The 54733-nt window shown below is 57.5% G+C and carries 60 protein-coding genes, 2 tRNA genes and 1 pseudogene (1 of these 63 cut by a window edge); 18 read left to right on the top strand and 45 right to left on the bottom strand.

The window, feature by feature from the left end:
• The 3 genes from AC1RO5_RS17455 to AC1RO5_RS17445 all read right to left on the bottom strand — a co-directional run.
• Positions 1–348, bottom strand: partial view of a hypothetical protein gene (locus tag AC1RO5_RS17455; RefSeq protein ID WP_493176529.1) — the start only. 366 nt of this gene lie to the left of the window's left edge; 348 of the gene's 714 nt are visible here — the first part of the coding sequence; it begins with the start codon at positions 346–348; its stop codon lies off the left edge, out of view.
• On the bottom strand, positions 345–1664 hold the full coding sequence (locus AC1RO5_RS17450) for a tyrosine-type recombinase/integrase (RefSeq protein ID WP_493176527.1): 1320 nt from the start codon (positions 1662–1664) through the stop codon (positions 345–347). Before AC1RO5_RS17450 ends, AC1RO5_RS17455 begins: the two co-directional genes overlap by 4 nt.
• Before the next feature lie 160 nt (positions 1665–1824).
• A tRNA-Leu gene (locus tag AC1RO5_RS17445) sits at positions 1825–1911 on the bottom strand.
• 454 nt (positions 1912–2365) lie between these two features.
• Between AC1RO5_RS17445 and AC1RO5_RS17440 the strand changes: the two genes are divergently transcribed.
• Both AC1RO5_RS17440 and AC1RO5_RS17435 read left to right on the top strand, forming a co-directional pair.
• The gene (locus AC1RO5_RS17440) at positions 2366–2710 is read left to right on the top strand and encodes a hypothetical protein (RefSeq protein ID WP_493176525.1); all 345 of its coding nucleotides are present in this window, start codon (positions 2366–2368) and stop codon (positions 2708–2710) included.
• 353 nt (positions 2711–3063) lie between these two features.
• Positions 3064–3984 (top strand): DUF4062 domain-containing protein, encoded by a 921-nt coding sequence (locus tag AC1RO5_RS17435; protein ID WP_493176523.1) that lies wholly within the window; start codon positions 3064–3066, stop codon positions 3982–3984.
• 250 nt (positions 3985–4234) lie between these two features.
• Here AC1RO5_RS17435 and AC1RO5_RS17430 read toward each other — a convergent pair whose 3' ends face one another.
• The 33 genes from AC1RO5_RS17430 to AC1RO5_RS17270 form a co-directional block, all read right to left on the bottom strand.
• On the bottom strand, positions 4235–4966 hold the full coding sequence (locus AC1RO5_RS17430; RefSeq protein ID WP_493176522.1) for a hypothetical protein: 732 nt from the start codon (positions 4964–4966) through the stop codon (positions 4235–4237).
• Positions 4967–5275: 309 nt separating this feature from the next.
• Positions 5276–6070, bottom strand: a complete 795-nt coding sequence (locus AC1RO5_RS17425) for a DNA adenine methylase (protein ID WP_493176520.1) — start codon at positions 6068–6070, stop codon at positions 5276–5278.
• Between the two features lie 150 nt (positions 6071–6220).
• Entirely contained in the window at positions 6221–6742 is a 522-nt protein-coding gene (locus tag AC1RO5_RS17420; protein WP_493176518.1) for a lysis system spanin subunit, read from the bottom strand.
• The gene (locus AC1RO5_RS17415) at positions 6739–7164 is read right to left on the bottom strand and encodes a cell wall hydrolase (protein ID WP_493176516.1); all 426 of its coding nucleotides are present in this window, start codon (positions 7162–7164) and stop codon (positions 6739–6741) included. The genes AC1RO5_RS17420 and AC1RO5_RS17415 overlap by 4 nt, the downstream gene beginning before the upstream one ends.
• Positions 7165–7637: 473 nt before the next feature.
• Positions 7638–8063, bottom strand: a complete 426-nt coding sequence (locus AC1RO5_RS17410) for a hypothetical protein (RefSeq protein WP_493176515.1) — start codon at positions 8061–8063, stop codon at positions 7638–7640.
• A gap of 26 nt (positions 8064–8089) precedes the next feature.
• Complete coding sequence (locus tag AC1RO5_RS17405) at positions 8090–8680, bottom strand: phage tail assembly chaperone (RefSeq protein WP_493176513.1); 591 nt, start codon at positions 8678–8680, stop codon at positions 8090–8092.
• 10 nt (positions 8681–8690) lie between these two features.
• Positions 8691–10895 carry a hypothetical protein gene (locus AC1RO5_RS17400; protein ID WP_493176511.1) on the bottom strand — a complete coding sequence of 735 codons (2205 nt, stop codon included), beginning with the start codon at positions 10893–10895 and terminating at the stop codon, positions 8691–8693.
• Positions 10896–10907: 12 nt separating this feature from the next.
• Positions 10908–13445 (bottom strand): phage tail protein, encoded by a 2538-nt coding sequence (locus tag AC1RO5_RS17395; protein WP_493176509.1) that lies wholly within the window; start codon positions 13443–13445, stop codon positions 10908–10910.
• Positions 13414–13887, bottom strand: coding sequence for an NlpC/P60 family protein (locus AC1RO5_RS17390; RefSeq protein WP_493176507.1), 474 nt, complete (start codon positions 13885–13887; stop codon positions 13414–13416). The genes AC1RO5_RS17395 and AC1RO5_RS17390 overlap by 32 nt, the downstream gene beginning before the upstream one ends.
• Positions 13884–14747 (bottom strand): phage/gene transfer agent baseplate hub protein, encoded by an 864-nt coding sequence (locus AC1RO5_RS17385; RefSeq protein WP_493176505.1) that lies wholly within the window; start codon positions 14745–14747, stop codon positions 13884–13886. Before AC1RO5_RS17385 ends, AC1RO5_RS17390 begins: the two co-directional genes overlap by 4 nt.
• Positions 14744–15400 carry a DUF2460 domain-containing protein gene (locus tag AC1RO5_RS17380; protein ID WP_493176503.1) on the bottom strand — a complete coding sequence of 219 codons (657 nt, stop codon included), beginning with the start codon at positions 15398–15400 and terminating at the stop codon, positions 14744–14746. The genes AC1RO5_RS17385 and AC1RO5_RS17380 overlap by 4 nt, the downstream gene beginning before the upstream one ends.
• 8 nt (positions 15401–15408) lie before the next feature.
• A complete protein-coding gene (locus tag AC1RO5_RS17375) occupies positions 15409–18192 on the bottom strand; it encodes a hypothetical protein (protein ID WP_493176502.1) in 2784 nt (927 codons plus the stop codon).
• A 58-nt stretch (positions 18193–18250) separates the two neighbouring features.
• Entirely contained in the window at positions 18251–18454 is a 204-nt protein-coding gene (locus tag AC1RO5_RS17370; RefSeq protein WP_493176500.1) for a hypothetical protein, read from the bottom strand.
• Between the two features lie 65 nt (positions 18455–18519).
• Entirely contained in the window at positions 18520–18867 is a 348-nt protein-coding gene (locus AC1RO5_RS17365; protein WP_493176498.1) for a hypothetical protein, read from the bottom strand.
• Entirely contained in the window at positions 18864–19619 is a 756-nt protein-coding gene (locus tag AC1RO5_RS17360) for a major tail protein (protein ID WP_493176497.1), read from the bottom strand. The genes AC1RO5_RS17365 and AC1RO5_RS17360 overlap by 4 nt, the downstream gene beginning before the upstream one ends.
• A 10-nt stretch (positions 19620–19629) precedes the next feature.
• Positions 19630–20082 carry a hypothetical protein gene (locus AC1RO5_RS17355; RefSeq protein ID WP_493176495.1) on the bottom strand — a complete coding sequence of 151 codons (453 nt, stop codon included), beginning with the start codon at positions 20080–20082 and terminating at the stop codon, positions 19630–19632.
• 5 nt (positions 20083–20087) lie between these two features.
• Positions 20088–20375, bottom strand: a complete 288-nt coding sequence (locus AC1RO5_RS17350) for a hypothetical protein (protein WP_493176493.1) — start codon at positions 20373–20375, stop codon at positions 20088–20090.
• Positions 20368–20580: a hypothetical protein gene (locus AC1RO5_RS17345; protein WP_493176491.1), complete on the bottom strand. Its 213-nt coding sequence runs from the start codon at positions 20578–20580 to the stop codon at positions 20368–20370. Before AC1RO5_RS17345 ends, AC1RO5_RS17350 begins: the two co-directional genes overlap by 8 nt.
• Complete coding sequence (locus AC1RO5_RS17340) at positions 20570–20818, bottom strand: hypothetical protein (RefSeq protein ID WP_493176489.1); 249 nt, start codon at positions 20816–20818, stop codon at positions 20570–20572. Before AC1RO5_RS17340 ends, AC1RO5_RS17345 begins: the two co-directional genes overlap by 11 nt.
• Positions 20819–20852: 34 nt before the next feature.
• Entirely contained in the window at positions 20853–21797 is a 945-nt protein-coding gene (locus AC1RO5_RS17335) for a Mu-like prophage major head subunit gpT family protein (protein WP_493176488.1), read from the bottom strand.
• Positions 21798–21849: 52 nt separating this feature from the next.
• Positions 21850–22266 (bottom strand): hypothetical protein, encoded by a 417-nt coding sequence (locus tag AC1RO5_RS17330; RefSeq protein WP_493176486.1) that lies wholly within the window; start codon positions 22264–22266, stop codon positions 21850–21852.
• Between the two features lie 40 nt (positions 22267–22306).
• Positions 22307–23659: a S49 family peptidase gene (locus tag AC1RO5_RS17325; RefSeq protein WP_493176484.1), complete on the bottom strand. Its 1353-nt coding sequence runs from the start codon at positions 23657–23659 to the stop codon at positions 22307–22309.
• Positions 23660–23661: 2 nt separating this feature from the next.
• Positions 23662–25272, bottom strand: coding sequence for a phage portal protein (locus AC1RO5_RS17320; protein WP_493176482.1), 1611 nt, complete (start codon positions 25270–25272; stop codon positions 23662–23664).
• Positions 25269–25490, bottom strand: a complete 222-nt coding sequence (locus AC1RO5_RS17315) for a DUF6148 family protein (RefSeq protein WP_493176480.1) — start codon at positions 25488–25490, stop codon at positions 25269–25271. Before AC1RO5_RS17315 ends, AC1RO5_RS17320 begins: the two co-directional genes overlap by 4 nt.
• Before the next feature lie 3 nt (positions 25491–25493).
• Positions 25494–27575 carry a phage terminase large subunit family protein gene (locus tag AC1RO5_RS17310; protein ID WP_493176478.1) on the bottom strand — a complete coding sequence of 694 codons (2082 nt, stop codon included), beginning with the start codon at positions 27573–27575 and terminating at the stop codon, positions 25494–25496.
• The gene (locus tag AC1RO5_RS17305; RefSeq protein ID WP_493176476.1) at positions 27538–28032 is read right to left on the bottom strand and encodes a hypothetical protein; all 495 of its coding nucleotides are present in this window, start codon (positions 28030–28032) and stop codon (positions 27538–27540) included. The genes AC1RO5_RS17310 and AC1RO5_RS17305 overlap by 38 nt, the downstream gene beginning before the upstream one ends.
• 189 nt (positions 28033–28221) lie before the next feature.
• Positions 28222–28953 carry a hypothetical protein gene (locus AC1RO5_RS17300; protein WP_493176475.1) on the bottom strand — a complete coding sequence of 244 codons (732 nt, stop codon included), beginning with the start codon at positions 28951–28953 and terminating at the stop codon, positions 28222–28224.
• On the bottom strand, positions 28950–29297 hold the full coding sequence (locus AC1RO5_RS17295; RefSeq protein ID WP_493176473.1) for a phage holin family protein: 348 nt from the start codon (positions 29295–29297) through the stop codon (positions 28950–28952). The genes AC1RO5_RS17300 and AC1RO5_RS17295 overlap by 4 nt, the downstream gene beginning before the upstream one ends.
• 187 nt (positions 29298–29484) lie before the next feature.
• The gene (locus tag AC1RO5_RS17290) at positions 29485–29955 is read right to left on the bottom strand and encodes a hypothetical protein (RefSeq protein WP_493176471.1); all 471 of its coding nucleotides are present in this window, start codon (positions 29953–29955) and stop codon (positions 29485–29487) included.
• Positions 29956–30295: 340 nt separating this feature from the next.
• Positions 30296–32992: a bifunctional DNA primase/polymerase gene (locus AC1RO5_RS17285; protein WP_493176469.1), complete on the bottom strand. Its 2697-nt coding sequence runs from the start codon at positions 32990–32992 to the stop codon at positions 30296–30298.
• Positions 32989–33192 carry a TraR/DksA C4-type zinc finger protein gene (locus AC1RO5_RS17280; protein ID WP_493176467.1) on the bottom strand — a complete coding sequence of 68 codons (204 nt, stop codon included), beginning with the start codon at positions 33190–33192 and terminating at the stop codon, positions 32989–32991. Before AC1RO5_RS17280 ends, AC1RO5_RS17285 begins: the two co-directional genes overlap by 4 nt.
• Positions 33185–33673, bottom strand: a complete 489-nt coding sequence (locus AC1RO5_RS17275) for a phage regulatory CII family protein (RefSeq protein WP_493176465.1) — start codon at positions 33671–33673, stop codon at positions 33185–33187. Before AC1RO5_RS17275 ends, AC1RO5_RS17280 begins: the two co-directional genes overlap by 8 nt.
• Positions 33674–33812: 139 nt before the next feature.
• Complete coding sequence (locus AC1RO5_RS17270; protein WP_493176464.1) at positions 33813–34040, bottom strand: transcriptional regulator; 228 nt, start codon at positions 34038–34040, stop codon at positions 33813–33815.
• A gap of 96 nt (positions 34041–34136) precedes the next feature.
• Here AC1RO5_RS17270 and AC1RO5_RS17265 point away from each other — a divergent pair, with 96 nt between their 5' ends.
• From AC1RO5_RS17265 to AC1RO5_RS17220, 10 genes are all read left to right on the top strand, one after another.
• Positions 34137–34787, top strand: coding sequence for a LexA family transcriptional regulator (locus AC1RO5_RS17265; RefSeq protein WP_493176462.1), 651 nt, complete (start codon positions 34137–34139; stop codon positions 34785–34787).
• Positions 34788–34994: 207 nt separating this feature from the next.
• On the top strand, positions 34995–35534 hold the full coding sequence (locus tag AC1RO5_RS17260) for a hypothetical protein (protein ID WP_493176460.1): 540 nt from the start codon (positions 34995–34997) through the stop codon (positions 35532–35534).
• 331 nt (positions 35535–35865) lie between these two features.
• A complete protein-coding gene (locus tag AC1RO5_RS17255; protein WP_493176458.1) occupies positions 35866–36132 on the top strand; it encodes a hypothetical protein in 267 nt (88 codons plus the stop codon).
• Positions 36133–36142: 10 nt separating this feature from the next.
• A complete protein-coding gene (locus AC1RO5_RS17250) occupies positions 36143–36418 on the top strand; it encodes a hypothetical protein (protein WP_493176457.1) in 276 nt (91 codons plus the stop codon).
• A complete protein-coding gene (locus tag AC1RO5_RS17245) occupies positions 36415–36798 on the top strand; it encodes a hypothetical protein (protein ID WP_493176455.1) in 384 nt (127 codons plus the stop codon). The genes AC1RO5_RS17250 and AC1RO5_RS17245 overlap by 4 nt, the downstream gene beginning before the upstream one ends.
• A complete protein-coding gene (locus AC1RO5_RS17240; RefSeq protein ID WP_493176453.1) occupies positions 36795–37037 on the top strand; it encodes a pyocin activator PrtN family protein in 243 nt (80 codons plus the stop codon). Before AC1RO5_RS17245 ends, AC1RO5_RS17240 begins: the two co-directional genes overlap by 4 nt.
• Before the next feature lie 59 nt (positions 37038–37096).
• Positions 37097–37441, top strand: coding sequence for a YfdP family phage-associated protein (locus tag AC1RO5_RS17235; protein ID WP_493176452.1), 345 nt, complete (start codon positions 37097–37099; stop codon positions 37439–37441).
• Between the two features lie 51 nt (positions 37442–37492).
• A complete protein-coding gene (locus AC1RO5_RS17230; RefSeq protein WP_493176450.1) occupies positions 37493–38314 on the top strand; it encodes a YfdQ family protein in 822 nt (273 codons plus the stop codon).
• A gap of 141 nt (positions 38315–38455) precedes the next feature.
• Positions 38456–38692, top strand: a complete 237-nt coding sequence (locus AC1RO5_RS17225; protein WP_493176664.1) for a DUF4224 domain-containing protein — start codon at positions 38456–38458, stop codon at positions 38690–38692.
• A 2-nt stretch (positions 38693–38694) separates the two neighbouring features.
• The gene (locus tag AC1RO5_RS17220) at positions 38695–39762 is read left to right on the top strand and encodes a tyrosine-type recombinase/integrase (protein WP_493176449.1); all 1068 of its coding nucleotides are present in this window, start codon (positions 38695–38697) and stop codon (positions 39760–39762) included.
• Positions 39763–39853: 91 nt separating this feature from the next.
• Here AC1RO5_RS17220 and AC1RO5_RS17215 read toward each other — a convergent pair whose 3' ends face one another.
• From AC1RO5_RS17215 to AC1RO5_RS17200, 4 genes are all read right to left on the bottom strand, one after another.
• Positions 39854–40423, bottom strand: coding sequence for a hypothetical protein (locus tag AC1RO5_RS17215; protein ID WP_493176448.1), 570 nt, complete (start codon positions 40421–40423; stop codon positions 39854–39856).
• Positions 40424–40429: 6 nt separating this feature from the next.
• Entirely contained in the window at positions 40430–41422 is a 993-nt protein-coding gene (locus tag AC1RO5_RS17210; RefSeq protein WP_493176446.1) for a hypothetical protein, read from the bottom strand.
• A gap of 472 nt (positions 41423–41894) precedes the next feature.
• Positions 41895–41968, bottom strand: a tRNA-Cys gene (locus AC1RO5_RS17205).
• A gap of 241 nt (positions 41969–42209) precedes the next feature.
• Positions 42210–43112, bottom strand: coding sequence for a helix-turn-helix domain-containing protein (locus AC1RO5_RS17200; protein WP_493176445.1), 903 nt, complete (start codon positions 43110–43112; stop codon positions 42210–42212).
• A 303-nt stretch (positions 43113–43415) separates the two neighbouring features.
• Between AC1RO5_RS17200 and AC1RO5_RS17195 the strand changes: the two genes are divergently transcribed.
• Together AC1RO5_RS17195 and AC1RO5_RS17190 are read left to right on the top strand one after the other, a co-directional pair.
• Complete coding sequence (locus AC1RO5_RS17195) at positions 43416–44726, top strand: ABC transporter substrate-binding protein (protein ID WP_493176443.1); 1311 nt, start codon at positions 43416–43418, stop codon at positions 44724–44726.
• A gap of 176 nt (positions 44727–44902) precedes the next feature.
• The gene (locus AC1RO5_RS17190) at positions 44903–45676 is read left to right on the top strand and encodes an L-iditol 2-dehydrogenase (RefSeq protein WP_493176663.1); all 774 of its coding nucleotides are present in this window, start codon (positions 44903–44905) and stop codon (positions 45674–45676) included.
• Between the two features lie 30 nt (positions 45677–45706).
• On the opposite strand, the gene AC1RO5_RS17185 is transcribed toward AC1RO5_RS17190, so the two are convergent.
• The 5 genes and pseudogenes from AC1RO5_RS17185 to nirB all read right to left on the bottom strand — a co-directional run bounded on the left by AC1RO5_RS17185 (position 45707) and on the right by nirB (position 50870).
• Entirely contained in the window at positions 45707–46432 is a 726-nt protein-coding gene (locus AC1RO5_RS17185) for a methyl-accepting chemotaxis protein (RefSeq protein ID WP_371924247.1), read from the bottom strand.
• A 132-nt stretch (positions 46433–46564) separates the two neighbouring features.
• A pseudogene (locus AC1RO5_RS17180) lies at positions 46565–47320 on the bottom strand (MCP four helix bundle domain-containing protein); the annotation flags it as partial.
• A 130-nt stretch (positions 47321–47450) separates the two neighbouring features.
• Positions 47451–47891, bottom strand: coding sequence for a CBS domain-containing protein (locus tag AC1RO5_RS17175; protein WP_007935595.1), 441 nt, complete (start codon positions 47889–47891; stop codon positions 47451–47453).
• Between the two features lie 31 nt (positions 47892–47922).
• Entirely contained in the window at positions 47923–48309 is a 387-nt protein-coding gene (gene nirD / locus AC1RO5_RS17170) for a nitrite reductase small subunit NirD (protein ID WP_493176441.1), read from the bottom strand.
• Entirely contained in the window at positions 48309–50870 is a 2562-nt protein-coding gene (gene nirB / locus AC1RO5_RS17165; RefSeq protein ID WP_493176439.1) for a nitrite reductase large subunit NirB, read from the bottom strand. The genes nirD and nirB overlap by 1 nt, the downstream gene beginning before the upstream one ends.
• Before the next feature lie 881 nt (positions 50871–51751).
• On the opposite strand from nirB, the gene AC1RO5_RS17160 reads away from it, so the two are divergent.
• The 4 genes from AC1RO5_RS17160 (at position 51752) to AC1RO5_RS17145 (ending at position 54595) form a co-directional block, all read left to right on the top strand.
• Entirely contained in the window at positions 51752–52111 is a 360-nt protein-coding gene (locus tag AC1RO5_RS17160; RefSeq protein ID WP_493176437.1) for a DUF6124 family protein, read from the top strand.
• A gap of 312 nt (positions 52112–52423) precedes the next feature.
• Entirely contained in the window at positions 52424–53029 is a 606-nt protein-coding gene (locus AC1RO5_RS17155; protein WP_019651622.1) for an SCO family protein, read from the top strand.
• Positions 53029–53502 (top strand): copper chaperone PCu(A)C, encoded by a 474-nt coding sequence (locus tag AC1RO5_RS17150; RefSeq protein WP_493176436.1) that lies wholly within the window; start codon positions 53029–53031, stop codon positions 53500–53502. Before AC1RO5_RS17155 ends, AC1RO5_RS17150 begins: the two co-directional genes overlap by 1 nt.
• Positions 53503–53668: 166 nt before the next feature.
• On the top strand, positions 53669–54595 hold the full coding sequence (locus AC1RO5_RS17145; RefSeq protein WP_493176434.1) for a bifunctional 5,10-methylenetetrahydrofolate dehydrogenase/5,10-methenyltetrahydrofolate cyclohydrolase: 927 nt from the start codon (positions 53669–53671) through the stop codon (positions 54593–54595).
• Positions 54596–54733: the final 138 nt, after the last annotated feature.

Genomic DNA, 54733 nt, shown 5'->3' with positions numbered 1-54733 from the left:
TTCTTCGATATGGCCTAGCACCAATAGACAAGATGATCGGACATCCAACAGCGAGCAGACATATTTGGGCAAATGAAAGCCGAAGCTGGAAAACTTCATGTGTTGGCAATCGCTCAATGATTCGAACCAGTCAGGACTGTAGCCGGTGGTCTTTACCAAGCAGTCAAGGGCTCGCCCGGCCAGCTCCTGACAAGGCATCTCAAATGCGAGGTCAATATCAATTGGCGCTCGTTCAATCTCAGCACGAAGGATGACCCCGGCCAGAAAGTCCCGCATGTACTCACTTTCCCCGCAATCCCATTGCGTAAGGTGCGCTTCAATGATCGGCAGCATGTCAGGTTTTATCATGCTCCCACCGCCCCTAGAGCTCTGGGCTCACCAACACTGACCTTATGCTGCGCAAACTCGTAGGGCGTAATGTGCTTTTCCCGGTTGGCGTCCAGGTAGTCAGCCCACCACGTCATCATCCGTCGGCGCTCTTCCAAGTGCTCAGCCTTGTGGATGTAGGCCGCGCGCACGCCGTTGCGCTCTTGGTGGCTCATTTGCCGTTCAACCGCGTCACGCGACCACAGGCCGGACTCGACCAACGCGGAACAGGCCATAGTGCGGAAACCGTGCCCGCAAATTTCTATCTTGGTGTCGTACCCCATGCGGCGCAGTGACTTGTTTACGGTGTTCTCTGACATTGGCCGCCAGTGGTGGTGATCTCCTGGCAGCACCAGCTCAAAACGACCGCTCAGCTGGCGTATCTGTTCCAGCACCTCAAGCGTCTGGCGTGACAACGGGACAAGGTGCGGAGTCCCCATCTTGGCTCCTCGGTGCGACCTCTTGACACCCTCGATTGGTGCCCGTTCGCCGGGAATCGTCCACATGCTCCGGGTAAAGTCGAACTCCGACCAGCGAGCAAAACGCAGCTCACTAGAACGAATGAACACCAGTAAAGCGAGGCTTACAGCAAGACAGGTAAGCGGTCGTCCGGTGTCAGCCTCGCAGCGTTGCAACAACTCCGGCAACCGCTCAAGGGGCAAGGCCGGGCGGTGTTTGGTCTTGCGGGTGGCAGTCCCCCCCACCAGATCAAGCGCCGGGTTGTATTCGATGAAATTGCGCTGAACGGCGATTCGCATGATTCCGGCGATGCGCTGACGCAGTCGCCCAACCACATCAAGCGCGCCGCGCTTCTCTACCGTCTTCAGACAGGCCAGCAGGTCGCGGGTTTTCAGATCGGATACGGGGCGTTTGCCCAGCATGGGGAAAAGATCGACCTCAATCTCTTTCAGCACCCTGACCGCGTGATCCTTCGACCATTTGCCGGCCATGCTGGCGTGCCATTCCAGGGCCAGCGCCTCAAAGGTGTTCCCCGCCTTATTGGTCGCCTCGATCTTTGCTTGCTTAGCGCTCTCGATGGGGTCTTGGCCATGCGCCAGCAACTCGAGTGCATCGGCTCGACGTGCGCGGGCGGCTTTCAGAGTGAGAGCCGGGTAGTTGCCGAACGTAGCCAGACCGGGCTTACCGTTTGGCTTTTTATACTTGAAGCGCCAGACCTTGGTGCCGGTAGCCTTTACAAGCAAAAAAAGCCCCTGCCCGTCGAACAGGGTGTAATCCTTCTCGCGGGACTTGGCGGCTTCACATTTGGGGTCTGTCAGAGGAGTTACGGTGCGCGCCATAGGTATACGCCTCGATATCGAACCGATATATACCTAAACGTATACCTAAATCGTGGGGCTGTACAGGAACATACGGGGATATTCAGACACAAAAAAACCGGCTATAAGGCCGGTTTCTCTACGTTTCAGGTGTTTACGGGAACATCTGAAATCATACTATTGGTGCCCGAAGCCGGAATCGAACCGGCACGCCCTTACGAGCGGGGGATTTTAAGTCCCATGCGTCTACCAGTTTCGCCATTCGGGCGGTAGCGCGGTAAGCAGTCTGAAGACTGTCCAAATAACGATCTGGCAGTTCTGACGCTTGTGCAACAGAGGGGGAAATATATACATCCCGCCCCGGTGAAGCAAGTTCGCAAATCCCCTTTTCAAGACTAAATCTTGCAGGACTGCGAAAATAAAAAAGCTCCGTAGATCATGGATCTACGGAGCTCGTTTAAAGTGGAGGCCGAAGTCGGAATCGAACCGGCGTAGGTGGATTTGCAATCCATCCACAAAACAAGCTATATCAATAGGTTAGCATCATAAGCGTTCCGCAAGCTACTGATTTTTAAGGCTCTGTAACCCGCACGGAACAAGGGGCGCCTCTGTGGTTGCGGAACTGCTCCGCTCCCGATTTTTTGCAGCTCGTCGCGCCAACCTCGACCGTCCTTGATGCGTGGATTACTGTATATAAAAACAGTTACCGTAAGGCGCCAACCGTGGACCCCCTCGAAATCGAAGACACCTCCGACTGGCTGGGATGCCCAACTGAGCTTGAAACGTGCACTCACTATTTGCGAATACTGGAAAACGAAGTCCAAGAATTGAACCAGCAGCTGCGAACAGCCAGGGAAAACATCTTCGGCCTGGTGCAGATGTACACCGAAGCCTCAGCGCAGCGTGACGAAGCTATGAGAAATCTTCGGGAAAGGGCCGGAGAATTGGCAGTTGCTCGTAAGCAATTGTACGATCTCGACATATCGGCAAGAGGCCACAAGCGCGAAGCTGACCGGCTTCGCGGGATGCTTGATGGCCTCATAGATCACCCCAAAACGATCGTCTAAACAGCTGAGGACTCAGCTAACATCACGATGCGATCTTAACGACGTCGCGAGGTAGTTCTAAGTGCAGCAAAACCGGGCTCTGGAACCGCATCGGGTCGCATCAAAAGACCAGAAAAAGCATTGAGTGGTATCAAAATTGGTATCCCCTCTCTCGCTCCATCTGACAATTTTCCTGCATCCCGTAACGCCTTCGGCAACCCTAACGATTACTGCCACTGCTATGCTTAAGCGTACCTACGTCCGCTTCCGGGTCAGGCTTGGAAAACGTTTTAGAGCTGTTTACGTCACGACCGCCGACAAATAATCGGATAGCATGAAATCAAGGGATATCAATCGAGAGCGGAAGGTAATTCATGACAAAAAAATATCAAGCGTTTATAAGCTCGACCTTTGTAGATCTAGAAAACGAAAGACAGCAGTTGATTACCATGTTCCTGAAACATGGAATTATCCCCGCAGGGATGGAAAATTTTCCCGCATCGCCAAAAGAACAACTCAACTTTATTAAGCCCATCATTGATGCAAGTGATTTTTATATTTTAGTAATCGGCGGTAGATATGGATCACTAACGCCTGAGGGAATTAGCTTTACCGAAGCCGAATTTGACTACGCACACGCGCAGGGAAAAATAATTCTTACATTCATCCATGAGGACCCGGATTCATTCCCAGTAGGAAAAGTTGACTTATTACTGGAAAGCAGAGACAAGCTTAAAGCCTTCAAAAATAAAATCTCAAGCGACAAGATGGTAAACTTTTGGAAAAGTCCTCAAGACCTCGTAATGCGTGTTTCGGCGTCAATTTCCCAACATACAAATGATGCTTCTATTCTAGGATGGGTGAGAGGTAGCAAGACCTCACAGGCTGAACAAAGCATGGAATTATCAAACGCAAAAGGTGAAATATGGCACCTAAAAAATGAAGTTGATGCGGCGAATAGAAAAGTGATCTTGGCTGAAAAAGCAATTACCACACTATTTGGTGAGAGTACAAAACCAGCCACACCAGCTGAAATAAATGCTTGGAAGCAAGGTGGAATTAGCACTTACCCTGGCATTGCCATCTTACTAGAGCAAAGACCAATTAAGTTCGCTCACAAAGACTTCATCATGCCTACTTTAATGGGCGCCAGTTCGATGATAATTATCGTGGGGAAAGGTGTTCGCGCTTATATCTCAGACCTTGGTCACTCCATCTTACTCTACATGGATGAATTTCGAGCTGAAGGGCCTATAGTTTCAATGCTTAATCCAGGACCTCACAGCGATATTTAATGACGTCGTGAGGTAGCTCTAAGTGGGCTCTTGAACCGCATCGGGTCGCATCAAAACACCAGAAAAAGCATTGAGTGGTATCAAAATTGGTATCCACTCTCTCGCTCCATCTAACAATTTTCCTGCATCCCGTATCAGTGCCGCTCCCTCCAATTGAGGCGCAGACGTTTGACCTCCTCCACCGGCATCATACTTTTCGCCTCCGGCCCAGCGCTTGCAAGGCCTGCTGCAATAGCAGTTCACCCGCGCTTTAAATGTGCACCGGCACAACATTAAAAACCGCATCAGGATCTGTCGGGTCAAAGCCAGGAAAGTTATCAGGTACGCTCTGCTCTATAACCCCCTTCTCACTCGCAGTTCTGACTGCGACGCATAGCCCTTCAGGAACTTTAACTACTCGGATTTGCTGCCACAGACGCTGCGTCCTAGTATAAATGAAAACATTAATATATAGACGAGAGCGATTACCCAGATGAAACGTGTATGCATCATTTACAATTTTATTCGGATACAAGCTATCAAGAGAGTACAAGCACTTACTCCTAAAAATGCCATTTTTAGGATCAACTGGCTCATCAAGATCAATTACTTCTGTAAATATATCAAACACCGGATAGACAGAATCATTCGTAAGACCTAGCTGAAGAGTCTCTGGGGGAAAAGACATAGGTATAAAGTACACAACACTGTCCGCCCCTGTTGCATGACCGATGAAATCCTGAGTGTGCTTTTCCAGCTTCGTTACCAAGTCATTGACTCGATTATCGATGCCCGTCAAATTTTTCTCCACTGCAGCTTGCTTTTGAACTCGGAAAAACTGCCCAGTTGCCCAACTAACTAAGAAAAAAGACGGAAAAAAAACATTAATTAGTGCCTTTATATCCCAACCAGCTGCAACCGAAGTTACATTATAAATAGTCCATGCCGACGCACCGACCGCAGGAAGCCAAAATTCTTTTACTAAACGAACAAACAATTTCATACAATGCCTTACAATAGATAAAACACTAAATGGCAATAGCGCCTCTACCGCTTCTTATTGGATGATATCTACATTCTTTCGATAATGTAAGAGAATTTTTGGAGTGCTTAGTATTATTCATCACCCAAAACAAACTTCTAGAACGTAACCCTTAATGCCTTTATTGCCTTTAAGGCCGCTAGGTCGGCATTCACGATCCGCAGGAACTGGCTCGGGAGTGGCCGGACCTGGCCACCCCAAGCATGGGAACGACGCGTCCAGCTCTAGGGAAAGCCTCCTTACCAGTCAACTCCAAGTAGTGCAGTACATTTAAAACAGAAGTCCCAGTTCAGCAGGAGCCCAGTTCATGATTACCAGTTCACCGCTTACTTCAAGCTTTCCTTGACGCTGGTTAGTATTACAGTACCGTATATCCACTGTTTCCATGTGAAAGCCTTTGAAAACCTGCCGAATATCAGCATGATCATTGATGCTGACCATTACCCTGCCTTTGCAGCGGCGCATGAAATCGGCCATCCGCTCATAGTTTTCGAATGGAAAGTCCACACCATAGCCAGCGGTCTGCCAGTAAGGCGGGTCCATGTAGTGGAACGTATGGGCACGGTCGTAGCGCTCGGCGCATTCAAGCCAGGGTAGGTTTTCGACGTAAGTGCCGGACAGGCGCTGCCAGGCGGCCGAGAGATTTTCCTCGATCCGCAACAGGTTGATGGCCGGGCCGGTAGTGGCGGTACCGAACGTCTGCCCGGTGACCTTGCCAGCGAAGGCATGGTGCTGGAGGTAGAAGAATCGGGCGGCGCGCTGGATGTCGGTGAGGGTTTCAGGGCGGGTCATCTTCTGCCACTCAAACACCTGGCGCGAACTGAGCGCCCATTTGAACTGGCGCACGAATTCTTCTAGGTGGTTCTGCACGACGCGGTACAGCGTCACTAGGTCTCCGTTGATGTCATTTAGGACTTCAACCGGCGCGGCCTGGGGTCGCATGAAGTACAACGCGGCTCCGCCGGCAAAGACTTCAACGTAGCATTCGTGGGGTGGGAAAAGCGGAATGAGGCGATCGGCCAGGCGGCGTTTGCCGCCCATCCAAGGGATGATGGGAGAGGACATAAAGAGCAAGACCTTTACTGTATGGATAAACAGGTGTTAGGCTCGCTCCGCTTTGTGCACGAAGCGGGAGCCATGGCTGGACTTGCAGGGACATTCTGCGGGGACGGCGGCCGGATTGGATGTTGACGCACCCACTCCGGTCGCTCTTTTTTACTTTGGGGTTGATACTTCTTTGGCATACGCCTGACAGGCCGCCAGCGCAATCAGTCCTTGGTCACCGGCATCGGTGATTCCGATAATTCGTTGAGCATGCGCTGGGTCAAGTCGGACGCGCGTTTCTCCATGAACCATGCAGCGGGTGTCGGTACCGGCTGACACTGAACAGCCACCGTCTGGATCCGTGGCGTCGAGAAGGACTGACAGCCGCAAATCAGAAGTGGCAAGGCGATCGCGCAAGCGAGCCTGATTGGTTTGAGCATCGCTCAATTCCTTGTAATGGGTTTGTTCGCTGATCGACAACCGTTGCTCCAGAGCCAAGCGCTTGTCTTGATCGGTCCGGACCTGAGCAGCGGCCGCGTTGCTGATGGCGGTCAGATCGTCGTTGTGCAGGCCGGCCTGTTCGGCCAACTGCTTACCGTAACGCCAGTCCTGCACCTTCCACACGCCACCAGCGGTGATCGGCAGCAGCGCCACCACGCTCACCAGCGCTAGCTTCAGCGCAGCCGGGTTCATGGCACATCCTTATAGAAAATGTGGCGCCCGAGCGTCAGCGTCTGTTTGGCGCCTTTCACCCAGGCTGGTGGCTTGGGCATGGTGGTCGCGTAGTAGTGGGTAGCACCGCCGGTAGGATCTGGTACCTTGCCGGCCATCACCTGGTCTGCGGCGATTTGTGCCTGAGCAAACTCGCGGAACGGGATCGGCTTGGCGCCGCTCAGGTAGGCATAGTTCGGGTCGTTCTTGTTCCAGCAGCTGAACTGATACTTCTTCAGGCACACACCGGTATAACCCTCGCCCCACCACGACGTGGCCTTGCCATCGTTCACGCGGTTGCGGATCGTCCAGCCGACGGCAATCTGGCCGGCCACCCCTTCCCCGCGGGCCTCGCCCCAGAGTGTGCGGGCAAGGATATCTCGGTCTCTATCGGTGACAGTCATGGTTTTCTCCAGGCGTAAAAAAGCCCGCGACTGGGCGGGCGTTCGGGAAGATCTGCAGCACATGCTGCGGGAGCAATCGGTACGGCTTTTATCCTGACGGCCAATCGCCGGCTTTTGTAATAACCATGATACATGAATGGTTATTATTTGACGCATTCCTAACTGCGGCAGATTGCTATTATCCCCGGAAACCCCATTACCAGAGGTTTCCAAGTGAAATTGACACGTGTTGAAAACACAAAGTCTCGGGGATGGGTATGGGCCTATAAAAAAATCAGGGGTTATGGATGCTCTCGAACGACTGCCATCCACAGAGCAACCCTGTATGTACTTCGAGGCGACTCGGGATTGTTCTCCAGCAAGTGGAGTTTTCAAAAATTCCGGCTACGACGTTAGGTAATAACAAGCCAGCCCACTTCCTCGTGATAGAAAATTTCACTCGTGGCGAAGGACTATGCGGCATGAGTCGAGCGCTATCTTTTTTCGTCCGCTAGCAGCGCTATGGCTTCATCGGTCTCCAGCTCCAGATCGTACTTCCCGACCAAGGCGGTTACTGCAAACTCCTTGTTGATATAGCCACCGACTGCAATCTGCTCGCGGTAGGCCCGTACCTCACACCAGCGCCGATAGGGCCGGACAAGTCTGTAAAGCAGCTGATGAAGGAACGGCGCAACCCCGCACACAATCCAAAAGGACGGCGAGACGAGTAGCACCAACAGTGCGCCGAGCAGCAATCCCGCCACCATCGCTGCGTACCACTGCCGTACATGAGTCTTTTCGTGCTCGAGTAAACCGGTATCGCAGTTGTATTTTGGGTGGATCCTAATAAGCGGGCCCCGGGTGTCACCTCCAAAGCCCTCGGGAAGGTGGTCCGAATACTTCACTAGGTAATATTTCACTAGGTATTCCTTCAGATAGACTCTCATTACTCAGCAGGCGAGCAGGCCGCCAATGGCGCCGGGATTTCAGGCCAGCTAACGTCGAGCGGAAAGCCGGGCTGCTCAGGCAAATTGCGCAGATCCTCCACGTATCCCAGGATCGCCACATACTCGGCATCGGTGATTGTTGTTGGTCGGCTGATTTCTTTCTGGTTACGGTGCCGATCGATCACATCCAGCGCCAAGCGAAGCTGCTCATCACGCATTGCCCGGACGTTGGTGGTCGCATCGCTAATGCGCTGTTGCTCATCGCCTACCCAAGCACCGCCCTGCCAGTGATGCCATTCAGTTGGCCGGGGCAATGTTGTCGCGCTCATGTCTTCCAAAGTGCGACCAATATCAAAATCACCCACTTCGACAAGCGCACCGGTTTGGGTGGAGTAAAGAGTGGCCTTTCGATAGTCGGGTAGCACGACCCAAGTATTAGTCAGCGGACTGAAAACCGGGACGTCCAGTGCCCCGTATTCCGGCCAGGCGACCGCTGTCGAATCGCCTGGGATGTCATCTCCGGCATCGTCTGAAATATCTTCACTTCGAACCGGAGTGAAGAGCACAGGGTGGTAGTGATAAATTTCCATGCTGCCCTCCTCAGACCTGATACCAGGCATTGGCAATTCGCTCAAACTGAACCGGCTTCTGCGCCGCCAGCACGAGGTTGGACCCACTGGTGGTATGGATAAGCGAACTGTTCTGGATCGTTGCGTTGGTGTTGAACGACGTAACGGTGATTTTTTTCATATCCCACATGAAGAAGCCCACGAAGTCAGTGATCGTGCCAGCCGAAGGGAAGCTCAGGTTGACCTGATCAACTCCGTCTACGTTGATGACCGACGTTGTCGCCGTCACCGTGTTAACGACACCTGATGTCTGGTTTTCATTACCTAAGAACTGGCGCATCTGGACCGAACGCGCACCGCTGACACGGGACACTCGGTCAGAGAGCTGAGCATCAATACGACAATCGGGACCGCTGGAGTCGACCGCATAGTGGTTGATCGAGTTGAGATTTTCCGAGCCGTAATAAAAGCTCGCGTTACCCGGGTTTCGAATCTGCGACATAGCCACTTGAATGTGACCGCTGTACTGATCGATCTCGATGCCATGTTTGGTGGGGAACATGATGTTTTGTGCATCGACACTGGAGATGCAATATACGTCACCGTGCTGCTCTGCATCACCGACCCACGTCGCTCCGGTACGGTCACCGTTGTAGAGCAGAATGGCGCTGCTCATGAGTCGCTGCCCGCACCAGGCAATGTTGTTGGGCCCGATTTTCAGGTTCTGGAAGTTACCAATCTTGATTGCCTCCAACCCCGCTTCAAACAAGTCACAGATGGAAATTTGCACCCAGTTGACGTGCTGAAGGTCGATGTTCCGACCTTTGGTGGGGTGATGCTGGCTGAAGCCAGGGAAAAAACATTTCTCACCGACGATCATGATGCCGTCGACGGCACGTCCATAGATGTGAGTCTTCTGGCAGTTCAGATAGGTGTTGTACAGAAACCGCATATCCGCGGTTTCATAATTCAAGTAGCCGACATTACGGTCCAGGTAGACCCCATAATTGACAGTGTCGAACTCACAAAGCATCGTGGTGACTCGGGCTACCTGCTGCCATGTGCCGGCTGGGGCAGTGTAGATTGCCTTGTCACAGTTCTTAAAGCGGCTTCGAAAAATCTGTCCCTTCACCGCGTACAGTAGTTTGATAGGGATGTTACCTTCGGCCAAACTGTCAAAACCGAAATTGGTACTGATCTTGAAATCCAATACCTTCTTGGTTGTGCCCAAATCCCCAATCCACAGCTGTCCATTCATGAGCCAACCAGGACCGGTAAGTTCAATGCCCTCTTGACTCAGGCGTCCCCCGTTCCAGTTGAACTTATCTCCTGGAATTTGAATTACACCGCCATTGGCCTCACCGGCGGCATCCAGCGCTGCCTGAATGGCGATGTCGTTCTGTGCCGCGGTCTTTCCGCCGCCGGCGCCGAACAACTTGTCCGTGATGGGGACACCCATCTGCCGCTGGTTATCGAACAGCTCACGGATATTCGTGATGATTGCGGGGAACCCTGGAGGCGAATAGCCGACCATCCCCCCAGCTTTATTCGGGTCGCTGGGGTCTGCCAAAAACGCCTGAATCTGCTGCCCATCCGCATTGGGCGTATACCAGGCGATGCCGTTATACACACGCTCAAGTCCCCAAGCAGTGTTGAGGTATCGGTCGCCAGCCACCAACGGTTGCCCCAGAGGGTTGGCAGTCGGATCAGTAGTGAAAGGTCCAAAGTTACGCCCGGCATAGGCTTGAGCCGCTTCAGCATATTGCCTCGAAGCACTCTCGACTCTGTCGAGCAAATACCGTGTAGGAATCCGCTTTCCAGTATCAACAGCGGCCCCACCGACATTCTCGTAAATGGCATACGCCGCCTCATCCTCGGGCGAGATGACCTGAAAAGTCTTCCCGCTGACCGTCGCCGCCAGTCCTTGGGCGACGGTGCGATACAACCCATTGGTCAGTGCCAAGACATCATCTGGATCGGTAATCACCACATCCCGCATTAGAGGGCCGACGTAAGCCCCCCGATGGATCTGGATATCAACCCGGGTAATCGCGCTGTAGAAAAAGACGCGCGCGTTCTTGTCCGCCAGTATTGGGTTTATGAGCGGTACATTGCCCATGGAATCGGCAAACAATGCGGCCCGCGTCTGGGTACCGGTAACGAACACATCGACCGTTGCACCAGGCACCAGGGCACCGTCCTCGGCCCTTGCGGCAAAGAATTGAATGGGCTGCATGTTGAGTCTCTGTTAAGTGTTGAAGATGATCGCCGGAGCGAAGTTGAGCTGACTGCGCACACTGCTCCAGGTGTCGTAAGCCGCGGCGCGGAGGTAGTACGTGGTACCGGCGGTCAAGCCGGTGATTTGCCCAACACGGGAGCTGCCCTGATAGCCGATAGATCCGGCAATGGTCGGATCGAAATCAGCGTCTGTTGAGTACACAAACGTGTAACCAGCAGCGTCTGCTGCGCTGCTTACATCGCAGCTCACGTCAGCCGTGGTGCCGCTCGCGGTGGCCGCTGTCCCGGTTACGGGGGCTGGCGCGGTGTTGGTCACCAACACCGCGGCCAGTGGCGCACTGCCGGCAGCATTGCGCTCGATGATCTCGACGCGGTAACTGCGAATCAGCGCACCATCGACCAACGCGTCGTCACGCTGGTAGGTGAAGGCCGTGCTGGTGGTTGACACCTGACGCAGCAGCGCATTGCTTCCGGCGTTGCGGATCCGCACCAGCCGATCTTCGGCGCGAGCCCCCGCCGTCCAACTGACGGTGAAGTACGGCGCCTCGAATGAGCCGACCAGTGCCAAGTTCTGCGCCGATTCGGGTACCACGCGTGCCGGCGACAAGGTGACGCTGTACGCCGCGACGCTCGCCAAATCTTCCAGCGCCCGGCCATACACGTTAAACGAGCGAAACTTGACCCACACGGTTCTGCCGATCTGATCCTGGGAGTAGCTGTATTTCCAGACGGCATCATCCAGCCGCACAAACGGTGCCCCAGGTGGATGGCTAGCTACCGGCGAGCTGAGTCGTCCACGTCGCAGGTAGCCCAACTGATAGGCGCCCACGCCGGTCAGCGTCGCATCGCGGTAACTGAGCAGTTCCCCGTCGACCCAGCACAGGGTGGCACCGCTGTCCGCCTCGGCGGTGGTCGCGGCCGTCAGTTCGTCGGTGGCCGCTAACTGCACGGACAAGACATTGACCATATCCGGATCGCCGCCGGCGGCCAACGTGGCCGAAAGCGAGCCCATACGTGCCCGACCATAGATGGTTTCAGCCATCCGATAGCTGTCACCGTCGGCGCTGATCCAGATCTCGCAGCCACCCCAGTTGGGGCTCGCACCGGCCACGGCACCCCACACTTGCAACTGACCAGCAAGCAACAAGCTTTCCGGTGGATTGAACATGATCGGCGCCAAGGCCGGACCAGGTGCGACGTTCTGATTGCTCTGAAAACCGCTCTTGCTTTGCACCGGGTAATTCGGCGCACTGCCGACACCCAGCAATGCATCCTCGGCCACCACGGCCAATTTGCCCTCTTCGTCCTCCTCGACCGAGATTAAACGGACCAAGCGCTGATGTAGCTTCAAGCCCGGCTCTGTGATGGTGACCAGGTCCATCGGCTCCAGCAGCACATGCTGCCAACCCAGGGAAAACTGATATTCATTGCGCACGTAGAGCTTGCGCTGAACCAGCAACTGCGCGGCATGCGCGCCGATCGCCACATCACAAATCTCATAGGCCTTAATCGTCTGCATGGGCCGCGAGCCGAACTGCTCGATGGCCGCCTGATCAGTGCCACGCACCACATCGGTGTTGTACTCGTGAGCGCGATCGAGAATCTCCAGCGAGACTTCGTTGTAGCTGTCCGCCTGACTCTTGATCTTGAGCGAAACCGGAGGCTCCCCCTCCTCGGCCAGAAAATCGTCATCAGTTAGATTGGCTACCGGCGCGAGATCCGGGAACCAGGACACGCCGTTGCCGGTGACGGCTTGATCACCATATGGAATGACCTTGAGCTGACCCGCCGACCAGACCAGCTCGCTGTTGGTCAGCTGCAGCCAGCGGGCGATCGCTTCACTGGCCAGAGACTGCTCATCGAGCACCGGACTCAACAACAGGTTTTCAGCCAAGCAGTAATTACGATAATTGCTCAGGTCGGCAATCCATGCCGGGTTGAAGCCGATACCGTCCAGAGGATCGAGCAATAGCCCTGGCAAGAAGTCGCCGGGATTGGCGTCTGGCAGCCCCGGCACCTGATAGGGACCATCGACTTCGAATGTGTGATTCTGCACCCCAGCGCTGTCGTTGAGCAGGTACCGGCTGGAATACACATAAGCGGTGTCCGCGTAGGCGATGGCCTCGGCGGGATGATTAGTTTGAAGAAAGCCCCAAACCAGTTGATCCCGGGCACCTTGCGCAAAGCTGAATCCGGCCTGCGCCAAGGCGGACTGGGTCACCCCGTCGATGACTGCTTCGGCGAACACTTCCTTGTCGCGAAAAATGCGGTGAATCGCCCCCATCGGTCCGCGACCGATCGCGAGAATCAGCGCCGCATAGTAGGTGTAGGTGGTGTCTTTTTGCGTCGCCCCGCCGCCGCCTTTGCCGCCCGACTTTTTCTTGGTGGTGTGCGCGACGGCTTCGAAGTCGCTGTAATAAATCAGGTTGGGACTGATGCGATTGCGGCCGGCGAGCCAGGCGATCGGTTTACCGCTCGCGCTGCTCTGGACCTGCAGCGCATTGATGCGCGTGGCACTAGTAGAGATCGTGGTGCTGCTGCCCCCCATCGCTGACTCCATATAGGTTGAGTGTGTAATAACGCACCAGCTGATTGGCCAGTCGTTCCTCGCGCATATCTGCGTATTCCACGCCGATATCGCGGTAGGCATGGATGACCTGGTGTTCATCGATCACCACCGCGCCGTGACTGTACGTGCGGCCGAACCGCCACACCGCGACGTCTCCGCGTTGCGGCGTTTCCACTGGGTGACCGTACCGGTCGAGCCAGTCCAGATAACGTTCCTCGCTACGATGCAGGTGCCAGTCTTGAGCGTAGGGTCCGGGGTCGATCAAGGGCATCAGCCCAACCGCGTGATAGACCTCGATCAGCAGCCAGGCACAGTCAACACCGACACCCATCAAATGCTGACGGTGCTGGTACGGTGTGCGCAGCCAGCGTTCCGCCTCGGTCACCACTGCCGCCCGTTGCTGAGCTTCGAACTCGCTCATATGGACGTCTCCGCGACTGGGATGAAGGGCATGCCGCGATAACGCGCGCGGTTGCCGAACTTGTTGGTGCAGGCATCCAGCGTGCGCGGGCAGCCCGGATAAATCAGGAATTGATCGCCCGGCTCAGGCACGGCCGGCAACCCCAAGATCATCGTGACCGCGCCGTCTCCGGTCTGCCGGCGCACCGTGCGCGCTACACCGGCGTTCGCCCCGTTGACGAAGCGGATCACACCCTGGTCGAACCAGCCCTGATCCGCCGCCACGTTGGAGTTGATCCGCAAGGCGGTATTGCTGCCGGCCTGGACGGTACCCGCCGTCTGGAACAACACCCTATTAACCCCGCAATCGGCGCTGTACACCGTGCGCAAACACGACGGCTGATACACGCCCCGAGGGACTTTGGTGTCCAGCAATTCCATTGGCGACTTGACGGTGATGGTCGCTTGCTCGCGATCGGCGGGATCGACCTCCGCTACCCGGCCAATGAAACGCGTCACGGTACCGATCACCGGCTGGCCCCAGTCCGCCATGAAGGCCCGGGCCAGATTCAACGTCGCACCATCAAATCCACCACCGGCAATGAACGGCAGCACCGACTCCCCCAGCACCGTGTCGTTCAAACCGGCGGTAAAAGTGACGTTCAGGGTATCCACCTCGATGCCGCGCACCGCACGAACGCCGGTACGTTTGATCAGCGGGCCGCTGGCCGAGTAGTTCTGTCCAGCGTGGTAAATCTGCAAACCGGCATCGGTGTAGCGCAGCACCTGGCCGCTGGCCAAGGCGATCGTGTACAGGTCGGCCATGACGAAGCTGCGGGCCGTGGCCAGGAAGTGCTTCAACTCTGGGCTGGCATCGATCATGGTTTGATACTCGTAAAGGCGACGTTCTTCATTTCCCAGATGGTCTGGAATGGTTGAGCTTGATCGAGCGAATCAGCATCAAAGGCACAGCGAAAAAAGAACGCGCCGGCCCAGACCAGATCCGCACCCGGTGCAGGAGCGACGGCGAACGTGATCCGCCCCAGTTCATCAACGGTGTAGGCCTGGTCGTAAATCGATAAACCCGCAACCCGAACCGAATCGATGTTCACGACGCCATACACCGGCTCCACCCAACCACCGACTGCACGAGTCAACTGGAAGGTGTGCGTGGCTCCATCACCGGTACCGAATGAGTGATCAGTAACCAGATGATCGGTTCGATCGAAGTACAGAAATTCACCGAACTGACCTTTGCGGCTGTTGAAGAAGTCCACCAGCCGCGACCACTCATCAAGCCCGGGGCGTTTGCGTACAGCGTTGTAGCTGATCTGGAATGACCACAGTGGCGCCGTGTAATACGCGGTTGTCCGCCGGCGACCACTCACCGATTTCTGCATGCCCGTGCTCCACTCAGGCGCTTTTTTCGCCAACAATGTCTGACCCGGAAAACGCGGCAATACGTCATCCGCCATCTCGCCCATATCCGGTAGAACGGAAATCCAGCGCGGCGGCCAGATTGGTCCTAATGGCATAATTCCCCCTAAGCTTTGATGGCACCATTGCGTCGCAGCTTCTGCATTTCCTCGGCAAACACCCGGGCATTGCGCCGGATGTCCGCAGGGGTGAGCCGGCCACTGTGATCGTTGTAGTGATAGGTGCCACCACCGCCCAACTGCCCGTCGCCGTTTGCTGCCTGGCGGATGACGTTGGCGTACTGCTTGGGCAGAACCATTTCCTGTTCATGGAGTTGAGTCATCGGGTTGGTGCCTGCAGGGATGTCATAGCCGCCTTCGGCCGACGCCACGTTTTTCACCAAGCCAAACACGAAGGCGCCGGCCGCCGCAGCGGCAGCGACCCCCAGCACGGGACCGATGATAGGAATCGCCGACATGGCCGCAAAGGCGCCGGCCATGGCCTGCCAGGCGCTGGCGATTATGTTCTTGATGGTGGCCGCGCCCCAGATCGCAACGGACATCGCCGCCCCGCCCGCCTCAGCCGCGGTTCGTACGCCAACGCCGGCAACCGTCGCACCTGTTTTCGCCGTCTCACCGAAAACCCAGGCCATCAGTGGCTTGGAAACCATGTTCTCGATGAACGCGCCACCGATGCTGCTGAAAAGCCCATTCATCAGCCCGCGGGTGTTCATGGTGCCGCTCAAGATTCCATTCATCGCGCCGGACCAGCTCCCGCGTAAACTATCGACCATGCCGGTCCAGTTACTCTGGGACTCCATCGTTTGCTGACGGCCGATGACAGCCATGCTGTTGCGATGGGTTTGTTCCAAGGCTTGAATCTGCTGCTGGACCTGCTGCAGGGCGACCGGGTTGCGGTCGGGGTCTTGATCGAGCAAGGCTTTGCGCTGCTGCAAAGCAGCCGCTTCAATGGCATAACGCTGCTGCTCGAACTCGGCTTGCGCCTGCAGCAGTTGCCCCTGGGTGATCAGGTTGGCCTGCTGATCCAACTGCGCCATCTGCTCTGCATGGGTAATGTCCGTCAGCCGGGCTTGTTGATCGGCAGCAACTTGCTGCTGTTTCATGTTGGCAATCTGCTGCTGTTTCTCCCGCTCGATAGCAACCACCTCAGAAGCCGCCCGCTGGTACTCCTGAGAGTCTTGGCCATAGAGCAGCCGACTGCGATCCAGCGTCTGCTGAGCAATTTGCAGCCGAGCGTCCATGTTGTTTCGGTACTGCTGGGCCTGGGCCTGCAGATCTGCAAACGCTTTCCCTTCGTCCTGACGCCGAATCCCGTTCAAGGCACCCAAATAGTTGCGTTGCACGGCGAGTCTTTCGGAGGCACTGAGGTCAGTACGCTTAAGGATGCCCTGCCAGTAGTTCATTTCCTCCTGTTGGGAGAACTTAAGAAAGGTCCCCTGCTCCGACTGCATCTGCGCGTGTGCGACCTTCTGCGCATCCAGCGCTTCAGACCACTGGCTTATCCGGGATTTTGCAGGTCCAGTCGGCGCGGTCGGAGTGTCCATTTTCGCCGGTGGCGGCGTGGTGGTTTGGACCAGGTTTTTGCGATGCTCGACGGCAGCCGCGTATGCCTGTTCAAGCTTGGTGAGGCGCGCTATTTCAATGCCATAGGCTGTTGGAGCGACGCGCCCTTGCTGGGGAGCCTTGGTCAACGCGGTATCGCCGGTCGCAGCCATTTCCGCGACCTTGAGACGTTGCGCCTCAATCCGCGCCATGCGCGACCGCATGCCGGCGTCTACCTGATCGATTTTCGTAGAGGTGAGCTGCATGCTTTCCAGCAACAGGCGCTCTTCCTGTAGCGAGCCCTCCAACTGAGCCTTGCCACCCCCACCCCGCGATCCTTTATTGCCAACGCTTGCCAGCATCGCCTCATAGCGAGCGACATTCGCCGACACTTCTTCGACGGTCAGCCCTACCCCCGTCATGCCTTTGAGAATTCCATTGAACCAACTGGCGGTTTCAGCCAGATGCTTGTTCAAGCTGATAAAAACGGGTTCGAGGATTGTGCCAATGGTGACCTTGAGTTCATTGCTCTTCGAGTCAAGCTCAGCCTGGCTCCCCGTCAGCCCATCGGCCGCCTTCTTCGCATTGCCGACCTGAGCCTCGGTCTCCTTCATGATCCCATTATATTCAGCCTGAATTTTCTGCGAGTCGCTCAACTTGTCCCGCGTCGTCCCAATGCTCTTGGCGTACTCCTCCCACATCTTCGCAACGTTTTTGGTTACCCCGGCGTTGTCGACCAGAACCGAGTTTTCGTTCTTCAAGCCCTCGGTCGCAGTCACCACCGCTTCGGACATGCTGAGGCTGGCTTGTCGGTTGAACGCCGCGGCGTCTTTCAATCGGCTGATGACCGACACCGCCTGGTCGACGCTGTAACCGCGACTTAGCAAATTCTGCAGCGCCTTGGCAGCATCCCCGACGCTGATCAAACCATCGGAAGCCAGCTTGTTGGCCTCATCCATGGCCCGCCCGATACCGACGCCAGCATGATTGGCCACCGCTTCCAAACCGCGATAGGCGGCCTGCTGCTGGATCGCCGCATCCTTGCTGTCACTGACCAACTGGCCCAGCTTGAACGCTCCGACCCCAAACACACCCAAAATGCCCGCGGCTACACCACCCAGCCCAGAGCGCATAACAGTGGCGACACCCGCAAAGGCATCATTCACCGCCGGACCAAACTTACCGATCTGGGCCTGACTCCCCACCATGTCAGTGTTGATGGCCCGCAGCTCTCGGCTGAGCGTTGTTCGGGCGTCACGCATGTTGCGCTCGATGCTTTCGACTGCGCGGTCAAAACCCTGGGTGCCGGCAGTGAACTGGTACGCGATATTTCTATCCATGCCGGACACTCACTGTGCAAGAAATGGAAACTCCGCCGAAGCGGAGTTCTGTTGATGGTGTTAACGATCACTGAAGCGGATCGGCTGGCACGACAAACGCATCCAGCGCGCCCCGCAAATGCGGCGGCAGTTCGTCGCGCATATCTGCTGCCAGTGCTGCCATGTTGGCCGCCAGATCCGGTGCCGCCCCCTCCGACTGCGTTGGCTTGTATCCCAGATACCCGGCAACCAGCACATGCACAGGCGGATGGTGATGCCAGTAGTCGGTCATGTGCCCGACCATGACCATGTCCCAATCACGTCGCAGCGTGACCGGGCTTTGGCCGGTACTGGCGATCAGGTGAGCGTAGAGCTGGCCCCAGTCGAAGGGGCCAGCACTTCCCCCGGTGCCGCATCCTGAACTTCCATACCCGAGGCGTTCATCACCGCATCGAGGGCATCACGCATGTTTCTCAGGTCCAACAGCCCGGCAACCTCGCCGCGCTCGATATCAGGATAGTTACGACGCAATGCCGCGTGCGTCGCATCGATCATGGTCGCGATGCTGTCCTTGTCCATGTTGCCCGCCATCACCGAGTTGATGCGGTCCAGCAGTTGCTCTAGATCACCCAGAGCCAGCGGCGGAATGACCAAAACCTTCCCGGGAAACGCGAACTCGACACCCGGTATATTCACGACCGTCATTCGCTGGCACTCCAATACACGACCTCGCCAAACTCATCGGCGTAGCCAGTGAATTCAAAGTCAGGAATGGTGTAGTCGTCCTGCTTGGTGCCGAAGCTCAGCTTGTTGCTGACGAAGTTCGGTACCCGGACATAAATCGATTTGCCCTTGTACTTCAGGTACAGCTCGCCCTGAAATACCGGCATATCGCCCATCGGCAGGTTGCGCACGGACAGACTTTTGCCGGTGGCCACCGAGTAGCGATAATCGATAAACACCGGTGTATCGGCGTCCGCCACCGCAAAGCCATACTCACCTGTCGTGGCGTCATAGGTGTACTGGCCTGTCACTGGCGCAGTCAAGACGCGTTCAAAAGCCACCGCGCCACCACCGCGAACACCCAGGTCACCGGCCAACAAACCACCTGCGGGGGGATTGACAATGATTTTGCCCCCTACGGGAATTGGCGTCGGTGTGGTCGCGTGATGCACCAGCACCTGACCTGACTGCAGGTTCTGGCCGAAAACCAGAGCATTCCACTGCGCAAGGCTGATCTGCGCCGCTTTTGCCTTTCCGGACAGTTTGCCCTGACCACGAGCGGCGTCGACCGCAAACTGCTCGCTACCGAACAGCTCCTTGGAGTCATAGGACAGATCTACCGAGGCTTCCTGCATGATGCCGAGCAGGATGGGGGTCGGTGCGGCCAGCGAGTTGCCATAGGCGTCCATCAGCGGGGTGGCATAAAACAACCCGCTGCCGAATGCAATTTGCATAATGTGTTCCTCAGTAAAAGGTAGGGCCGGACGTCAAGTCGCCGGTATTGCACAGGTAGGTAAAGCGGTAACGCACCATGCAGTTACCGGCGGTGTTGTCCCCGTCTTCCTCGATCCAATCGATGTAGAAGCGTTGAATCCGATCCGCCTCAACAAACGCATCTTCTGCCAGCAGGACGGCATGGACCGCGACCTTGACCAGATCGGCAACCTGGTCCCAGGCCTCACCGGTGGTGGTGTTCTCCCGCGCCAGAATTTCAACTGACAGTTCAAACTGGTTGCGGTCCACAGAGGCGCTTTCGCGCTCGGTGGTTTCCAGATCAGGACGCAGCACGATGGCCGGGGTCATGCCTCGCGTCAGCGCTTCAGTACGGCTGCGAAACACACGATCCTCTGCCAACGTACCGGCAGCCGAAATCAGCGCCCTCGCCTTTTCGACGATGCGTTCTTGAATTGAAGGCATGGGATTTAAACCTTGGTGAGAGAGGCCAGACTGAAAGCGCCGTCATCAACCATGCGGCGATCGCGCACCCTGAAAGTGACGCCACCGACGGTGATCAACTTGGGATTGTCGATGCCAAGTCGTTCGGCCTCGGCAGTGATAACCAGGATCTCGTAGCTGGTGGATTGGCTGTTCAGCCCACCCATTCCAACGATCTCGTCGGGCATATCCCGGGCCGCCAGAAAGGATTGACCATCAATCACCCCTCCCACGTCGAAATCTTCCAAGAAGCCCGCGAGATCCTCATTAAGCACTGCTGCCCTCCTTGGCCTGGGCGCCTTTGCGAGGGCCGCTTTCCTGACCTGGCTGGGCGACGGTCTCCACCTTCACCTCCACCAATTGATGGCGAAAACATTCGGCAACGTCAGCCGGCAATTCAATCTGGCTACCGGGCTCGGTTACCTTGTTACCCGGACCGCGAAACGCTCCGGACACAACCGTGTAGGACTTATTCGCCATCACTGCCCCCAGCTGCTTTCTCGACCTTACTCACGCGTTGCGCCAACGCCTTGTCCGGTTCGCCAGGGATTACGATCACCTCCCCCGCCTTGAACTGAACGGCATCCAGAATGATGTAACGCCCCTTCTTGCCCTGGACTGGTTCCAAGCTGTGCGCACGCGCAGCGGCCTGGGCAGCGGTCAAGATCAACTCACCGCTGTACAGCGTAATGGGCTGATCAACGTGATACTTCGGCATATCGATGTCCTCGATGACGTGTAGGCCGGCTGGCTTACACCAGTTTGTTCAGGACGGCGTATTGCCAGCGACCGAAGCCAACGTTGCGCCAGGTGTCGACACCGTACTGGTGGGCATCGTTGTCGAACTCGTATTCCGAGCCCTCGGCCTTGGCCTTCATCACCACATCGGTTTCCTGCTGACGAATGAACGCTTTCAGGCGACCGTCAGTACGCAGGGTGACGAACTGGTCCTGCCAGGCATTGAGGCGGACGTTGCCCACCACGCGCACCACGACATTGTCCGGCATGACGATTTCGCTGATGCTGGTACCGCGGGGAACGCTCAACGCCGCTTGGGCAACGCTCAGCAAGTTGAACGGCACCATCACCAAAAATTCGCGAGCCAGTTCGTTGATCGGCTCGCCCTGATCGTCTTTGAGGCTGGTCAACTGGGTGACCGACTTGGCTACGGCCTGCTGGAACTCTTCGACGCTTGGGGCAGTCGGTGTGCCGTGCACCTTGGCCGGCAGGCTGGCAATGGTCGTGGTGATCTTGTTGGACTGGACACCGCTTTGGCCTTCCTGGTGGTCGGTGTCGAAGTAGTACTGCCCGTCGTAGCAGACCTGGCTCTCGCCGTTGAGCAGCAGCACCGACAACAGGCGGGCCCAGTGTGCGTTGGTACGGTCGGCCAGCTCGCCCAGACGAATGCGCAGTTGACCGGTTTTGTCGCGGCGCAGTTCTTTGACCAGGACTTCGATCGTCGCTTCAAAGTGCAGATTTTCGATTTCGAGCTCAGCACTGTTGAAACCCTTGGCATGACGCCCGCCGATCCATTCGCGCAGGGTTGGCACCATTCCGATCCATGGATAGGTTTCTTTGGCCTGGTCGGAGTCGAACAGGTTGGACACGGCATCGATCCAGGTATTGCCGACATTTTGTTCGAGCAGCTCGTAAAACGTACCGATCACGGCACGACTGGACAGTACTTCAGCACCCATGGGTGATTCTCCCGAAGAAGGATGAATAAAAAAAATGGAGTTGCGCGGGATGTTACGGAGCGACTGGAATGGCCTGTGCAGCGAACTTGACGATGCCAACGCCGCCACTGACGAAGCGGTGCACATGGCCGACGCGGCTATTGCCAGCCGCGGTCAGCACGAAGGTGCCGCTGTCACTGGCGTAGACAGCCTTGCCGATGTCCGTGATCGCCAGCGCAGCGACAGCGAGCTGAACCTTGCCGTGCTCACGGGTACGAACGCGGATCGCACCGGCGTCACCGATGCGGTTGTCAGCGCCGCGATCGGCAAAGCCGACAAACAGATCACCTGCGGCGAGCGGTCGAGCCAGGCCGCTGGCGGCAACAATGCCGACCGCTGAGCCTTCGAAGATTTGAGCGCCGCCGGCGACGGGCAAATCGTTGATATCCCCCGTCTCGTAAGCACGTGGGGTGTCGAGGGTAAGTGGCATAGGGTTCTCCAGGGCCAAGGGTTAGAGGATTACCAGGTACTTACTTTTTCAGGACCTTGATCAGGCCTTTTTCGGAAGCCCGGCGATAGCCGTGGTAGGCCTCGAAGGTTCCGAATTCAGCGCGCAATTCCTTGTCGCTATCCCACGTAGCTTTGGCGCGCTCTTCCAGCGGCGCATCCGGATCTTCCTGTGTAGCCACTGGAGCCGCTGGCGGTGTCGCTACGCCCGGTACGGGCTCGGCAGCACTGCCGCGAATATCGGCCAGTGCGGTTGCGCGCTTCGATTTCTCCGCACCGATCACCTGTGCGGCGGCTTCGGCACCGCTGGTTTTGCCATCGAACTTGAGGCTGGCAATCAGTTCTTCATGGCCCGGCAAGCTAGCCGCCTCGACAGCCTTGATGCGGTCACACTCAGCACGGGCACCGGCTGCGTGTGCGTCATGCTCCAGGCTGGCCAGCAGCTCGGCATGGTTCGCGGCCAGGTACTCGCGGGTGATGGCTGGCTTGTCGGTCGTTGGGGCCGGTGCGGTGCTGCTATTTGGCGTGGACATGGATCGATCTCCAGAAGAGCTGCCGTTGAATTCGGCAATAAGGTTTTCAAGGGTGGATTCACGGTCAGCCATGCCCAGTTCAACGGCATCAGAACCAATCCGCATATCGCCCTGGCCGAAGTCGGCCAGCACGGTTTCAACACTGAGGCCGCGATAGTTGGCCACGTCCTCGACAAAGATGTCGGTCAATCGATCGACGTGGGCCTGGGCCTGCGCACGGCCTGACTCGGTGCCGAAGTCCGGCCGTTTTTTGGGGCTCTGGCTGCTGACGATCTCGAAACTGCCGTCGTCGCCGTTTTTTTGCACCGTCAACACAGTGCCGATAGAACCAACGGCGCCGGTGCGGCTCATGACAATTTCATGGGCCGCCGCGGCCATCCAGTAACCGGCGCTGGCCGCGTTGCCGGAGACGTAGGCCACGACCCGCTTGGGCGAGGCGCGGATCATTTGGCCGAACTCCGCGATGCCGCTGGCGATGCCGCCGGGCGTGTCCATCACCAGGATGATGGTGTCGGTTCGCGGGTCATCCACCGCCGTGGTGAACTCCTTGGCCAGCACGTCCAACGAGGTCGCACCGGACAGCGCCGTAAAGAGGTTGGCGTAGCGGAACACCGGGCCGGTGACCGGCAACAACGCCACGTTGCCACGCTGTGTCACCGTTCGAGTGTTCTGCAAGGGCTTGCCCTGCCGAGCCTCCAAGGCTTCTGGCCCTTCATTCTCGCGGCGGGCGATGGCGGTAATGGTCTGCAGCATGTCCGGGGTGATGGCCCAGGGCTCGCGTGACACCAGGTCGAACGCCGTCACCCGGTGCACGGGAGGTGCATCGGTTGGGTTGTCGCTCATAGTTATGTCCGTTCAGGAATGTCGGGGTTTACGGCAGGCTCATTTTCCGGGCGTGCTGTAGGCGTTGCAGAAAGGCCATCGTCAAGGCGGCGCTTTACCTCCAACGCCCGCTGTTCGTGGTTTTCTTCCCAGTCGCTGCCGTCATAGAGCATCGATTCCTTCGCCAGCGTGCTGATGCCGATATCAATACGTTTTTCCGCGGCGTTGATGTCTTTCAGGGGGTCCACCGTACCTGGGCCATCTCCGACCCACAGCGACCCGCAATAGGCGTATCGCAACAACGGATGGTCGAAAAAGCCCGGCGCTTCGACATCACCTTGCGCAACGGCCTCTTCCAGCCAATGCTCGTACACCGGCTGGCAGAAGTTGTGCCCCAAGAAATCGCGACACCCCCGCACAAACTGCCAGGCCTCCATGACGGCGGCTCGGGCCGCCGTATAACTGGCAGTGAAGTGCTTGATTAGCACCTCATACGGCAGCTCCAGGGCCATACCGATCTGCCGCAACATCGCCAACACGAACGGGTCGAAGGCCAGGTTCGGCCGTCCCGGCGCGGCGGTTTCGATCGAGGCCCCATCGTCCAGCTCGGCCACGATGCCGCCGCTGAGCGAACCGTCCCACCCGCCAGACTCGCGACCAGCTGGACGATCACCACCCACCGGCGTATTGCCCGTGGCAGCCGAGGCCAAAGGGCTAAGCTGACCACCATTGCCTGGCTTGATGAACACCGCGAAGAACGCGGATACCACCGCCGCTTCCAGCTCGGCGTCGGTGTAGCGGTCGAGTTGTTTGAGTTTCTCGATCACCGGTGCCAGGTAAGGCACCCCGCGGGGCTGACCTACACGACGGCGCCGATACAGGTGCAGCAGCACCCGGCCGCCCCGCTCATTGAAGAACGGACGTTCATCCCACTTCCGCTCTTTCACACCCAGCGCACCCGGATGACTGCGCAGGATGTGCGCCTTGACCGGCGCCCCGTCCGCATCACGCTCTATACCTGCGGTGAGTGTCTCCGTGTCGGCCTTGCCGTCTGGATTGCAGACCCGATCGCCCTCAATCAGCTGGATGCACGCAGAGTAGTGATGGCCTGGTTGAACTTTGTGCGTCAGCAGCGGGAACACATCCCCGCTGCTCAGCACCGACCGCCAGGCCAGCTCCTGCAGGCCGTAGAAATTCTGCTCTCGAGTAATGTCGCAGCAGTTAGTTTCGGCCCACGACTTGAACAGCGATTCGGTATTGCGCTGCCAGCTTCGGGCCTGCTCTTCATCCCACCCGAGGATCTGGCGATTGACCACCGACTTGAGGGCCAGGCCGGTACCGACCGTTTTCGTCGTCACTGTGTTGATCGCGCCGCCGCCGATGGGGTTGTTGCGTTCCAGGTCACGACAGCGTTCGCGCAGCGTAGGCAAGTCAGGCAGCAGGTCCGCCGCGGCACTGCCCGCCGTAGGATTCCAGGCACTCAACGAGCGCTTGGCCTTGGAGGCGCCGGTGTAGCCGCCCAACGCGGTCATCGTCATGCGTGCATGCATCCGCTTGGCACCGCGCTCTGGACTGATCCAACTGATGGCTTTGTCCAGCAGCGTCGGTTCAGGTGCTTTCGGTGCGCGGCTCATAGCGGCGTGATCCCACGCAGTGTTATGCCCCTAGGCCGTCCACTGGCCAGCCGATCAACCTGGCCTTGCCAGTAGTCGATCATCCGCGTGATTTCAGCGGCATCGGCATATTCCAGCTGCCGGGTGCCGATGCGATAACTCTGTTTCTGGCTGACCTTGATGCTTGCGTCGAGCCACGCTTGCAGCTGGTTCTGCGCCTGTTCCAGTGTGATGGCCATGGGTCAATTCCTGCGTTGGGAGAGCACGCGCATGGCACTGCGGCGCCCAGAAATAACTCTCCCGCCAGTTGGCGGGAGTTCAGGTGGTTCAACAGGTGCGGCCGGCGCCGGCTGCTCCGCAGCTGCATCACGCTCAGGATCTGAATCGTGAGCCGGCTCAATCGCCGGGGGTGCATCGAAGAAAAGCGCCCCCTGCCGAATCTGGGCATCAAGCGCCGCCCAGTCGTGCTCTTGCAGCAGGTGCGTTTTCAGTGACCGGGCCGCGTGGAGGGCGTAGGTTTCGCAGTCGGTGGCTTCGTTCGGCTCACCGGCCTTTTTCTGCCACACCTTGCGGTAGTGATGGCGGCGGCTGGGGGCCTTCACTTCCGCCGTGATCTGCCGCCAGTAGTCCGGTCGAACAGTCTTGTAAAAGTGCATCCGACCCGCCCCGTCTCCGGTCAGCGGCAAACGACCTTCAATCCAGAGGTCCTTGGCTCTCGAGGTGCCGACGATGTAAGGGCGCAGGCCGTACTTCGACGCCTTCTGTTCTTTGTCGGTGTCCACACCCTGCCGAGGCGCGCTGAAGATCTCCCGGCGCTCATCATCACGGGTATTACCGCGCTCACTGGCACCCTTGATCGCCATCACGCCATTACGCTGGTGTTTGCGGCAAAACGCATACGCCGCGTCTTGGGTGACGGTACCGTCCGAGGTGTCGAGCGACACCGCGAGTACCTTCAACTTGGCACCGCAAGCATGAGTAATGGGAGCAAACAGCAGTTTCTCCAGGTCCAGCCACACCCCCTGATCGGGCAATACCACTTCACCGTAGATCTCGCCCCAATAGAGCAGCCAAGACTCCTCGCCCCTGCCCCATGCCCGCATCACAACCGCGAGGCGGTCATGCTGGACGTCCACGCCGGCAGTGACCACCAGGCCACCCATTGGCACGAATAGTTCGGGGTAGTCTTCCGCCCGTTCTGCCAGTTTGTCCGCCTCGGGCAGGTCGGATTTGTACTCATAGGCACGACCCTGTTTCTGGTTGACGAACTTGATCAGCAGCGACAGGTTGCCCATCGATGCCTGGTGCTCAGCGTTGAGCTTCTCGCGCACGATATCGGCCAAGCTGGTGCCGGGCAGGCAGGCGTACAGTTCGTTCAGTTCAATGAAGCCGGCACGCCCGGCAAAGGGTTTGGTCGGTACCCAACCGCAGTTCGGGTCACCTGCATCAATGGCGTTGAACACCGTGTTGCGGATGTTCTCCTTGCGCTGGTAGTCGTCCCAGATTTCCCCGCAGTGCGGGCAGGCATAGCCGGCGGTCGCCGGATCCGCACGCCCATAGATTTCATGGGGCAGGGCTTCCTCTTCGATGTCCAGCCACTTGATGTGGGCAAAGTCCAGCACATGAGCCTGGCCGCAGGTGTGGCAGATGATCGGCAACACCCGACAATCGGTCTGGGCCAAGCGCGCCTCGGTCTTGCTCGCACCCTTGATGGCCGGCGTACCACCCACCAGCATTTTCGAGCCGGGATATCGCTTGCCACGCTCCTCGAGCAGGGCGATCGCATCACCCTGCCCCTTCACATCGTCGCTGGTATCGTCGGGTTCCTCGACCACCGACAGGCCGACAGACGAAGTGGATTTAACGTTGCCGGGGGAGTTGGATGCCACCAGCTTGAGGAACCCACCCGGGAAGGTTTTATGGTCCCAGCGGTTGCCGGAGGTGCGGCTGACGTCAACCGGCATCAGCTTCGCCACTTCCGTGTTCGCCGTGACACCGAACTTGAGCTTTTCGTCGTGGAAGTTCTTGCCGTCCTTTTCCTTGGCAAACAGGATCATGATCGGGCGCGGTAGGTTATGAATGAACTTGAACAGGTAGCCGATCAGGAACCACGTCCAGCCGATCTGAGCTGCCTTCATCAGGTCAACTTCGCTGACCCGCGGATCATCCAGCGCGGCGGCAACGCCGAGAAAGTATGGCGTGTACTGGAAGTCGTAGAGCCCGTGCAACACGCCGCTCTCTGAGGGCAGGTAAAACTCGGTGCTCAGGTAATGCGCGGTCGGAATGTCACGCGGCGGGTTGAACTTCCCCGCTGCTGCCGACAAGCTCCGCGCCAAGTTTTCGCGCGTAGCCTGCAATTCGCTCGGTTGTAGGTCCAGCAACTTTGGCCACCACTGTTCGATCTACCGTGAGTTTCTGCACGTTCTCGATTTCCTGAATGATTCGTTCAAGGCCGCCCAGGTATTCCCGGTTTGCGAAGCTGGCCCAGTCGGACAACACCCGCTCAGCATCACTGGCGGGGATCAATGAACGCAGTTTTTCGTGATACGCCAACCGCCCGTTCGCCGACTTCTGCTGTAGGTCATCGATCCGCGCTCTGTTGAGCTGCTCAAGCTGACTGCCCCCGCGCCCAGCGGCTTTTCCACGCAGGTCGCGGATGTAGGCGATGCGGATTTCGTCGAGGCTCGCCGCCTGCCAGTCCAGGTCCAAACCCTTGAGCACATCGCGGGCATTTCGCTCGCTCATGTCCAAGTGTTCGGCGATTTCACGTTGCGTTGGCATGGTCTGGTCCTGTGGCTGACATGGAAGCGGAACCCCCTATGTCGGGTTGAATCTGTGAAAAAGTCGGGGTTCGAATTACCCCAATCTCTCAAGTCGCCGGAAGGACCCATTGAAAAAGGGGATGAGGCCTCGGTCCGAGCTTGAACCGCCCCAGACCCAGGCGGAAACGCCGAAGAATCGACGAAGGCCTCAGTCACGAGCCATCTCACGCGCCAAGGCGCGTCGGAACAGCGGCTCGAACTCGGCAGCGGCGACGCGGTTGGCCACGCCGTAGAAGTCGAAGCGACGACGATAGGTCGGGCGCTTGACGAAGATCAGGATGGGGCGCGCACCGTTGCCGACACGCTGCCAAATGCCCAACGGTCCGGTGCCATTACCTGGGCGACCCGCGAAGTAGTCAGGGGCATTGCGATTGCGGCGTTTACTGCGAGCCGTGCGGTTGGCCATGAAGCCTGATACACGCTCGGCAGCGCCCAGCGCTGACAGTATCTGGACGATCTGGCCCCGGCTGATGTTGCCGTTGCCATCCATTCGAGCCCGTCGACCTGGTACCGCGTACATGTCGGCAGGCATCAGGCCATAGTGGATCAGTGCCTTTTCGAACCGCTTGTACGGACGATTACCGCCATCCATATGCACCGGCAAATACTTCGAAGCCGCAACGCCCGAGCTGGCTTCATCCTTGACCCACACGCGGGCGAACAACCGGGTGGCTGTCGCACTTCGCTTGTAGATCGAGTTCAAGGTCCATCGCGTTGGACGATCAAACACACGGGCAATCTCGGCTTTCTCCGCGATCTGCACCCGCTCAGCAGTGAAGGTCAACGCCTTGGCCGCGGCAATTGGCACCTTGTTGCGGCTGAGTCCTCGCATGCTCTTCACGATCTTGTCGATGTTGTCGCGCATCTCCAGGCGCATCATTGCCCTGGTTCGCCGCCAGTCGCCGATGACTCGCTGACGCCCAGGCGCTTGGCGGCCCATCGCTCGTACAGCCCGATGGCGACATCAGCACCGGCCATGGCCGTCAGGCAACCCAAGGAGCCGGCTGTCCATATGGTCAAACCAGCGCCGATCATCAGCATCATTGCCGACACGCCGCAGACGATGCAGGCACCAGACCGCAAAGCTAAGCGACGCAGCAAAGCCCATCCTCGCGCACCGTCTTTATCGGCCCGCCACATCTCACCCGAAACGCCGCCGACCAGTGCCAGGACGATCACCAACCAGATCGGCATTTCCGCTAGCGCCTGCTGTTCATTCGTCATGTTCTGTCCTTATTGGTTGCGCCGTAAACCGAAAAAGAAAACCCCGCCGAAGCGGGGTTAGGTGACCGGCTTAGGGAGGGCCGGGTGAAGCTGCACAGCACGTGCGAGGTCAGCGCCAAGGCGCAAATTTCATATCGTGGTGACTTTTTACCCCCTGAGTACGGAACCGAAAAGGGGGCGTTTTCGGTTATCCGGCTCGACGCAACTTTGACGCAACTTTGAGCAGACTTTGAGGCAAAACGCCCCGACCAGCGGTAAGCCACTTCCGGGCATCGGCACGCTCGGTCAACACTTCCAACAGCCGCTCATGCAGCCGGTGCACCTGGTCGTAGTAAGTCTGTTTCGCACTCGACTCCATCCCCAGCAGATGCAACTGCATCAGCCAGGTCGGCGCCGGATCATCGCCATAACGCAAGGCTGCCAACCGCTGCAACCGCTCACCGCGCTCATCCTGCCGAGCGATCTCCGACAACGCGGCGGTGATCTCTTGAGCTACACCATCAGGGCCAGCTCCAGCACCGAGGATGATCCGCGAGCCAGGCGTGCCGCGAGGTGCGCATCCACCCCACTCCATTATCGTTGCCATCGGGCTGCCCATGCCGCCGCTTTCGCCATTGAGCCGGCATTGTTCGCCCCAGTGCTTCAGCAGTACGTCCATTTCCTCAATCATCGCCCTTCCCCCCGAAAAACCGAACCCAACACAGAAAACCCGCAACCCGACACAAACCCAACACAAATAAATCCTTTTAGAATCAATACCTTTATTAGCTTTGAGTTGAGTGTGTTGGGTTTGTTGGGTTGATTGTTCCTCGCATAAGAAAAAAAACTTGGCCTTATTTTCAGTGCAATTAACGTCACGTATGCGCGTGCGCGACGACAAACCCAACACACCCAGCACAACAGCCGGAAAGCCGCATAAATAAAGGCCTGAAATTGTGTGAGGTACCAAAAACCAACCCGACACACACCCGACACACCCAACACACTTTTAGGCGTACTCATGCTGCAGCCGCCTTGACGTGTTCCCAGTTGTCCACGTTCCAGCCGGCCAACTTCGCCTGGGCACGCCAGTTGGTGACCGTCTTGCCCAGATCGGCCGCCTTCAGTGATGGGGGCTGGGAAGCCCCGGGGTCGTTCGGAAAGAAAAACGCACCGAACCGCCTGTTGCTGCCTTCGGTCCAAGGGATAGATCGGGTCTTGTCCACTTCCGAGCCGATGAACAGCGAGAACTTCGTCTGGCTCATCACGTGCTCTTTGTTACGGTGACACCATTCAAGGAACAGCGAATAAAGGTCGGTCGAAAGGCACACGCCCCACAGATCGCGCCCCAGCTCGCCGTACTTCCAAAGGTTGAGGAATGTCTGCCAGCCGGCCCGACTCAACGCCACCAGGCGTTCACGCGCCGCCGTACTCGGTGGCCGAGTGCGCTGGTCAAAATCACCGAGGTCAACCGACAACAACCAGCCATACAGAGCCGCGACCCCGCCGTTTTTCAGCTCCTGACCGATAGCCTTCTGGCGATCTTCCGGCAGGGTAAGCTCGGGCCACATCACCAGCATTCGCCGGTCACTTTCGCTGATGGGCCACGGCATGATCTCGTTGCTCAGGAAAACCGCGTTCATATGGTTGGCTTCTTCCCAGCCATTGATGAACTTCGATTCCATACGCACCGTCTTGCCGGTGATCAGATGTTTGATCTTGCCCACCTGGTTGTATCGTTGATCGCGGCTGACGACCTCTTCAAACACCGACCAGAGCTTCCGGCTTTGCCAGGCGTTGAAGTTACTTTCCAGCTGGGTCTGTCCAACGGTGGCCGCGTACTGACCGTAAAGCATGCCCATCGCATCGGCGAACAGCAGGCTCTTACCGGAGCCCTCCATGATCGAGTGCATCAGTACAGCCGTGTCCATCTTGGCCCCGAGGTGTTGCAGCGGGTACGCCATCCACCGCGTCAACCACCGAGCGGCGTCCTGATCATGGTTACAAAGGAACGAAATCAGCCAGCGCAGGTTTTCGCACGCGGCTTCATCATTGATCGGTTCAAGCGGCAGGCCATCGAAGGTGTTGATGTAGACGCTCGGGTCCTTGGTCATCGTCGGGTCAAAGACAATGTGGTCGACATCTACCACCCGCCGCTCGCTACTGTTCAACCACAACGGGTACGTGTCGCCCAAGGCCATTTTCACGGCGCCTTCGGCAACGCGGCGTTTCTTCTCTCGATCCCAAACGTCCTTCGTGCCATCGATGTACACGTAACGCTCGGTCGGCGGCATACCGAACGCCCCGCCCTTCTTGCCCGCCATCCGCCGCGACTGCTCGATGTCGCGCACGTGGTCGTCCGAAATCAGCTTTCGGCGCTCGGTGTCTTCTATCCACTGTTTTGCCAATGGCTTACCGACACGCGCTTCAAACGCAGACTTTTTCATGACCCGCGACTGGTCGAAGTCCCACACATGAGTGGTTCCTTCCACTAACGCAAACCGCCGAAGGATATGGTCAAGCGTCAGCACCTCCCCCGCGCCCCCGTCAGAAGCCAGAGCGGCCTCACTGTTGCCGTCCGCCGCACAGCTCGGCTCGCTCGAGTCACCAGATGGGGCTGGGGGAAGATCACGAGGATCCGGTCGCGACGAATGCTGCATACCCAGCAAGCGCGCAGCATCCTTGACCGCCCGCGCCTGATCGCCGCCATGCTGCAGTAAACAGAACACCTCGAACGCATCGTTCTGATGACCGTTCGCGAGCGGATCGGCGCCATGGTGCGAATACACCTTGCCGTCACTGATTGTCACACCCGGCAACCCGGTGCTGCTGTGTGGATACAGCCACTTACTGCCGCGCTTGATGTAATCATGCGATCGCAACAGTTCTTCAACGTCGTGGCTGCGATTGAACTCATCGATAACCGAGGGTTTGCCCGCCGATGGCGGTGCCCGCTTGATGACCTTAGCCACCGGTTTTTTCGGCTTGAGCGCCCACGGGCAGGCTGCTTCACCATCGCGTTTAAAAATGTCCCAGTTTTGCCAGATGGCCAACAGCTCAGTGGTCAGCGTGGGCAAACCATCTGTGGCATTCGGCGGCGTACGCCAGGTGTACGGCTTGCCAGTGCCCGGATGGATCGACGGAGGGAACACGTCCTGCACCAGGCCAGCACGCAGTTCGAACACAGTGAAGCGCTTGTAATCCTCGGCTTCTGCCTGTGCTGCCGCTTCACCCGCTGCATCGCCCAACTCTCTCGCCGCCTTTGCTTTCGCTCCCAGCGCCTTGAAAATCGAACCGTCCGGGTCATTTTGATTCGGCCACGAAAGCGAATGCCGGGTCAGCTCGATACCGTCCGGCAACTTGAACAGCAAGCGGAACCGCAGCGGGTTTCCGACAATCGTCGGATACACCACGGCCATTGCATCCAGATCGAGGCCCAGCAACTCGAACAACACGTGCCGCGTCCACTGCACATCATCAACGTCCAACGAGCAGACACGACTCGGCCCGAGCACGACGCCCAGGTTATGGTTAGGGTTTCTTTTCCAGAACGCTTCGGCGGCTACCGGATCGGTGATGTACCCGCCCGGCTTGTTCCAGCCCTTCCCCTTCGGACCTTTCTCACCAGGCTCAATAGGGACCAGCGCCCAGCCAAACGTGTCGATGTAGAACTGGGCCCAATCAGAAGTTGGCAATCCATTGTCGTGATCGCTCATCTGCGCCGCTCCCGCAACCCCTGGCAACTGACGCAGGTTTCGCAACCCTCGATCGTCTGCTGTCGAAGCAACGGGATAGGTTCGTCGCAGTCCTCACAGAACTGCGCGCTAACGCGATTGGTCGGAGCGCGGCGGTTGAGATGGATGGCTACGTCGAGCAGGTATTGCGCCTGGTCGTTGGCGCGATCGATATCATCCATTCAGGCGATCCTCCATCGCTTGCCGAGCACCGGCCATGATGCCCAACACCTTGCGAATCACATCAGCGCCGTGCTTTTCCAGCAACGCTACTTCATGTGGCTCCCAGATGTTGTCAGCCGCCCCCTCATGCATGCTCGAAACGAAAACACCTGTTTCATGCAGCAGACGACTCACTGCGAGTAGCGCCTGTTTGGTAGGTGCCGCCGGTTCGGGCTTGTACCAGACCATCCCAGCAGGACGCATTAAGGCATCAAGCAGCAGTGGGTTGGCGGTCAGCCTGATGACCTCTTCAAGCTCATCAGGATCCAGCCAGCGGCGTTCTTCGTCGTGCTTGAGTTTTTTCTGGAGGGTGTCGTAGTCGATGACCATGTCCAACGCCAGCGCGGTCACACCGCCCCGATAATCATGCCCCGCCCGATATAGCGCTTTACGCAGCGAAAGAACCGGCCCATTGGCCGGCAACTGATTTGAGCTACTCATAACCGTAAATTCCCCATTTACGGCCTAGCCATAAGAAAGAGCACGCCCTATCCTAAGACCACGACCGATGTGCATGTGCTGTGTATCGTCGTAGCCGGGCTGGGGGATTCTTTGGTGAGAGGCCCCAACCCGGCACCCTTTATGCGGCCTGAGAGCCGCGCAGATAAGCCCAATCAATATCGGGGCGAAGCTGTTCGCAGGTGACCTTCCCCTGCGTTTCACGCTCGATGGAAACGGCCAAGCCGCCACTAGCACGACGGTTGCCATATGCGATCTGCTTGAGCTGACCCGCAGTCGTATCACATCGCGACGCCAGAGCAGCCAACGCTGTTTTGTCAAGAGTCTTTATGTATGCATGCAAGCTCATGTGCACCTCCGTTTCGCAAAAAGATAGCAGCCGCTAACGTCATTAACAATAGCTGATTGCAATTTACAAAATGCTAAACGGTTCTAAGATGCCTAAATGAATATCAGCCAGCTCCGCGTTGAAGCCCTCAGGGCCCTGATCGGCGACCTCAAAACCAAAGAGTTTGCCGACCGGTACAATCTAGATCCGTCATACCTTTCCCAATTGCTGAATGGCCATAGGCCATTGGGTGATAAGGCCGCAAAGAATCTTGAAGATAAGATCGGCCTTACTGGCGGAACACTGTTGATGCCCGCGCGCTCAGCCCAGGACGGCTTGGCGCTTGGCATTGATCAGGCACCAAGTCTTATAAACCCTTTCCGGCGGGCTCCCATTCAAGGAGTAGCCCAATTGAAACAAGACGGATTTTGGGATGAGCTGGCACCAGCAACTGGCTGGGTTGATGTACCCACTTCAGATCCGGCTGTTTACTCGCTGCGCATCAAAGGGGATGCGTTAGCTCCAGCTATACGCAATGGCTGGGTGGTTTGGTGCGAGCCAAAGCATGATTTGGTTCCAGGGGAATACGTCGTTATCTACTGCACCAACGGGCAGTGCATGATCAAGGAATTGCTCTACGCAAACGTCGATGAAGTAAGCCTCATGTCCGTTAATGACGGGTATGGTAGGTTGAATATTCCGCGAAGCGACATAGTAAAAATTCACTATGTCGGCGGGATTGTTCCCCCTAGCCAGGTGACTGAATGACGGGAAGTAATCGGATTACCGAACACACAAAGGAGCTACGCTAGATGAACGACAAGCCTAAACAGCCACCACGTCCGACTCCTCCAACCCAGCCAAAACCGAGCCGGGATAGCTTCAACGATGGCAAAAGCCGCGAGAAAGGTAGCGGCCCAAATACGATCTCCGAAAGTCGCCCTGTGCCGCCTCCACCTCGCCGAGATCCTTGAAATGACTGACACCGACAAAGCAGCTACAGAATTGTACGAACTAGCGTTCTATGTTCAACGCTGCATTCGTTATCACATGCGCAGAACCGCTTTCTTTATGCGCTGGGGACGATTCACTGCCTTTGTCGGTGTTATTTCTGGATCAGCCACCGTCACATCATTGCTGACACACGCCCCAACATTTGTTGTAACAACATCAGCATTGCTAGTCACCCTCGCATCCGCAACCGACCTGGTTGTAGGAACAGGTCAAAGGGCATGGCTTCACAATGACTTGCGAAAACGCTATCTAGACATTGAGGCCGAAATGCTGGGGTGCGCGCGCCCTATTCCTGATGATGTGATGCGTCAACTCAATAGCCGCATTCGACGCATCGAAGCTGACGAACCACCGACACTGCCAGCGCTAGAACTTTTAGCAAGGGATGACGTCATCAGATCCTTGTACCCCAAAGAACAAGCGGCTGCTTACTTATGCAAACTCTCATGGTTCAAACGCACCACAGCGCATTGGTTTGACTGGGATACATCCAAAGCCTGAGTCCAACGTATCCATCAAAAAAACCGCATTTGCGGTTTTTTTTTGGCCCAGAAGAAAATAAGTTAGCGGCAGCTATTGTAAATACAATTAGCCATTGCTAACTTTGTTTCGTACACCTCTCACCAAGAGTACGAGACATGCAAAACACACAGCACAGTCAAACCCGCTGCCCGGTGTACCTGCACCCCGCAGCATGCACTAGCCCCCAGGTGGTTGACGCCATCCAGAAACGCACCGGTCTACTGGTGATCATCACCCCGGGTTGCCGCCTGGCGCCTGCAAAATCGGACGTATCCGGCGATGAGCCAAGCCCGTTCAGGGGGGATGCAGCATGAACAAGTTCTCCATCCCTCTCGCGAGACAGGAACTCCTGCACCACATGCTCCAAGTTGGTGGCGATGCTGTGTGCGGCCTGAGCCGGCCTCTACAAACGATTCAGGCAGAGCTGTCTGTCGAGTTCACGCCCACCCTCACAGTCGTTCATGTGGAGGTGTCCGGTCGCCAAGACACCATCAAGCTGCGGCGCAATGACAGGGCCAATCACCTGCATCTGCGCGACTTCATCCAAGAACTCGCCAATACACCAGTTCCGGCCTGAGGACAGCACCATGAACCGCACCCTGGATGAAACCGCCGCATTGCTCGGACTCAAAACCCGTGCCTTCCGCACCAGGCTGCGGGAACTGGGCATCTTGAACAGCAGTGGCGACCTTGCCAGCCAGCACCGCGACCGCGGTTATCTGTTCTCGGACCCGCGCAGCACCTTGATCCCGTCGATCAACAAATACCGTCACTACTCCGTGGTGATGGTGAAGGAAGAAGGTGTGGATTGGCTGGCCAAGAAGCTGGGAATCACCATCACGAAAAAGGACGCCGCCGCATGAAAACCAATTACTTCAATGCATACACCCAAGCCCTCGGCGCCCTGCGACTGATCCCCATTTACTTGGACAGCCCCGGCGTGGTCAGCCGCGCCACACTGATCGGCGCCGCAAGCGAAGCCATTGACCTGCTGGGCAACATCCCTTGCCGCACGCTGGAACTCGCCGAGGTCTTCCGCTGCGTCAACGACGTGATCCACGAAGGTCAGATCGCCTACGTCACCCCGACCAACTCGCCCGAATATCCCTTCGGCGCCGTTGTTGCTGATGCAAAGGGCCACGTCTGCGCCGCCGGCATGGGCAAAAGCAAAGAGGGGCTGGCCGAATTGATCCGCCTGAAGCTGGGGCCCCGCTCGGAGGGGTTCGGGGAGGATGCAGCGTGAGCAACACCCTCGACCAACTGCGCCGTCAGTTCACCACGCCATGCCCATCCCTGACGGCGGTACGTGAGCACTACTTCACCCACATCCGCACCGACCGTTACCTGCTGAGCGAAATCAAGGCAGGCCGCATCCAGTTGGTCGTGACGCGCCTGCACAACTCGGCTCGCGCCAAACCGGTGGTGTACCTGCACAACCTGGCCGCTTACCTCGACGCCCAAGCAGCGAAGCAAGCGGCCTGATTCAACGGTGCCCCCTGCCGCCCAGGGGCAATCAACCCGCACTAAATGAGGCACAGCACATGAGCAAAGCACGTCCCTTCATCGACACGCTACGGGACATCGAGGCCGGCGGTCTGCTCGATGAACTCAGCGAAACCCAACACAGCCTGGTCGATGCCATTCGCATGACCGGCAAGGGCGGAGAACTGACCATCAAGCTTACCTACAAGCCTGACGGCAGCGGCCAGATGACCATCAAGGCCGACGTCAAAGCGAAAGAACCAATCCTGTCTCGCGGCACCTCGCTTTTCTTCCTGACGCCAGAGGGCAACCTCACCCGCCGTGACCCACGGCAACAGGACTTGCCGCTTCGCACCGTCAACGAAGATCAGGCGCCGGACAAGTTGCGTCACGTCAGTCAGTAACTCCTGATCCGTAAACCTCTCACCACAGCATCACCCAATGGAGCACATCCAATGCAACAAGCAATTCAACAACTGGTTACCTTCGCCCAAGCACTCGGCAAGCCGATTGATCACCCAGGGCTGGCAACGCCAATCGCACTGCTACCCGATAGCGTGAGCGTCCGCGATCTTGAACACCTGCTGCCGAACCCCACCCGCACCCGTCAAAAGCTCACCGTGCTGGACGCAGAGTCCTTCATTAACTACGTAAACCGATTCGCCGATGACGCTACCGCCGTGTTTTGCAACGGACCAGAAGGCCGCACTTTCTCCGCGATCATCGACTATCACCAGCCGACTAGCCCAGCCTGGCGCGACCACATCGCCACCTACCGCTGCCCAACCACCATCGAGTGGGGCCGCTGGAAAGAGACCGACCGCAAGCGCATGGATCAGGCCACGTTCGCCGAATTCATCGAAGAAAACGTCAAGGACATCACCCAGCGTGAGAACGAAGCGAACGACCCAAGTGCTGCCGACATGCTGGAAATTAGCCGGACACTGGAAGCCAAGAAAAACATCACCTTCCGACAAGGCACACGCCTCGACAACGGCCAGGTTCAGCTGACCTACAACGAAGAAATCGACGGGCGTGCCGGCGAAGCGGGTCAGTTGCGTATCCCTGAACAATTCTTCATTGCTGTGAAACCGTTCCTTGGTGGTGACGCTTTCTGCGTCCCTGCTCGCTTCCGCTACCGCATTCTGGAAGGTCGCCTGCAAATGTGGTTCGAACTAGTGCGCCCCGACAAGGTACTTGAAGAGGCCTACAACGCTGTCCGCCAGAAGATCCAGAGCGCAATCGGCGAAGTACCTCTGTACGAAGCCACCCTGTAACTAAACCCCAAGCAACACCCCGCCGTCGGCCTCTCACCAAGAATCCCGGCAGCGGGCTACTGAGGAGCACAGCACATGCAAACTGAAACCTACGTGACCACACACCACACCGCAGCAATCAGCCCTATCGGGGGGCAGCCCTTGGAATTTCTCAGAGAAACCCTCACCGACGAAGAGCTGGCCACCATCACCGGCTATAAGATCCCATCCTGTCAGCGCCAGTGGCTGACGAGCAATCACTGGGAGTTCGTGCTGACCGGCGCACAGCGCCCGGTGGTTGGCCGTGTCTACGCCCGGCTAAAGCTGGCCGGGGTCAAACCCACGGCAAACAACGCCGTAGCCGAGACCTGGACTCTCGACCTTTCGCGTGTGGGCTGACGATGCGCCAGAAAAAAACAGCCAACCGCGACCTGCCGCCACGGATGATCCGGCGTACCCGCAAAAGAAAAGGCGGCACCGTATGGACTGGCTATTACTACAACGGCAGGGACGCCGATGGTAACCGTGTCGAGATCCCGCTCGGCGGCGACCTCGACGAAGCCAAGATCGAATGGGCACGACTCGACCGCAAAGCGACACCCAAACCGGCCCACCTGATGGGCCGGCTTTTTGACGACTATGAGTCGAAGGTGATTCCGACCCTCAAACCAGGCACTCAAAACGATTACCAAAAGGGGCTTAAGCAACTTCGGAACGCATTCGAATCGGCGCCGATCGACGCGATCACACCACAGGTGATCGCGCAGTATCGTGACGCACGTACAGCAAAGGTGCGCGCCAACCGGGAGATCGCCCTACTCTCAACCATGTTCACCTTTGCCCGCGAATGGGGCCTGACCGACAAGGCCAACCCCTGCTTCGGCCTGCGCCGGAACAAGGAGACGCCTCGGGACTACTACGCTGGCGATATCGTCTGGAACGCTGTATACGAACAAGCTCCGCAAGAACTCAAAGACGCGATGGATTTGGCATATCTGACAGGCCAACGCCCGGCGGACGTTCTCAAGGTATCAGCCACCGATATCAACAATGGATTTCTGATGGTCGGTCAGGGTAAGACGGAAAAACGCCTGCGGATTCGCCTGTACGACGGCGACACGGAGACCGACCTTTGCATATTCATCAACGGTCTACTCGATCGCCGAACACAGGCTGGCACCAGGACCTCGATCTTGATCACCAACCAGGTTGGCCTGCGCATGAGCTACAACATGTTGCGCAATCGCTGGGACGAAGCCCGAGATAAGGCAGCCACCAAAGCAGCGGCCGAGGGTGACACAGAGTTGGCCGTCACAATCCGAAAGTTTCAGTTCAGGGACATCCGACCGAAGGCCGGCAGCGAAATCGAGGACATCAAGGACGCAAGCCGCTTGCTTGGGCATTCAACAGAAGAGATGACGAAAAAAGTTTATCGCCGTGTTGGGGAAATAGTAAAACCTACAAAATAGGAAGTTTCGGAAGTCCTGCTACAAATAAAACAATCCGCCCCTTTAACACGCCCCAAGGTTAGACCCTTACACAACTAACCAGCGACCCAGACTATTGCGGCTCATGAAGCTTGAACCCTAGATAATAAAGCCCCCAAAAAGTCGCCGCTAACATTTGCATCAACAACGTATAGTAAATAAATGTCATTCCCAAAACCAAAATTTTGCTACCAACCCCACCCCAAAACTCGACACCGGCGAGTGCAGATCCGTACGAGAGAAACAGAACCGAATACAATACCAATGCAATACTTTCGCAAGTCAAGAAAGCAAACAGCATAGCCAGAAACCTACGCCGCGTAAGTTTCACCAGTACATTTTCTCCGCGGGTGATTAATTTAACAGTTGGCGTAGGCTCAGGTAGTACGTTATCTATATCGTTGCGACCAAAAGTAGCTATTGCTGCGAGTGCAGCTATGTAAAACCCAGGGAGACTTGAGAAAAAACTAAGCAGCATACTGACAGGGCCAGATGACCTGTAAATATCTGCAACCCAGCCTTCACCAATAGAAAAACCAGTGCAAACCAGAGCAATAACAACTGGAAAAAACCAATCTACCTTCCACTTCTGCGGATGCCGTATTGCTAAATAAGAAAGAGGCTGTAACATTTGATTCAACATTTCATGTCACTCCAAGCTTTTCAAAACTTCCTTCACTATAGCATGATTAACTTGCTCAATACTCGCGGAGCTAACATTATTGACCGAAGAAATATAATAACGCTTCAGATATCGACCATCCGTTGCAAGCTGGCCAGTATCGACAGAAAGTAATGCACTATTAGGTGAACCCGAACCGTCCTTGAAACTGACTCGCATCTCAGCTACCCCATCAGCTTTAGCGTTTCTAAGCACATCCGTTACTGTTTTTACAGCATCCCCGATCAAATTCTTTTCAAGCTCCAGTTTAATCACTCTATGCTTTTCTTTTACGAAACCCGCGTCATCCCATTTTCCGCCAACAGTTTTGTAGCTGATGAGTTCAATCCCACCTAAAGCACCACTTTGCAAATCAGTTTTGAAGGTTTCTGAAATATGACCATGCAGCTCAACTTCGTGATTGAGGTGCACAATATTCTGCTGGCCTTTCTTATCGCAGGAGCCATCGATATTTGGAATTTTGAAAAGGAGTGGCTTTTGTTTTTTGCAGTGCCGAATAACATGTGCGAAATAGCTTGTGATCGCACTACTACCAAGTCCAGCGCCGTAGGAAGCTTCAATAATACAGAAATAAAAATCGCTGCCCTTTACCGGCTTAAGATTCAGAATCAAATGTGCAGAATACTCAGAGCCTTGACCCGGAAGTTTCTCATTGACGGTCCGCTCTTTTGATTCTGGATTACTATATACGGAGTCCGGCGCGCTTGGATCACAACGATTAATGAGAAGCACCCAATGCCCATCAACTGTATCAGTATGAGCTATATAGTATTTGTCAGCCTTGTCACTCTGACCTTTGCTTAAAAAATTATCGCCACCATCTATAAGAGACTCAACCAACTCCTTTATTTCGAGCATTGATTTTGGCTGGGCTGGAAAATCAGCGGTATTACCCTCTGCCCTAGAGCGGCCGCGGGCATACAACTTCATATCAAAAAATGTTGCAACTCTCCTGGACATACCATCTCTCATCTAACAGTAAAACCGCACACAATTTCGTGCCACACGAAATTTCGCTTTGAATTCAAGCACTCGAAAATTTAAATCGCATGTAAGAAGCGCAACGCTAAACCACTAACGAAAGAGGCTCTGATCGGGCTTCTATATATATGAAAGTCATGTAAAACTTTAAGGAGGAAACTACGATGCATTAAGACTAAAACGTAGTCCTTAAGACATTTTCCCTTCACCAGAAATCCTTTCATTGGATCCTCGAATCCATCCGACGGTGGCCTGATAATGGCACCCTTTGTAGGGTTCAGCAACCTAACGCACGCGAGGATTGCTGGTCCGGGCAATCACCTATGAGCCACCCATTGAAGCTGCGCGCCAAGCTCAGTTGCGGAACACCTCCAAAAAATTGCGGAACACTTGGCTTTTTCGCAGGCAATAAAAAACCCCGTAGATCATTGATCTACGGGGTTTTTAATAGTGGAGGCCGAAGTCGGAATCGAACCGGCGTAGGTGGATTTGCAATCCACTGCATAACCATTTTGCTATTCGGCCTCAAACATCTGATGTTCAGTAGCACAACATCAAACGTGTAAACTCGTATCTGGAAACAAGATTCTAATCTAGCTTCCAACCCTTTGAAATCTAAGGGGTTTTCGTGTTCCTGAATCAGGAATGGACGCAATTCTGGACTGGTTCGAAAGGCATGTCAAGAACTGGAAGAAAATAATTCCAGATGCGCTAACGCCACTACCCGGTTGCTTTCGAGACTAACACTTCAGCGCCACAGAAAGCGCTACCCACCGCAAGATGCGCGCTGCAACCGCTGCCGATACTCACTGGGCGTCTCGTGCATTTCATGGCGAAAGTGCCGATTGAAATTCGATAAATTGGCATACCCCACTTCAAAACAGATATCGGCAACGCTGAAACTGCTTTGCGCCAGCAAACGGCAGGCGCGCTGGACTCGTAGTTTGCGAGTCAGGTCGACGAAGGTATGGCCGGTGGCGCGCTTGAAGAATTTGGAGAAGGCCGGCTCGTTCATGTCCAGGCGCTGGGCGATGACCGACATCCGCAACTCATCGGCGAGGTCGTTCAGGATGTAGTCGAAGACAATGCTCATGCGCTGAGCCGTCAATGCGTCGAGCATGGGCGCATATTGCAGGCTGGCAAGCGTTTGTCTCTCGTTGTCGGGGGCCGATGCCAGCAGTTGCAGCAACGACAGGAACAGGCACAGTCGCTGCAAGCCGTGGCACTGGCCGATCTCTTCCAGCAGTCGAGCTGCTTTCTTGCGGGTGTTGCCATGAAATTCGATGCCCTGCGCCGCCTGGCGAAACAGGCTTTGCAACTCGCTGAGCTCCGGGACCTTGTCACGCAGTTGCATCAGCATCTGACCATCGAATTGCAACACCACGTCACGGCCGGTAATTACCTCTCCTTTGCCCAGATCACTGATCCAGTCATGAGGCAGGCCGGGCCCGATCAGGGCGACATGACCGGCCTCGAACACGCCAATGTAGTCACCGGCCAACAGCCGACCGCTACCTTCGCGGATCAGGTGGATCTCGAATTCCGGATGATGGTTCCAGCGCGCTAGGTCGAAGGGATAGTCGTGCTCGTACCAACGAAAGCTGTGCTGGGGCTCGTTGAGGATGACTTCAAGCGCTGGCGGCTTGTCTGCGGTTGCGTGATGGTTCATCACCCTGGCGACTCCGTTTTTGTTGGTTTTATCAAGGTACCGCGAAGCCTGGGACGCGGTCGAAGTCTCGGGACGCTGACATGAGACTCGCACTAACGACGCCCGGTGCCTAGCGTGCTACATGGCGACCACTGATACTTTTTTTCCACGGTCAAAAAAGTATCAGCGACGCGTATGCCATTCATTTGTTCGCTGCTTGGGTAGCTGCAATTCTGTGGTCATCCCGGTGCGGCTATGACCCGCACTGTGGCCTACAACAACAATAAAAGCTTCTGCCGCCCAAGGCGCAGAGCGGAGATCACGATGAAGATCATTCCAAGCGCGCTTTTTCTATCCGCCGGCCTGTGCTCTGCCCTGCTCTGCCAGGCTGCTGAAACGGTGACCATCGCGACCGTGAACAACAGCGACATGATCCGCATGCAGCGGTTGTCCAAAACATTCGAACAGCTGCACCCTGACGTAAAGCTGAACTGGGTGGTGCTCGAAGAGAACGTGTTGCGTCAGCGCCTGACCACCGACATTGCCACTCAGGGCGGCCAGTTCGACGTGCTCACCATCGGCACTTACGAAACACCCTTGTGGGGCGCCAAGCATTGGCTGGAGCCGATAAAGGACCTGCCCGCCAGCTATGACCTAGAAGATATTTTCCCTGCGGTTCGCCAAGGGTTATCGGTCAACGACACGCTCTATGCCCTGCCGTTCTATGGCGAAAGCACCGTCACCTATTACCGAACCGACCTGTTCAAGAACGCCGGCCTGAGCATGCCCGAGCACCCGACTTGGACGCAGCTCGGCGAGTTCGCCGGCAAGCTGCACCAGCCGGATAAAGAACAGTATGGAATGTGCCTGCGCGGCAAGGCCGGTTGGGGTGAAAACATGGCGCTGCTGACGACCATGTCCAACGCCTTTGGCGCGCGCTGGTTCAATGAGCAGTGGCAGCCGCAACTCACCGGGCCGCAATGGACCGCCGCCGCCAACTTCTACGTCAACACCCTCAAGCAGTACGGCCCACCGGGTGTGTCGAGCAATGGCTTCAACGAGACGCTGGCCTTGTTCAACAGTGGCAAATGCGCAATCTGGGTCGATGCCAGCGTCGCCGGTTCCTTCATCACCGACACAACGCAAAGCAAGGTGGCCGATGATGTTGGTTTCGTCGCCGCGCCCACACAAGTCACCGACAAGGGTTCGTCCTGGCTCTATGCCTGGTCACTGGCCATCCCGGCGACATCCAGACACAAGGAAGCCGCCAAAGCCTTTGTGACCTGGGCCACCTCCAGGGAATACATCCAACTGGTCGCCGAGACGGATGGCATCAGCAACGTACCGCCGGGCACCCGCATGTCGACCTACAGCGACGCCTATTTGCAGGCAGCGCCCTTCGCCGGTGTCACGCTGAAAATGATGCAGAACGCCGACCCGGCGCACCCGTCAGCCCAGCCCGTGCCCTACGTCGGTATCCAATACGTGACCATTCCCGAATTCCAGGCGATTGGCACGTCGGTCGGCAAGCTGGTATCCGCGGCGCTCACCGGGCAGATGCCGGTGGAACAGGCCCTGGCCTCCGCCCAGCAAAGCACCGAACGCGAAATGAAGCGCGCCGGTTATCCCAAGTAGCAACGGCTTGGTGTGGAACCTGTAGGAGCGAGGCTTGCCCGCGAAGAATGCACCGCGGTTTTTCAGGGGTTACGCGTCATCGCTCTTCGCGGGCAAGCCTCGCTCCTACATGGTTCTTCGCAGCTTTTAATGCCCTCAACGGGCGTCTCTTCAGCTCTAACGATTGGATGGAAACAATGAAACGTCTAGAAGGAAAAAGCGCCCTGATTACCGGTTCCGCCAGAGGAATAGGCAGGACGTTCGCGCAAGCCTATATCCGCGAAGGCGCTACGGTCGCGATCGCCGACATCAACCTGGAACGTGCCCAAGCCACGGCAACCGAGTTGGGCCCCAATGCCTATGCAGTCGAGATGGACGTGACCGATCAGCAATCCATCGACGCTGCCATCGCCACGGTGATCGCCGCCGCAGGCAAGCTCGACATCCTGATCAACAACGCGGCGCTGTTTGATCTCGCGCCGATCACGGAGATTTCTCGCAACAGCTACGAACGGCTGTTCTCGATCAACGTTTCCGGCACCCTGTTCACACTGCAGGCCGCGGCCAAGCAGATGATCCGCCAGGGCCACGGCGGCAAGATCATCAATATGGCCAGCCAGGCCGGGCGGCGCGGTGAAGCGTTGGTCGCGGTGTATTGCGCGACCAAAGCGGCGGTGATCAGCCTCACGCAGTCGGCCGGTCTCAACCTCATTCCCCATCGAATCAACGTGAATGCCATCGCGCCGGGGGTGGTGGACGGTGAGCATTGGGACGGCGTCGACGCGCTGTTTGCCCGCTATGAAAATCGCCCGCTCGGGGAAAAGAAAAGGCTGGCGGGTGAGGAAGTTCCGTACGGACGCATGGGCACAGCGGAGGACCTTGTCGGCATGGCGATTTTCCTGGCATCGGCCGAGAGCGATTACATCGTGGCGCAGACCTATAACGTTGATGGCGGCAACTGGATGAGCTGACTGGCCCTGATGACAGGGCCAGCCGATGCCTCAAAGGCGAAACCGATCCACCGACTGCGAGAGCTGTCCGGCCAGGCTGGACAGTTCATCGGTGGTCGAGGCGGTCTGGTTGATCACCTTGCTGTTGCCTTCGGACATACCGGCAATCATTTCCACCTGATGTGCGATTTCGTTACTGGCCAGGCTCTGCTCGCCGATCGTGCGGCTGATGTCATTGACCAGCTCCGTGGTATTGAGCGTGGCCTGGAGGATTTCGCGGATGGCGCGCTCGACGTCGGCGGTCACCGCCATGCCCTTGTCGACCTGTGCGACGCCTGCCTCCATGCTGCTGACCGCCTCGCGAGTGCTTTGCTGGATACGCGCGACCATGGTGGCGATTTCCTGGGTGGAGGCGCTGGTGCGGCCTGCCAGGCTGCGCACCTCGTCGGCCACCACGGCGAAACCACGGCCCTGCTCACCGGCGCGGGCGGCTTCGATGGCGGCGTTAAGCGCCAACAGGTTGGTTTGATCGGCGATGCCCTTGATCACCTGAATGATGCTGAAAATCCCCTCGGACTCCTTGTCCAGGGTACGGATCACCTGGGCCGACTGCTGCGCCGAACGGGCAATCCCGTCCATGTCGCTGACCACCTGATGAATCACCCGACCGCCATCCTTGGCCAGTTCCTCGGCCTGGTTGGCCATGTTCAGTGCACGCTCGGCATGCCGGGTGATTTCCTCGATGCTCGCAGTCATTTCGCTGGCCGCCGCGGCCATGGTGCTGGCGGCGACGCTTTGCTGCTGGCTGCTGCCCGCGACCTGGTGGCAACCGCTGCTCAATTGCTGGCTCATGCCACTTACGCCGTGGGCGTTGCTGCGAACCACTTCGATCATGCCGCGCAGGTCACGCTGCATGGTTGCCAGGCTGCGAATCAAGGTGCTGGCTTCGTCCTTGCGGGTGGGCTCGACGATAGGCTCGCTCAGGTTGCCATGGGCGATGCTGTCGGCAATCCGGCTGGCGATCTGCAATGGCCCCATGATGCTCAGGATGACCGAGCGTCCCAGGGCGAGCAGCAGCAACAAGCTGGCAATGAGTACGACGCCGAGGGTGAAGTTGGCACTGCTGATGGTTTGCCGAGTGCCCGCGCTGGTCTGTTGGGTGTTGGTTTCGATCAGCTCACTGAGGGCGGCCATCTGGTCTTCCAGTTGGCTGAACGCGTTATTGAACGTGCCCAATTGCTGTTGTGCGGAGTCCGGATTATCCAGCGCCAGCCCGACAATGCGTTCGGCGGCACTGATGTACGTATCGAGGCTTGGCTTGATCTTGTCCAGCGCGGCCTTGAGGGTATCGTTGACCGGCAGCTTGAGGTTGTCACCGAGCATCTCGCGAAAATGCGCAGCATGCTCATTGAGTGAACTGCGCACCTCGGCCTTGCTGCTGGGGCTCTTGCCCAACCCTACCAGCATCGCCGACAGCACATCGGCGCGCAGTGCATCGTGCATCATGTCGGCTTCGAGGTGGTTGCGCAGCGCGGTCATGCTGACCTCGTTGTCACTCACCGCCTCGGCCATCCGGGTATTGCCCACATAGCTGACCAAGCTCACGATCAGGGCGGTGAGCAAACTGGTGCCGATCAACAAGATCAAACGTAATTTTATGGACACTCGATAGTTCCCCTGTCGGCAGATGCGTGGTCGGCTAGTTGCCTACTGTTAGGGTTATCGACTGTTCCAAGCGGTTACTTAGGCTTATTTCCACTCAAGCCGTTTTTTGCGACCTACGGTATACGCGGGCTCAATGCCCGCGAATGTAGTGCTCAAGTTGCCGAATCAAATCAGCCTGCTCGACGATGGCTTCCTTGACCAGATCGCCGATCGACAGCAGCCCGATCAGTTCCCCGCCCTCCAGCACCGGCAGATGACGCAAATGACTGTCGGTCATGACCTCCATGCAGCGCTCGATGCTCTGCAAACTGTCGGCAGTCACCACCGGCGCGCTCATGATCTCGCGCACCGGCGTGCCGACCGAAGAACGCCCCTGTAGCACCACCTTGCGCGCATAGTCGCGCTCGCTGATGACGCCGACCACCTGCCCTTCTTCGATCACGGGCAGCGCGCCGACGTTCTTCTCGGCCATCATTTTCAGGGCGTCGAGGACCATTTGATCCGGTGCGATGCTGTGCACCTGCTGGTTTTGCACGACCTTCAGTTTCAGCAACTGTGCGGCTGTTTTCATCAACGTTCTCCTTTACGGTTCAGCGGGACGGTCAAGCCGCCGCAACTTCCACGACGCCGGCGTTCAGACGCACCGGCCACACCCGCAGACGCTGCTCCGGGTACTCCAGGCAGCTACCGTCCTCGAGACGGAAATGCTGCTTGTAGATCGGCGAAGCCACCACCAGATCTCCCTTGAGACTGCCGATCAAGCCGCGGCCAATGACGTTCGCGCCGGATTGCGGATCATGGTTATCGATGGCGTAGAGGGTGCGGCCTTCGGCCTGCGGCAGGTAGAACAGCGCCACCTGGGCGCCATCGAGCCAGACGACAACTCCGGAGTTGCTGACCAGATCCTGCTGGCTGCACACCGCCTGCCAGGCCTGGGCATTGGCCGCGGTTACAAGGGCATCGACACGCTGGGTAGTGGACTGGCTCATCAGGCATTCTCCTCGGTGACAGGGATAAGGTTGAGTTCGGCGGCCATGATCGGCCGGCGCTGACCGCGTTCCTGAACAAAATGGATGTCCGGGTCCGGGCGTTGATCGTTGACGAAGGTGCGGAAGCGCTTGAGCTTTTCCGGGTCTTTGAGGGCATTGGCCCATTCGCATTCGTAGCGGTTGACCACCAGTTGCATCTGCGATTCAAGTTCGGCGCCAAGCCCCAGGCTGTCGTTGATGATCACGTCCTTGAGGTAATCCAGGCCGCCCTCCAGGCTTTCGCGCCAGACCGAGGTGCGCTGCAATTTGTCGGCGGTGCGAATGTAGAACATCAAGAAGCGGTCGATGTAACGGATCAGGGTTGCATCGTCCAGGTCGGTGGCGAACAGCTCGGCGTGACGCGGGCGCATGCCGCCGTTGCCGGCCACATAGAGGTTCCAGCCATTCTCGGTGGCGATCACGCCGACATCCTTGCTCTGCGCCTCGGCACATTCACGGGTGCAGCCAGAAACGGCGAACTTGAGCTTGTGCGGCGAGCGCAGGCCTTTGTAGCGATCTTCGAGGGTCAGGGCCATTTTCACGCTGTCCTGCACGCCGTAACGGCACCAGGTGCTGCCCACGCAAGACTTCACGGTGCGGGTCGACTTGCCGTAGGCGTGCCCGGTTTCGAAACCGGCCTCGATCAGCTCGGACCAGATGTCCGGCAACTGGTGCAACTGCGCGCCGAACAGGTCGATCCGCTGGCCGCCGGTGATTTTGGTGTAGAGGTCGTATTTCTTCGCCACCACGCCGATTGCGATCAGCTTGTCAGCGGTGATCTCACCGCCAGCGATGCGCGGCACCACCGAATAGGTGCCGTTCTTCTGCATATTGGCCATAAAAGTGTCGTTGGTGTCCTGCAACGGCACCAGCGAGGGGTCCATGATCGGCTGGTTCCAGCACGAGGCGAGGATCGAGCCCACTGCCGGTTTGCACACGTCGCAACCGGTGTGTCCACGGCCGTGCTTGGCCAGCAGTTCTTCGAAAGTGATCACCCCCTCTACCCGCACCAGCGCATAAAGCTCTTGGCGGGTGTAGGCGAAGTGTTCGCACAGGCTCTTGTCGACGCTGACGCCACGAGCAATCAGTTCATGCTCGAAGACTTGCTTGAGCAGCCCCGCGCAACCGCCGCAACCGGTGCACGCCTTGGTCTGCGACTTGAGCAGGCCGAGGTCGGTGCAGCCGCCGTCGATGGCCGAGCAGATCGAGCCCTTGGTGACGTTGTGGCAGGAGCATACAGTCGCCGACTCGGGCAACGCGCCCGGGCCCAGGGTTGGCGCGCCGGTGGACGACGGCAGAATCAGGCTGGCCGGTTCCGACGGCAAGGCAATGCCGTTCTGCATGTATTGCAGCAAGGTGTCGTAATAGCTGTTGTCGCCGACCAGCACTGCGCCGAGCACACGCTTGCTGTCGGCATCCACCACCAGCCGGCGGTAGCTGGCTGTCGCTTCATCGATGAACTGATAACTGCGCGCACCCGGCGTTTGCGCATGGGCATCGCCGATGGAGCCGACATCGACGCCAAGCAGTTTGAGCTTGGTCGACATGTCGGCGCCCTGGAACGGCTCGGCGGCTTGATTGCACAGCAGCGACGCGACGCCACGGGCCATCTGATAACCGGGAGCGACCAGGCCGAAGAGGCTGCCATTCCAGGCGGCACATTCGCCGATGGCGTAGATGTTCGGGTCGCTGGTCAGGCACTGGTCGTCGATCACCACGCCGCCGCGAGGACCAATGTCCAGCGCGCATTGGCGGGCCAATGCATCTTGCGCGCGGATGCCGGCGGAGAACACGATCAGGTCGGCTTCGAGAAATTCGTCATTGGCAAAATTCATCCGGTAGCGGTACTGCTCGCCGGCACTGATCGACTGCGTGCCACGTGACAAGTGCACACCCACGCCGAGCCGCTCGATTTGCGCCTTCAGCGCCAGGCCGCCCTGCTCGTCCAGTTGCACCGGCATCAGGCGCGGGGCGAACTCCACCACATGCGCTTCCAGGCCCAGGCTTTTCAGGGCATTGGCCGCTTCCAGGCCGAGCAGACCACCGCCGACCACCACGCCACGCCGGGCATTGGCCGCAGCAGCACGAATCGCGTCGAGGTCTTCAAGGGTGCGGTACACCAGGCGCGAGTCGCCTTCTGCGCCTTCAATAGGTGGCACGAAAGGATAAGACCCGGTGGCCAGAACCAACTTGTCGTAAGCGACGCAACCTTGCGCGGTAATCACCTGGCGCCGGACGCGGTCGATTTCCAGCACCGGCACACCCAGATGCAGGGTGACGCCCGGCGTCTGATAGAGAGAGGCTTCGCCCAAAGCCAGCGATTCGGCATCGCGACCGCCGAAATACTCGGACAGATGCACACGGTCGTAGGCGCGCATCGGCTCTTCGCTGAAGACATGCAGCCGGTAGTGGTCGAGGGCGCCGCGCTCGATGAGCTGCTCGACACAATGATGTCCGACCATGCCATTGCCGATCACGATCAGCGTTTGCAGTTTGTTCAATGCGGCAACATTGGAATTCATAGTAAGCACCCAGCCAAAGCCAATCACGGATAAAAAAGCAAAAAAAAACGCCTGAAACCTCTCGGTTTCAGGCGTCTTTGCCTGTTCTTCGCGGTGTTCGACCTGGCGCCTTCGCCTGATCCACCGATGTTGCCCACGACCTGCCCGGCCGGTCGATCTTCGTTGATCGAGTGGGCTGCCCCCTCTTTTTCAGATGAGGCTGAAGGGGAGAATGCAGCCTTTGTGCCAGTCTGTGGTGTATGACTTCCTTGGTTCTGGAAAGCCGACTGCTGAACGATGGAACAATGTGATAAAGACCGCGGCCCAGGCAGGTCTCATCAGGTGCAAGTCAACGTTGCAGGCCCCCGCGAGTGGGTGGGCGGACGGTGTTGCTGAAGGAAGGGATAACTCAGGAAACCGCTTCGCACTGGTGCATGTTGTCAGGCATGGCTCTTTAAAAGTGCATGCGGCTACGTTCTATTTAGCCCTGTGAGTTTGTTTTCTTAAGGTTTTCACCACTCGTAGGAAGTGCGTGTCAGATCACTCAACATCTCTGGAATGCGCGCGTTTAAAAGCCCTGAAGGTTACTTCCTGAAAGCCACAAGACCTTGCGCCGTTGCCTACGCTTACGCCAGAATCCGCCGGCTTGTACGCCTTGCTCCCGGCCTCTATCGTTTCCGTGCCACTGCCCATCAGTGGTCGGGTTTAGTCGCCCGTGTTAACTCGGTTGTGCATGCATCTGTCATGCAGGTATTTCATTACCTGTACTTGATGGTGGCTGTACGTAGGGCGCCCTCGGGCGCGCCGGATTGCTGAGTTTCCCGGTCGACTAACCTGCGTGCAGTTGCCTCCCCTTTCGTTTAGTCGCAAGAGGGGTGGCACATCATTAAGAGACTCAGCAAATGATAAAACCTTCACCGAATCCACCGGACACTGATCCGATTTCCCCCTACGAACCCGGTTCAAAAAAACTCAACGAGGCCGCCGAACGGGCCCTCGACTTTCACCTCAATTCGATTGCCGACATCAAAGCCACCCCACGAACACGCAGCACCCTGTTCTCCGTGGCCCCAGAAGCCACCGCCGAAACCCTGGCGGTTTTTTTGGTCGAGACGCTGGCCTCGGTCGATGTGATGGTCCATCAGTTGGTGGATCATCTGGAGGGTGAGTCGCGCTACGCCCTGCTGGGCATTTCAAACAGCATCATGGTGGCAGAGATCACCGCGAACCGGGTTCTGGATCACATTAATACGCCTGAGTAGTTGTGGGCTGTTGTGGTGAGTGAGTTGCTGACGCAGGGTTGTGCAGTGATCCTTTTTTGGGGCCGCTTCGCGCCCCAGCGGGAGCAAGCTCCCTCGCCACAGGTTCCTCGGTGCCATTCGGGCAAGCGTTGCCTTCAGCAGCATCGCGTATTTGTATTTTCACGTATATCGAGGCCGCGACGTTTTGGCGCATACCGGCAGGCCATCGATTAAGCGCCACAGGGCAACAGTTTGTTAACATCCATGCGCTTTTTTTCGTCTGATTGATCAGCCACTGTAGATTCCCCGTCGCTACACAGGATGCTTTTGTTCATGAGTACGTTGTATACCCGTCGCACGGTCCTGCGCGGCATGAGCCTGCTGAGCCTCGGCCTGCTCGCTGGCTGCGATGACAGCAGCAAGCTGTCGTTCAAGTACGGCAAGGACCTCAGTGACAAGATCATGGGGCGTACCTTCAAACTCAAGGACGCCCAGGGCGAGTACCGGATGCTGGGCAGCTATCGGGGCCTGATGCCGATGATCTTCTTCGGCTTCACCCAATGTCCGGCGGTCTGCCCGACGACGCTGGCCCGTGCGGCACAGGCGAAAAAACTGATGGGCCGCGATGGCGAACGCCTGCAAGTGATCTTCATCACCCTGGACCCCGAGCGCGATACGCCGCAAATGCTCGACGCCTACGTCAAGGCCTTCGATCCGAGTTTCGAGGCGCTGTACGGTACGCTGGAAGAAACCGCCGCCACCGCCAAGGAGTTCGGTGTGTTCTATGAAAAGATCCCGAGCGGTTCGACCTATACCCTCTCCCACACCGCGACCAGCTTCGTTTTCGATTCCCGAGGCAATCTGCGCCTGGGGCTGTCCGCGTCCCTTACTGCCAAAGAGTGTGCAGAAGACCTGCTCACCGTCATGGAGGTCTGCTGATGACTTCGATTTGCGCACCACGTATTAAACAATTGGTTCTAGGCCTTTCCCTGATTGGCATGGTTTGGCAGGTGTCTGCTCAAACCCAGGTGAACGACGCCTGGGTTCGCGCGACGGTGGCCGGCCAGCATTCGACCGGCGCCTTCATGACCGTGCAGGCCGACGGCGATAGCAAACTGCTCAGCGTGCAGTCGCCAGTGGCGAACACCGTGCAAATTCACCAGTCCAGCATGAAAGACGATGTGATGAGCATGAGCCAGGTCGAGTCCGTCGTGCTGCCGGCCGGCCAACCGGTAAGCTTCGATCCCCATGGCTATCACATCATGTTGATGGATTTGACGGCCCAGGTTAAGGAAGGCGACAAAGTGCCCCTGACCCTGACCGTGGAAAACGCCAAGGGCGAAAAAGAGACGATCAAGGTTGACGCCGAGGCTCGGGCGCTCGGCATGCATGATCACAGCAAGATGCATTGAGAGGCTCAATCCCGGCCTGTCTGATCGCTGGTGTTCCAGTCGCGTATGCCTGCCCTCACCTGATAGCCTGAACCCCCTTGCCTGCATGTCTCTGATGGATCATCGGCGCGAGAAGACGCCGCGATGATCACTTCACCCCCATTCAATCAAGACAACGGTGACTCTTTTGATCAGCAGCACCCCCACATTTGCCCGTGATATCGACGGCAAAGCCATTTCTGCCAAGGTCCTCGACGAGGTCCGGGAAGAAGTTCTGGCCCTGGCCGGCCAGCAGATCTACCCCGCCCTGGCGGTCGTGTTGGTCGGCGACGACCCGGCCAGCCATGTGTATGTGCACAATAAACTGCTGCGCGCCAAGGAAGTCGGTATCCGCTCGCTCGAACACCGCTTGCCGGAAACCGCCAGCCAGGCCCAGGTGCTGGAACTGATTGCACAACTCAATGCCGATCCCACAGTGAACGGCATCCTGGTGCAACTGCCCTTGCCCGCCTCTATCGATGAGCAAGCAGTGATTCATGCCATCGACCCGATCAAGGACGTGGATGGCTTTCATCGGGAAAACGTCGGTGGGCTGGTGCAAGGCATCGAGGTCCTGACCCCGTGCACGCCCAGCGGCTGCATGCGCCTGCTGCACGAAACCTGCGGTAATGACTTGAGCGGCTTGCACGCGGTGGTCATTGGCCGTTCGAACATCGTCGGCAAACCGATGGCGACCTTGCTGTTGCAGGCTAACTGCTCGGTCAGCGTGGTGCATTCGCGCAGCGTCGACGCCCCGGCGTTGTGCCGGTTGGCGGATATCGTGGTCGCGGCGGTGGGCCGGCCAGCGTTGATCGACGCCAGTTGGCTCAAGCCCGGCGCGGTGGTGATCGATGTCGGCATCAACCGCATCACCAGCGAGTTCGGCAACCGTCTGGTGGGCGATGTCGATTACGCCAGCGCCCGCACCGTCGCCCGCGCGATCACGCCGGTACCCGGTGGCGTCGGGCCGATGACCATTGCTTATCTGCTGAAGAACACCTTGATCGCCAGTCGCTTGCAACGCGCGGCACAGGCTCGCGGGCAGCAGCCTGAGGACGAGCTGGCGTTGAACTGAGCATTGATCTGACCCCAAAATCAGGATTGGTGTCCAACTTTTGGGGGCAGATCAACCTGTAGGAGGGGGGGGGGGGGGGGGGGGGGGGGGGGGGGGGGGGGGGGGGGGGGGGGGGGGGGGGGGGGGGGGGGGGGGGGG

It is taken from the genome of Pseudomonas sp. GW822-FHT02G04 (assembly GCF_058802085.1).
The sequence above is the reverse complement of the archived record's forward strand: the minus strand, read 5'-3'. Positions and strand labels throughout refer to the sequence as shown.

What these genes read in the sequence shown, in the direction of transcription:
- AC1RO5_RS17450 (WP_493176527.1), bottom strand. Translation starts at nt 1,664, where the DNA reads ATGGCGCGCACCGTAACTCCTCTGACAGACCCCAAATGTGAAGCCGCC.
- AC1RO5_RS17435 (WP_493176523.1), top strand. Translation starts at nt 3,064, where the DNA reads ATGACAAAAAAATATCAAGCGTTTATAAGCTCGACCTTTGTAGATCTA.
- AC1RO5_RS17430 (WP_493176522.1), bottom strand. Translation starts at nt 4,966, where the DNA reads ATGAAATTGTTTGTTCGTTTAGTAAAAGAATTTTGGCTTCCTGCGGTC.
- AC1RO5_RS17425 (WP_493176520.1), bottom strand. Translation starts at nt 6,070, where the DNA reads ATGTCCTCTCCCATCATCCCTTGGATGGGCGGCAAACGCCGCCTGGCC.
- AC1RO5_RS17420 (WP_493176518.1), bottom strand. Translation starts at nt 6,742, where the DNA reads ATGAACCCGGCTGCGCTGAAGCTAGCGCTGGTGAGCGTGGTGGCGCTG.
- AC1RO5_RS17415 (WP_493176516.1), bottom strand. Translation starts at nt 7,164, where the DNA reads ATGACTGTCACCGATAGAGACCGAGATATCCTTGCCCGCACACTCTGG.
- AC1RO5_RS17405 (WP_493176513.1), bottom strand. Translation starts at nt 8,680, where the DNA reads ATGGAAATTTATCACTACCACCCTGTGCTCTTCACTCCGGTTCGAAGT.
- AC1RO5_RS17400 (WP_493176511.1), bottom strand. Translation starts at nt 10,895, where the DNA reads ATGCAGCCCATTCAATTCTTTGCCGCAAGGGCCGAGGACGGTGCCCTG.
- AC1RO5_RS17395 (WP_493176509.1), bottom strand. Translation starts at nt 13,445, where the DNA reads ATGGGGGGCAGCAGCACCACGATCTCTACTAGTGCCACGCGCATCAAT.
- AC1RO5_RS17390 (WP_493176507.1), bottom strand. Translation starts at nt 13,887, where the DNA reads ATGAGCGAGTTCGAAGCTCAGCAACGGGCGGCAGTGGTGACCGAGGCG.
- AC1RO5_RS17385 (WP_493176505.1), bottom strand. Translation starts at nt 14,747, where the DNA reads ATGATCGATGCCAGCCCAGAGTTGAAGCACTTCCTGGCCACGGCCCGC.
- AC1RO5_RS17380 (WP_493176503.1), bottom strand. Translation starts at nt 15,400, where the DNA reads ATGCCATTAGGACCAATCTGGCCGCCGCGCTGGATTTCCGTTCTACCG.
- AC1RO5_RS17370 (WP_493176500.1), bottom strand. Translation starts at nt 18,454, where the DNA reads ATGACCGACTACTGGCATCACCATCCGCCTGTGCATGTGCTGGTTGCC.
- AC1RO5_RS17365 (WP_493176498.1), bottom strand. Translation starts at nt 18,867, where the DNA reads ATGACGGTCGTGAATATACCGGGTGTCGAGTTCGCGTTTCCCGGGAAG.
- AC1RO5_RS17360 (WP_493176497.1), bottom strand. Translation starts at nt 19,619, where the DNA reads ATGCAAATTGCATTCGGCAGCGGGTTGTTTTATGCCACCCCGCTGATG.
- AC1RO5_RS17355 (WP_493176495.1), bottom strand. Translation starts at nt 20,082, where the DNA reads ATGCCTTCAATTCAAGAACGCATCGTCGAAAAGGCGAGGGCGCTGATT.
- AC1RO5_RS17345 (WP_493176491.1), bottom strand. Translation starts at nt 20,580, where the DNA reads ATGGCGAATAAGTCCTACACGGTTGTGTCCGGAGCGTTTCGCGGTCCG.
- AC1RO5_RS17340 (WP_493176489.1), bottom strand. Translation starts at nt 20,818, where the DNA reads ATGCCGAAGTATCACGTTGATCAGCCCATTACGCTGTACAGCGGTGAG.
- AC1RO5_RS17335 (WP_493176488.1), bottom strand. Translation starts at nt 21,797, where the DNA reads ATGGGTGCTGAAGTACTGTCCAGTCGTGCCGTGATCGGTACGTTTTAC.
- AC1RO5_RS17330 (WP_493176486.1), bottom strand. Translation starts at nt 22,266, where the DNA reads ATGCCACTTACCCTCGACACCCCACGTGCTTACGAGACGGGGGATATC.
- AC1RO5_RS17325 (WP_493176484.1), bottom strand. Translation starts at nt 23,659, where the DNA reads ATGAGCGACAACCCAACCGATGCACCTCCCGTGCACCGGGTGACGGCG.
- AC1RO5_RS17320 (WP_493176482.1), bottom strand. Translation starts at nt 25,272, where the DNA reads ATGAGCCGCGCACCGAAAGCACCTGAACCGACGCTGCTGGACAAAGCC.
- AC1RO5_RS17315 (WP_493176480.1), bottom strand. Translation starts at nt 25,490, where the DNA reads ATGGCCATCACACTGGAACAGGCGCAGAACCAGCTGCAAGCGTGGCTC.
- AC1RO5_RS17305 (WP_493176476.1), bottom strand. Translation starts at nt 28,032, where the DNA reads ATGCCAACGCAACGTGAAATCGCCGAACACTTGGACATGAGCGAGCGA.
- AC1RO5_RS17300 (WP_493176475.1), bottom strand. Translation starts at nt 28,953, where the DNA reads ATGATGCGCCTGGAGATGCGCGACAACATCGACAAGATCGTGAAGAGC.
- AC1RO5_RS17295 (WP_493176473.1), bottom strand. Translation starts at nt 29,297, where the DNA reads ATGACGAATGAACAGCAGGCGCTAGCGGAAATGCCGATCTGGTTGGTG.
- AC1RO5_RS17290 (WP_493176471.1), bottom strand. Translation starts at nt 29,955, where the DNA reads ATGGACGTACTGCTGAAGCACTGGGGCGAACAATGCCGGCTCAATGGC.
- AC1RO5_RS17285 (WP_493176469.1), bottom strand. Translation starts at nt 32,992, where the DNA reads ATGAGCGATCACGACAATGGATTGCCAACTTCTGATTGGGCCCAGTTC.
- AC1RO5_RS17280 (WP_493176467.1), bottom strand. Translation starts at nt 33,192, where the DNA reads ATGGATGATATCGATCGCGCCAACGACCAGGCGCAATACCTGCTCGAC.
- AC1RO5_RS17275 (WP_493176465.1), bottom strand. Translation starts at nt 33,673, where the DNA reads ATGAGTAGCTCAAATCAGTTGCCGGCCAATGGGCCGGTTCTTTCGCTG.
- AC1RO5_RS17270 (WP_493176464.1), bottom strand. Translation starts at nt 34,040, where the DNA reads ATGAGCTTGCATGCATACATAAAGACTCTTGACAAAACAGCGTTGGCT.
- AC1RO5_RS17265 (WP_493176462.1), top strand. Translation starts at nt 34,137, where the DNA reads ATGAATATCAGCCAGCTCCGCGTTGAAGCCCTCAGGGCCCTGATCGGC.
- AC1RO5_RS17260 (WP_493176460.1), top strand. Translation starts at nt 34,995, where the DNA reads ATGACTGACACCGACAAAGCAGCTACAGAATTGTACGAACTAGCGTTC.
- AC1RO5_RS17255 (WP_493176458.1), top strand. Translation starts at nt 35,866, where the DNA reads ATGAACAAGTTCTCCATCCCTCTCGCGAGACAGGAACTCCTGCACCAC.
- AC1RO5_RS17250 (WP_493176457.1), top strand. Translation starts at nt 36,143, where the DNA reads ATGAACCGCACCCTGGATGAAACCGCCGCATTGCTCGGACTCAAAACC.
- AC1RO5_RS17245 (WP_493176455.1), top strand. Translation starts at nt 36,415, where the DNA reads ATGAAAACCAATTACTTCAATGCATACACCCAAGCCCTCGGCGCCCTG.
- AC1RO5_RS17235 (WP_493176452.1), top strand. Translation starts at nt 37,097, where the DNA reads ATGAGCAAAGCACGTCCCTTCATCGACACGCTACGGGACATCGAGGCC.
- AC1RO5_RS17230 (WP_493176450.1), top strand. Translation starts at nt 37,493, where the DNA reads ATGCAACAAGCAATTCAACAACTGGTTACCTTCGCCCAAGCACTCGGC.
- AC1RO5_RS17220 (WP_493176449.1), top strand. Translation starts at nt 38,695, where the DNA reads ATGCGCCAGAAAAAAACAGCCAACCGCGACCTGCCGCCACGGATGATC.
- AC1RO5_RS17215 (WP_493176448.1), bottom strand. Translation starts at nt 40,423, where the DNA reads ATGTTGAATCAAATGTTACAGCCTCTTTCTTATTTAGCAATACGGCAT.
- AC1RO5_RS17210 (WP_493176446.1), bottom strand. Translation starts at nt 41,422, where the DNA reads ATGTCCAGGAGAGTTGCAACATTTTTTGATATGAAGTTGTATGCCCGC.
- AC1RO5_RS17200 (WP_493176445.1), bottom strand. Translation starts at nt 43,112, where the DNA reads ATGAACCATCACGCAACCGCAGACAAGCCGCCAGCGCTTGAAGTCATC.
- AC1RO5_RS17195 (WP_493176443.1), top strand. Translation starts at nt 43,416, where the DNA reads ATGAAGATCATTCCAAGCGCGCTTTTTCTATCCGCCGGCCTGTGCTCT.
- AC1RO5_RS17190 (WP_493176663.1), top strand. Translation starts at nt 44,903, where the DNA reads ATGAAACGTCTAGAAGGAAAAAGCGCCCTGATTACCGGTTCCGCCAGA.
- AC1RO5_RS17185 (WP_371924247.1), bottom strand. Translation starts at nt 46,432, where the DNA reads ATGGCCGCGGCGGCCAGCGAAATGACTGCGAGCATCGAGGAAATCACC.
- AC1RO5_RS17175 (WP_007935595.1), bottom strand. Translation starts at nt 47,891, where the DNA reads ATGAAAACAGCCGCACAGTTGCTGAAACTGAAGGTCGTGCAAAACCAG.
- nirD (WP_493176441.1), bottom strand. Translation starts at nt 48,309, where the DNA reads ATGAGCCAGTCCACTACCCAGCGTGTCGATGCCCTTGTAACCGCGGCC.
- nirB (WP_493176439.1), bottom strand. Translation starts at nt 50,870, where the DNA reads ATGAATTCCAATGTTGCCGCATTGAACAAACTGCAAACGCTGATCGTG.
- AC1RO5_RS17160 (WP_493176437.1), top strand. Translation starts at nt 51,752, where the DNA reads ATGATAAAACCTTCACCGAATCCACCGGACACTGATCCGATTTCCCCC.
- AC1RO5_RS17155 (WP_019651622.1), top strand. Translation starts at nt 52,424, where the DNA reads ATGAGTACGTTGTATACCCGTCGCACGGTCCTGCGCGGCATGAGCCTG.
- AC1RO5_RS17150 (WP_493176436.1), top strand. Translation starts at nt 53,029, where the DNA reads ATGACTTCGATTTGCGCACCACGTATTAAACAATTGGTTCTAGGCCTT.